Source organism: Providencia sp. NPDC089933 (genome assembly GCF_049545585.1).
GTDB lineage: Bacteria > Pseudomonadota > Gammaproteobacteria > Enterobacterales > Enterobacteriaceae > Providencia > Providencia huashanensis.
In genome coordinates this window covers 48396-106066 of sequence record NZ_JBMWDT010000010.1, presented here as the reverse complement: position 1 = coordinate 106066, position 57671 = coordinate 48396, and the positions used below count along the sequence as shown (strand labels likewise).

The following is a 57671-nucleotide window of genomic DNA, read 5'->3' as shown; positions in this document are numbered from 1 at the left end:
GCGGGTGCGAAAGTGGTTGATTGGCATGGGAAAGTACAGGATTACACGCCAAGGGAATCATTTTTAAACCCAGGTTTTCGTGTTATTTTATTCTAGATAATTAAAACCAATAGTTGGCGCTTAAACATTCAAGTGCCAACTATTCGGAGTGCTAGTTGTCTAATTGCAGTACTTTAGCCGTTGCTGCCCGGATATCTAAACAGGCTTTTGCATCTTGTTTTAAATCAACCCCATAAGTTGGAATAATTTGTTTTAAGCGTGTTTCCCATCCCTCTGCTTTAAGTTGCTCATCGAAACAGGTTTTTAGTACGTTTATCGCAATAAAAGCAGCCGTTGACGCCCCCGGAGAAGCCCCCATTAATACAGAGAAGGATTTATCTGCACTGGTAATTAGTTCAGTACCGAATTCTAAAACCCCTTTCTTATCGTGATCTGGTTTTATAATTTGCACTCGTTGCCCTGCAACGACTTCTTTCCAATCTTCATGTTGAGCATCAGGGTAGAATTTTTGCAACATGGCAAACTGGTGAGCAGAAGTTTGTAGCACTTGCCCCACCAAATATTCAGCAAGTGACCAGTTATCTTTGGCGACCGCTAACATGGGTTCGATATTATTGAGATGAACCGATTCAAATAAATCGAGATAAGAACCATGTTTTAAAAACTTACTAGAAAAGCCTGCATAGGGCCCAAATAATAATGAACGTTTACCCCCAATTATACGGGTATCCAAATGAGGTACTGACATTGGTGGCGAGCCTTTATCCGCTTTCCCATAAACTTTAGCATGATGGCGCCCTGCAATTTGTTCGTTATCACAACGTAACCAGATACCACTGACAGGGAAACCACCAAACCCTTTACCTTCGGGGATGCCTGATTTCTGTAATAATTCAATAGCACGCCCACCGGCTCCTACAAAAACAAATTTTGCCGAAGTAACTTGTTTTTCATGAGTAATTAAATTTTTTACTTCTACATTCCAGCGGCCATCTTTTGTTTGTTTAACATCAATGACTTCATGCTTATAGTGAAGAGAAAAACCGGTTTGTTCGCTAAGTTGTGCAATTAATAGGTGGGTGAGAGCGCCGTAATCGACATCGGCTCCTGTCGCGACACGAGTGACCGCAATTTTTTCATTGCTTTCACGCCCTTCCATTAATAATGGAGCCCAGTCATCGATCTGCTTGGGGTCATCACTGTACTCCATATTATGGTAGCAATGGTGAGCGGACATCTGGCGAAAGCGTTGCTGTAAAAATTTCACATTGTCTTCACCCCAAACGAAACTCATATGTGGGCAAGGGTGAATAAAATCGCGAGGGTTTTTTATTTTGCCTTTTGTGACAAGGTATGACCATAGTTGGCGCGATAAATCGAATTCGGTGTTAACCTCAAGTGCTTTACTTATATCTACAGTGCCATCAGGGTTAGGTGGCGTATAGTTCATTTCGCAGTTTGCCGCATGGCCGGTTCCTGCATTATTCCAAGGATGAGAGCTTTCCTGAGCACAATCGTTTAATCTTTCAAAAATAGAAATTGTTAACGAAGGCTCTAACTCTTTGAGAAATGTAGCGAGGGTTGCGCTCATAATACCAGCGCCGATGAGGGCTATATCGACATTCTCTACAATAGGTTTATCCATTATGACCTCTAATTTTTAGTCGGGGTGAAGCAAAGCTGAGTATCTTCTTGATAGACAACATAAGCACGACGCCATGGTTCATCACCAATAAGCCGCCACTTATGACCCGTCCCAGTATTATCTTGCGCTAACAGAATATCACCTGGATTAATGACAAACTTAGAGCCATCTTTAGTTTCAAACTCTAAAGTACCGGTAAGAGTGATGACATAACGAGGAACGGGGTCCTTATGCCAATCGAAAGATCCGCCTGAAACGGTTTCACGAAAAGAAAGTTCACTAACAGCTATAGGAAGAGTTTGGTTATCACCATCTGCATTAGGAACACGACCAAGCTCTAGAGTTCCTTCTTCAAATAGAGAATTTCCATCTTCTCCCGTCCACATACGAACACAGCGTATCATTTTGTTTAGCTCCTTAATGACGTACAGAAATGTATCACAACTATTCGATATTCATTAGATATAACAAGCAAAGCTCTTAAAAAGATAATATTTAAATTTGATATAGTTTTAAATTTAAAGTGTTTTAGGCTTCAGGTCAAAAATATTATCTGATTATCTAAATATAGCTTAATAACAACAGTGAAACTTAGTTTTTTACCATTAATATTAAATAAATTTAATTTTTAAATCTTAATTTGATTGTCTTTTTAGGATGATGTTAAATATGTCTTGGATAGATTTTCTATGCTTAGAAAATATCTTTAAGTATATTTACTTTAGGTTTTTCTATGGTTGGGTTGTGGTTTGATTATACAAAATATAATATTTTTGATGTTTTATATAAGAATTTTTATATCCATAATGTATTGTAAAAACCAAATGTTAACTGATTTTTAAAAGTTAGATAATGGATAAAATATCATATAAATCCTCATTGCGAAGTAATGAAACTAGTATTTTTGATAAGATAACTAATGCAATTTCATCTTTTCCTTTAATAATTAAAAATATAACTAATACTGCACATTTTCCTAACAGAATAAACTTAAATGGGAGAATAGTAAAAAAATCCGAGAAGGTTGATGCTAATAAGGCATTAAAAGAAATTTTAGATATTGGGAAACATATCCATCGCGAAGCTATTGAGGTAACTCAATCTCCAATTCAAACTCAGCCTAATATTAATCATAAATTATCGTTGAAAGGTAACAAGGGGTTAATAGTTGGTAGCTTATTATTATTGGATCTGCAAAAAAATAATGCCATTCATCGTAGTGGTCATGAGGAGAATACAACAAATTTGATGGGGATGGAAAGGGGTGAAAGAAATTATAATGATACTATTCATTTTCATAGGAAAAGACGAAGTGTTTCCGAATCACTTAACCTAAAATTTGATATGAAAACAAATGCATACCTAGATCACTTAAGGGAAAGAGAAACTGGTTTTATAGGTAAAAAAAGTTATATTGGCTCATTGGTTTTTAAGTTAGAGGCTAAAGGCTGGCCATTAGATTTTAACTTATTAAAAAATAGATTTGAAAAGGACAAGTCACGTAGAATAAAAATAATAAATAAGTCTAAAAATATGTTAAAAGAAGCAGAGGCTAAAGCTTTTAGCCATAGGTTTAAAGCATTATTTGGACAGCCAATAAACTATTTAGGTCGAGAAAATAGTAGGTTAGTAAGCAATGAAGGTAAAATAAAAAAATTAAAGCAGCATATCGCTAGGGAGGAAGCAAGGTTAACCAAAGAAACTGAAAATTTGTCTGTGCTTAATTTATTACTTCACCCTGATAACCCCAATTTTTCTACAGCTTGGATGGGTTTCTATAAAAAAATAGATTACTTGTATGCAGAAAAAAATAAAATTGATTTAGAATGTAAGGAATATAGCCAGCATTTGGAATCATTGCCTAAAAATAGTAACCCAATTGCCTTTAGGTATATTAGCTCTGAAAAATATAGCACAGAAGTAAAGCTAGCTAATGCAAGAAAAGAATATAAATTGCTCACTGCTAAAATTAATTCTATGGAAGCAGCGGCAAGTATTGAGATGTCTCAAAATGATTTAAAATCGCAACTTAGTCTAGAGACTCAAATGGAAAGAATAGCTGCTGAATTAAAAGTAACGCAGGTAAATGAATTGGAGCTAGAAAATAATGTTAAGAATGCTAAAGAAGAGTTAGATAAGCTAATATTATCTGGTTTATTAGTTAATGGCATAAGTATTGATTGTACTGATCTCGATAAAGTTTGGCAGGTTCATTTTTATCAGGGAGCTAACTTTAAAGGAAATATTTCGTTTTCTAATACAATAAAAGAATTTAGCTTAAGGAAGGTTCTGCTGGGGGAAGCAGATCGTTCTATTTTTATTCATGTGGGAGGCTCTCAAAGTATTTTAAAAATAAATAGTAAAAATAATGATGCGAAGAATGAAACATTACTCAAATTATTAAATGATAAAAAAAGCCGATTAAATATTGCGGACTCAGTTATGTCAGAAATTGAGAATTCTGCATTTAAAAAAATAGATAATATTGATTTTATTGATAATTTTAAATTCAGTGTACATGGTAAAATTTTGCATGTTTTATCAAAATCATCTCAACAATTATCAAAAGAACCTAAGATCTATCAACATATTATTGAAGGGTTTATTAGTGGATTAATCAAGCCTAGTGTCGTTTTATTTGAGGGTAAAGTTGTTCCTGGTTTACTTTCTCTTGGAAGTGAACATCATAACCTAATTTTTTCACTTCCAGATAATGACCTTATTATTTCTAGTACATTCCACGAAAATAAGAAGTTAGCTAAATTTATTCATAAGCATTTAACTAAAATTGACCAAGAGGGGTTTAGCAAAAATAATTTAGAAAATATTAAACATATAGATAACCGACTAAATCAGAAGTGGCAGCATAGGTTAACCTTTATTGAAAGAAGCCCCAATATTCAGTTTAAAACTGAGCCTGAGATTGACCCTTATCGATTGCTACTAAAAAGTGGAGTTGAAAAAAATTTTTCTGATCTAAATGGTGTTATTTATACATCATATGAAAAAACAGCAAAATTAAGTAATGACGTCAAGAAAATATTGATTGAGTCTGTTGAAGTTATCATGATGTTAACAACTACAGGGGTATCATCACCTTGGATTATATCCGCTGAATTTATGGCGGGCATTTCTTTAAAATTAGCAAACATATATTTAGATATGCAGCTAATTGAAAACTCAGATCGTGGTGCCGATATAGAGCAGGCAAAGAAAAATTTGATGGTTGGAAAAATATATTTATCACTTAATCTTGCTAAAGCACCAAGGTTGATGGTGCAGGTTATCGGCAAGTGGTTAGATTTAATTAATACATTAGAAGGTATTGCGGCAGAAAGATTATTCAATCCATTAGCTAAATATTCAAAGTTTAGGGTAAATCGAGGAGGAGACGATTTAGCAACAACCGCATTTCGATATGCTAAATTAGATCAATTTAGTTTCCCTAACCTATTAAAGAAAAAACACCCTGATGGCTTATGTCATGGGTTATCTTTAGAGATCTTGCAACGGTTAGAAGAAAGCGTTGACCCACAAAAACACTTATTTTCTGTTGTTGCTAGCTTAAAAGAGGATTTAAAAAAGCCTGCTTCTTTCTCAGGGAAGGTATTTGATAGTATAGAGAGAAAACAAACTCAGCCTTCTTTATTTAAAACCCAGAAATATCATAGAGAACCGACTGTAAGATATAGGGGAGAGCACCATGATTTAGTCAAAAAATTAGAGGATGATGTGATGGAGCTAAATCCGGGTGATACTGCACTAATAAGGGCGTATATAAGAAAGTCAGATGGTTCAATTCTTTCTGAAGGGCACATAATTATGGTTCAACGTATATCTAACCAACAATTTGAGTTGTTTGATTCTAATAATGGTGTTTTTTCATACTCGACAGAAACGGGGTTCAAAAAAGCATTAATGAATTATTTTAATTTGGCTTATCGTGACCACGGTTTGTTAATCCCTGGAAGTTTTACTCGTTTTATCTTATAGCTATAGTAATAAAGGCTTTTAGCTCTTTATAAAAATTAATATTTTAGAATTGAATTCAATGCTAGGTGTTGTATTAACATAATAGTCTTACCATCAACAATTTCGCCAGTTTTGATAGCTTCTAACGCTTTAGGAAATGGCCATTCTAAGACTTCAATATCTTCACCTTCTTCAGCTAACCCGCCACCTGCATTGCTGCGGTTATTGTCGTTGTACTCAGCAATATAGAAATATAGCTTCTCGGTAACGGAACCGGGGCTCATAAATGCTTCGAAGACTTTTTCTATTTTGTCGACTTTAAAGCCAGTTTCTTCCTCTGCTTCGGCAATGATACGGGTTTCCGGTGAAGCATCGTCAAGCAAGCCTGCGGCAGCTTCAATCAGGAAATGCTGGTAACCATTTACGTACATAGGTATACGGAATTGGCGTATCAAGATAATGCTGTTTTTTATTTTATTATAGAGCAGAATGACTGCGCCATTGCCTCTATCATAGACTTCACGCTCTTGTTGTTGCCAGTTTCCATCTCTTCTTTGTAATTCATAGGTGTATTTTTTTAAGATATACCAATTATCGGAAAGTAGTTTTTCTTTGATATTACGTAGTTGGGGCTGTTTCAGTGACATTGGATGATCCAAAATAACAATTATATTTATGTCTAATCTAGCATTGTTAATATTGGTATAAAATAGGATTTTGGCGATGAAGTAATAGCATACTTCAGGTACAACCCTGAAGTATGCTAACGAAGGGATATGATGGGTTATTTAATGATCTGAATTTGTTTAACTTCAACTTCCCTTGAATTCCAATCTTTATCGATTTTACCGCGGATTTCGACTTTATCTTTTGGTGTGACATTAACACCATTCCAACGTTTTTCACTGATTTCAAGGTTGATGGTGCCTGTGCCATCAGTAAATTCATAATGTTTATAGTCAAGTTGTTTAACGATATTACCACGTAAAATAACCCAGCTATCATCAGACATCTCTAGTGCTTTTGCGACGGTTGTTTCTCCGCTATTAGGGCCAATAAAGCCCCCATTTTGATTGGTTTGCGTTGTATTATTAGTGACAGCACCCGGACCGTCAAAACCGCCATTTGCAGCAAAAACAGGGGCTGTTGCAAGAGCGGCAATTAATGTAATTAAAGGTAATTTTTTCATGATCATTTTCTCCAAATAAGACGTAAACTTGTTTATATGGAAGTTATTAAAGCAGGTAAATCTTAACAGGATCTTAAGAAACTTAATTGATGCATTATATTTTTAATTTAATAAATAATAGCTAGTCATTTCATTACTGATGGGATAAATATAATAATATTCTGATACGGAGGGGTTATGCGTATTCTATTAATCGAAGATGACAGGCTAATTGGTGATGGGTTAAAAGTAGGGTTAACTCAGCTGGGTTTTTCTGTTGATTGGTTTATGGATGGAAAACTGGGGCAACTTGCTCTTTTTGATGCTCCCTATGATGCCGTGGTACTTGACCTCTCATTACCCAATATTGATGGCATGGACATTTTGGCACATTGGCGCAAACAGGGGCGTGATGAACCGGTATTAATTTTGACAGCCAGAGATGCTCTGGAGCAGCGGGTACAAGGCTTACAACGTGGAGCGGATGATTATCTGTGCAAACCTTTTGCCTTAATGGAAGTTATGGCTCGTTTGCAGGCATTGATCCGCAGACGAAGTGGTCAGTTAACACCTAAATTGACTCATGGAGATGTGGAAATGGACCCGTCTGGGATGACGGTAACTGTTAAAGGGGAGCCTGTTCAACTTAAAGGGAAAGAATTGGCATTATTATCTCTATTTATGCATAACCCAAATAAAATTCTATCGCGAGGCTTAATAGAAGAGAAACTGTATAACTGGGAAGAGGAAGTATCGAGTAATTCAGTTGAGGTACATATTCACCATTTAAGACGCAAGTTAGGTAATACGTTTATTCGTACTGTTCATGGTGTCGGTTATCGATTAGGTGATGATGAATAATGAAAACATTTAGTCTTCGGCTAAAACTTACCTTAATGTTGCTGTTATTAGCATTGGTGACATGGGGTATCGCGAGTTCACTAGCTTGGTATCAAACGTATAAAACCATTAATGAGCTATTTGATACACAACAAATGGCATTTGCTAAACGTTTGTCTGTATTGCCTTCAGATCTTGAATTGTCTAAACCTTCATTAAAGAAAACAAAAAAATTATTACGGAAAAATCGAGGCGATCAAGATGATGATGCATTAGCTTTTGCTATTTTTACGCTTAAGGGGCAGATGGTTTTAAATGATGGTGATAATGGGAAAAAGATTGTATTTAACTTTGCAAGGGAAGGTTTTTCTGATGGGAGAGTTACAGGAAGCGATGACTCGTGGCGCTTTGTTTGGTTAAAATCTCAAGATGGGCAATATGTTATCGTGGTTGGCCAAGAGTGGGAATATCGGCAAGAAATGGCAACGGATATCATGGTGGCGCAATTTATGCCTTGGTTGGTGGCATTGCCGTTGATGCTAGTCGTATTTCTATGGCTTTTAACCCGTGCTTTGCGGCCTTTAAAAGAAGTTGCAAACCAATTGCGCTATCGTCAGCCTGATGAATTAACACCTATTGAAGTATCACGTATTCCAACCGAAGCAAAGCCAATCATAGACTCAATGAATGGTTTGTTTGAGCGAATCAATAATATGTTTGCGCGAGAAAGGCAGTTTACATCTGATGCTGCCCACGAGCTGCGTAGTCCTCTCGCAGCCTTAAAAGTGCAAGCGGAGGTGGTACAAATTGCAGGGAATGACATTGATATTCGTCACCATGCAGTAGCAAACTTATCCGAAGGGATTGACCGTGCATCTCGTCTTGTTGACCAATTGCTCACATTATCAAGGTTAGAATCGATATCCCAACTTGAAGATATTACTGAATTATCTTGGTTATCTCTGATTGAAACTGCAATCAATGATATTCAGCCGGAGGCGCAGGCTCAAGGAACCACGGTGATCAGCATGATTAAAGGCGAACCGCCGACATTAAAAGGCCAAGCACTGTTATTGAGTGTACTGCTCAGAAACCTACTTCATAATGCAATACGCTATGGCAAAGCGAAAGGGCGAGTAACGCTAACGTTGTACGCAGACCACCTTGAAATTGAAGACGATGGTGATGGGGTGACCCCAGAAGTTTTACAACGCTTGGGAGAACGTTTTTATCGGCCTGCGGGGCAAGAAAAAACAGGGAGTGGTTTAGGGCTATCTATTGTTAAGCGAATTGCTCAATTGCATAACTTACAGGTTATTTTTGCTAACAGTGATAAAGGCGGTTTTTGCGTTAAAGTATATTGGTTGGTTTATTAAATTTATGTGAGTTACAGCGTCGCTAAGATATAACGCGTTATTATTAATTAGGTAGAATGGGGTAATGCAAAGAACACAACCACCTTGGTTATAAATTGTTTTTATTGGGAAGTTTTTAAAGCAATATGTGTTGGTTAATAAAACTATCAATAAACCATATAATAATGAGTAGTTATTAATGAAATGGTTATAATTATGCATATGGCATATTGAGGAATTTTAGAATAACTGACTATTTTTGTGTTCGCTGTTTTATGATTGCTAATGGGCTTATGTAGTGTGCACTTAAGGGACACTACATAAGATGGATGTCATGTTACTGATTTAAGCTGGAAACAAGTAAACTCATCACTTTTTCAATTTCTTGAGGGGTTAATTCACCATCTTTGAAAAATAATACTTTCCCTTGGTTATTCAATACGATAATTGCGGAGCTTTCAGGTTTTAACCCCCATGCATTTTTGACGACACCGTCACTATCAACAATAAATTGAGAGTAAGGAAACTCTTTTTTACTGTCTTCAACACTATTTTTAACAAATACACCTGTACCGAAAATAGCGTCATCCGCATTCACGATAGTCGTGGTTTGATAGGCATCGTGAGGGAGTTTGGCTTGTTTGATAGCTTCTATTAACGGTGCATTAAGTTCTTTCGCTGAAGAGCGGCCCGCAATATGTTGGATAGTGCGTACCTTGCCAATTAATTGCTGGCTTTTCCATGGCTGATTATCCAGTTTCCCTTCATCGTTTATGATGAGCTCCCCCTTGTCAGATATAGAAACGGCAGGAACTGTTTGGTTTAATTGAATATTAGCAGCAGTGGCGGCGGTTGATATTCCGAGTAAAAAAATCGACACTAAAAGATTTTTAATCATATATACCCCTTAAATTTTGCTTTAGCCTTGTTAGAGAGGTGAACCTAAGTACCAATTCTATAATTGATACTTATAGCATAGCTCATCGGATGAGTTTCAAAAGAGAATTTAACATTTTTTTAAAATTCAGAATAAAGACAAGGTTTGTAAGGATTTAACAGTTATTTGACACTGTCATGTTATGTCAGCAAATTGAATAAAACTGCAATTTTAGAACCAAAATGGAAATTTCTGGTCTATGATTATTGTACGGTATGAGTTATTGAATATCGTAAGAACAAAGGGGAGGCTAAGTTCTAATGAAAATTTTTAACCGTTATAACCCATTTAAGATTGCTCTTTACGTCAAAACGTTATTCCGTGGCAGGCTCTATATTAAGGATTTTGGGGCATTTGAGTTTAATTATGGGAAAATTTTACCACCTAAAGTCAGTGATAAGCGCCATTACAATGTGATGAGTGAGGTTAACAAACAGGTATTATTATTACAGGCGGAGTTAGGGTAGCGTTAATCAAACTTAGGTTTGGTTAACAATAGCGCCACTCAAGGTGGCGCATTGAAATGAAACGGCTTTGCAACTAAATATTAGTGTTCAGTATCTTTGGTTTGTCGTTTTGCATCAGCCGTTTCAGTCGTGTTTTTTCCCGGTTGTACAATTACTGGTGCTGGTATTGCCGTGAGGCGAGTTACCAGTAGTTGGTCGATTTTGTAGTTATCAATATCGACAACTTCAAACTTATAACCCGCATATTTAACGTAATCTGTACGCTTTGGCATCCTTCTTAACCGGTACATCATAAAGCCTGCGATGGTTTCATAGTTACTAAAGTCAGGGAAATCATCGATATCTAAAATGCGCATGACATCTTCAATAGGGGTTCCCCCTTCAACTAACCAAGAGTTCTCATCACGTACCACAATTTGTTCTTCTTGCCCTGAGCCAACTAAATCGCCCATTAAAGTAATCATCACATCGTTGATAGTAATGATACCCATAACAAGCGCATATTCATTAAGAATAACGGCGAAATCGACAGCATTCGTTTTAAATGCTTCTAGTGTATCTGACAGGGAAAGGGTATCCGGTATCATTAGCGTATTACGAATATGTACACCGTCTTTTAAACTTAGACTTTGCCCATTCAATACGCGATTAAGTAGCTCTTTGGAATCAACGTAACCAATGACATGGTCAATACCTCCAGCACAAACGAGGAATTTAGAATGTGGTTGAGTTGAGATTTTATGTTTAATACTTTCTTCTGATTCGTCTTTATCAAAATAGATAATACTTTCACGTGGTGTCATCGCTGATGGCACAGTACGAGATTCAAGCTCAAAAACATTCTCAATTAATTCATGTTCTTGCTTACGTAATACCCCAGCGACCGCGCCTGCTTCAACGACGGCAAAGATATCATCAGAGGTGATATCTTCATTGCGCGATATAGGTAACTTGAATAGCTTGAAGATGAGGTTGGCAAGGCCATTAAAGAACCAGACAAAAGGGCTGAGAACCACCAAACAAAAGCGCATTGGATTGACAATACGGATGGCGATTGCTTCGGGTTTCACCATGCCAATACGTTTTGGTGTTAAATCCGCCACTAAAATAAATAAACTAGTCACAATGGTAAAAGAAATGATTGAAGCGATTTGTTGTGCCCAGTTAGGGGATAAAAACTGAATAAATACATCATACAATGCAGGTGAAAAAGCTGACTCGCCCACAATACCTGCAAGAATGGCAACGGCATTTAAGCCAATTTGCACGACGGTAAAAAACATACCAGGCATTTCTTGTAATTTGAGTACTCGGGCCGCGTTAATATTCCCTTCGTCTGCCATTAGCTTAAGTTTAATACGGCGGGAAGCTGCCAATGAAATTTCAGACAAAGAAAAGAATGCGCTAATTGCACATAATAAAAGAACGATCAATAAGCTGTTAATCATAGGTTTTCCTGACACCCTTCAACACTAAGATTGATTCATTTTTAATGATCTCAGTAGGTATCATCTCGGGTAGAAAATATATTCAATAAGTAAATATATAGTAGCGCACTATGCGCAAAATAATTGATATGTTCGATGAGTATAGCATCGGGTATATTTATCTGGCTAGATATTCATCATAAATCATGTTGTAGGGCGGTGTTTACTTTATTGCCTGAGCCGTGTACTCGATTATGCTCAGGTAATTTATTATCTATCTACAACATGATTTATCTAGAATGAAAAACAAATTAAAAACTAATAAGTTATGTTTTAATTATTTAATGAGGGGGGTAAGCAAACACCAATACCCCCTAAGCCACAATAACCATTTGGGTTTTTGTATAAATACTGCTGGTGGTAATCCTCTGCGAAATAGAAGGTTTCCAATGGCGTAATCTCAGTTGTAATCTGACGTACATCATTTTGTGCTTTCATTGCTGCTTGGTATGCTTGCAAGGTCTTCATTGCTTGCTGGTCTTGTTCATCGGAAACCGTATAGATGGCCGAGCGGTATTGGCTGCCAATATCTCCACCTTGGCGCATCCCCTGAGCAGGGTCGTGATTTTCCCAAAATAAGGTTAATAATTGGGTGTAATCGATCGTTTGTGGGTCAAAAACGACCCGGACGGCTTCCGCATGCCCTGTTAGCCCTGAACACACTTCCTCATAGGTTGGGTTTGGTGTTAACCCACCACAATATCCTGCTGAAGTGGAATAAACGCCAGATTGCTGCCAAAATAGACGTTCTACACCCCAGAAGCACCCCATAGCAAAATAAGCGATTTCCATATTCTTAGGAATAATCTCAATCGAATGATGGTTAACCGCATGATATGGTGAGTAAGTTATAGCGGTTGCTCTGCCGGGCAGAGGTTGTGCAATATTTGCAGAGTGAAATTTATTAAATGGCATAATGATTCCTATGTATATTGACCGCACAAAAAAACTAAAAATAGGGATAAAAACTTGTGTATCCGGCTAATTTTACTCAAAATAAATTGATATGAAGTATTTAGTCAATCGAATAACCACCTTAGGAGTAGGCGTGTCGAAATACCCACTAGCTTGTTTTCTCTGCCTAACTGCGGCACTACCAGTGGCACACGCAGCGAACCTTCGCCTTAATATTGAAGGGCTTGAAGGCCAACTTAATCAAAACGTGCGAGTACAACTTTCTAATATATCTCAAGATGAAGTTGTACCCAATGGTCGTTTTCGAGCCCGTGTTGAGAAAGCAATTCAAGAAGGTTTAAAGCCTTTAGGTTATTATCAACCTTCCGTTGAGTTTAGTTATGAAGAAAAAACCCCGCCTGCTCGTTCTGTATTGACTGCTAAAGTAACTCCTGGAGAACCCATTTTATTGAGAGGGGTGACAGTTGAATTACAAGGTGGTGCAAAAACCGACCCTGACTATGAAAAGATGGTTAAAAAATACACACCAAAACTGGGTATTATCCAAAATGATGGTGAATATGAAGATTTCAAAGGTCGTTTTAGCAGCCTAGCTATTCGTAAAGGTTATTTTGATGCAATGATGGAGAAAAGCCAATTAGGTATTTCTCTTGACCACCATGCTGCTTATTGGGATTTTGATTTTAATAGTGGGGAGCGTTATCGCTTTGGCGCCATTTCTTATCAAGGGTCGCAAATTCGTGAAGATTATTTGAATAATCTCGCTCCGTTTAAAAAAGGGGAATATTACACCTCCGAACAACTCGCTGAGTTTAACCGTCGGTTAGCAGAAACTGGCTGGTTCTCTTCTGCGATTGTCACTCCGGACATCACAAAAGCGCGTGAGGCGGATTCCGATGTGTTACCTATGGAGGGTGTGATGGTCCCCCGCGCCAAAAACTTTATTGAACTTGGTGGCGGTTATGCAACTGATGTCGGCCCGCGCGTTAAAGCGACATGGAATAAACCTTGGGTCAATTCAAGGGGGCAAAGTTTTACATCAAGTATCAGCCTTTCTCAACCAGAGCAATTGATTGACGCTAGTTATAAAATTCCATTAAAAGCCAATCCTTTAGAGCAATACTATGCCGTTCAAGGCGGTTTTAAACGCACCGATTTAAATGATACACAATCAAATACTACGACTTTAAACGTATCTCGTAACTGGGACTACTCTTCCGGTTGGCAATATGGCGTGAATATGCGTTGGATGCTGAGTAACTTTACCCAAGCTGATGTCACTAATACGACAATGCTATTGTATCCAGGGGCTTATGTTAGTCGCATTCGTCAACGTGGTGGTGTGATGCCAAGTTGGGGGGATAGCCAACGTTATTCAATTGATTATTCGAATAAAATTTGGGGTTCAGATATCGACTTTGCTGTATTGCAAGCTAAAAATGTATGGATAAGAACCCCATGGGAGGGGCACCGTTTTGTGGTACGAGGTAATATAGGTTGGATTGAAACCAATGATTTTGACAAAGTCCCGCCAGACTTGCGTTTCTTCGCTGGTGGTGATGGTAGTGTACGTGGATATGGATATCAAAAAATCTCCCCAGAAGACAGTAAAGGTAAACTGACAGGGGCATCTAAGCTGGCTGTTGGCTCTGTTGAATACCAATATAATTTCACCGGTAATTGGTGGGGCGCCACTTTTATTGATAGCGGCGAAGCAGTAAATGATATTAAAAAGAGTGATTTTAAAACTGGCGCAGGTATAGGTGTTCGCTGGGTTTCTCCAGTAGGACCGATTAAATTTGACCTTGCAACACCAATCGGTGATTCAAATAACGACAAAATACAATTTTATATCGGTTTGGGGACTGAATTATGAGGTGGTTGAAATGGCTAAAATGGATAAGTCTTTCCATTTTATTAATTCTAGTTCTTATTATTGCGGCATTAAGTTGGGTAATTGGCACCCAATCCGGTCTTCATTTTGCTTTAAATTCAGCGACTCGCTTTGTTCCTGAATTAACGATTGATAAAATAGATGGTGATATCAGTAATTTAACGTTGACTGGCGTGAAGTATCAAATGCCAGGCATTGATGTTAATGCAGGGGAATTACATTTAGCATTACGCCTAGGCTGCCTGAAAAGCCGTGAATTATGTATTGATAACCTTAGCACTGATAATGTAATGGTAAATGTTGATACGGCGCAGTTACCGCCATCAGAAGAAGCACCTGCTTCAGAGCCACTAACTGAACTCAAAGCACCGCTAACCATTCGTTTAAACCAGCTTTCGTTAGTTTCAACTCACGTCAATGTTGATGGTATGGATATTGATTTAGCTAAATTTACCACAGGGGTAACGTGGGAAGATAAAGCTATCACAATTATTCCGACAGATATTATTGACTTGGCAATTCATTTACCTGAAACGCAACAAGATCAGGCGACGGAAGACAAACAACCCGACCCTGTACCGATTAACGAGCAAAAATCGTTAGCAGATGAACTAAAAGAATTGTTCTCAAAACCGCTACTGGCTGAATTACCTGAAATAATTTTACCTGTTAATTTAAATGTTGAGGGGATTAATGCATCGAACTTTCAATTAACTGGTGGGGCTGACGTTAAGATTAACCAATTACATCTTAGCTTGTCTAATGAGGGGCAGCAGGTACTGGTTAAACAGTTAAAAGTTGATGCGCCACAAGGTAATGTGGCTTTATCTGGAACAGCAATGTTGAAAGATAAGTGGCCAGTATCTTTATCAATATTGGGAGAGAGCCGTTTAGAGGATTTAGATGGGCAAAAAATAGATTTGTCTTTAAAGGGCGGCTTAATTGATGAACTAAAATTGGCATTGAATCTGCAAGGCCCAATTAATGCGACGTTAGATGCAGAAACTGACTTATCACAAGCGGATTTGCCAATTTTATTAACACTAAAAAGCGATAAGCTGACATGGCCTTTAGTCGGTGATGCACAGTACCAGTTAGATGGCACACGCCTACGTTTAAATGGCCGCCCATCCGCTTATGATATGTCTTTGCGTTCTGCTATTACTGGGCAAGATCTTCCTCCATCAACCTTACTCTTAGACGCCAAAGGTAATGAAGAGCAAATTAACCTTACGCGTTTACGCTTATCCGCTTTACAAGGGAATGCGGACATCACAGGGGTGGCTGACTGGAGTAAAGCAATCAGTTGGAATGCGGTGCTAACCTTGTCAGGTATCAATACCGCTAAACAATATCCCGAGTGGCCAGCGAAGGTCGATGGTAAAATTGTTACGCGCGGTAGCCTATACGGTGGGAGCTGGCAATTGCAAGTCCCTGAAATTATGCTGGATGGTAATGTAAAAAATAACTTACTGAAAGCGCGTGGGCAGGCAAAAGGCAATGCAGCCGGTCAGTGGGACATCCCTAATTTTAATTTAGCACTAGGCAAAAATAATATTGATGTAAAAGGGACGCTTGCTGATAAATGGAATCTTGATGCAAAAATTAACGCACCTGGGCTCAATGGTCTACTACCCGGTTTAGGGGGGGTGATTGTTGGTGATGTGAAATTACGGGGTAATTTGCAAACGCCAGAAGCGTTAATTGACTTAACCGCTCGCGGTGTGAAATGGCAAAATGATCTCGCTATTGATAACGTGGTTATTAAGGGTAATGTTGCTACTGGTGAGCAGATAAAAGGCGATTTATCCGTTGTCTTACGCCAATTAAAGCAAGGTGATCTGGTCATTAGTAACCTGAATCTTGACGCGAAAGGTAGTGAAAAGCAGCATACACTGAAGCTGAATGTTAAAGGTGAACCTGTCTCAGGGCAGTTATCACTCGCAGGGAGCTTTGACCGCCAAACAGAAGTGTGGAAAGGTAACCTGACCAATACGTTATTTGATACTGTTGTCGGTGAGTGGCGCTTGAATCAAGCCATGTCACTTAATTACGCTAATCAAACGCAAGAAGTGACAATTGGTCGTCATTGCTGGGTAAATCCAGATGCGCGTTTATGTGTGCCAAAACCAATTAAAGCAGGTAAAAGCGGCAGTGCTGACATTGTATTAGAACGCTTTGACTTAGCAATGATTAAACCGTTTATGCCTAAAGATACACGTGTTAGTGGTGTCTTTAGTGGCAAAGCAAATGCCATTTGGAAAGACGATGGCAGTATGCCGCAAGTGAAGTTAGATTTACGTGGCAATGACGTTAAAGCAACACAGTTTGTTGAAGGGACGCGTTTACCTATCGCATTTGATACCTTAACGTTAAGTGCAGGGCTCAAAAATGGTAAGGCAGACGTTAATTGGTTGTTTGGTTTGCAGAATAACGGCCAGATGCGCGGCAATATTCAAATTTCAGATATTGAAAAACGCCGTCTGTTAGCGGGTAATGTAGAAATCAATTCGATTACTTTAGATTTAATTAAACCGCTGCTTGGTCAAAAAGAAGTGGCTAATGGCCGCTTGAATGCCAATTTACGGCTAGGGGGCTCAGCAAATAACCCATTATTAAATGGTAATTTATCGCTTTCTAGCTTAGAAGTTCGCTCAGCGATGATCCCATTTGATATTAAAAGTGGTCATTTAGGTATTAATTTTAATGGCACTAGCTCTGTGATGAATGGGCAAATCAATACACCGGAAGGTTATTTGAATATCGATGGTGATGCTGATTGGCGTAACATTGATGCGTGGCGAGCTAAAATAATGGCGCGTGGTAATAACTTACGGGTTTCTCTGCCACCAATGATTAAGATTGATGTACAGCCGGATATTGTGTTTGATGCATCGCCATCCTTATTAACCTTGAATGGTTCTGTGACAATCCCTTGGGCAAGAATTACTGTTCAGGAATTACCTGAATCTGCGGTTAGCGCATCATCTGATGTGGTTATGCTAGATAGTGATTTAAAACCAATAGAAGAAAAAGCGCCATCAATCCCAATTCAAACCAATCTAGATATTAAAATTGGTAATGATGTTCGGTTAGATGCGTTTGGTTTGAAAGCTCGTTTGACTGGCTTGTTGAAAGTTATTCAAAATAAGCATGGCCTCAGTTTGAATGGTCAAGTTGATATTCCTGCAGGGCGTTTCCGCGCTTATGGGCAAGACTTAATCGTCCGCAAAGGCCAAATACAGTTCTCTGGCCCTGCGGATCAGCCATTCTTAAATTTAGAAGCTATCCGTAACCCAGATAACACTGCTGATGATGTTATTGCGGGTGTTAAGGTAACAGGGCTTGCAGATAAGCCGAAAGTAGAAATATTCTCTGAACCTGCCAAAACGCAACAAGAAGCACTCTCTTATCTGTTAAGAGGGGAAGGGTTAGATAGTGGTGATGCAAATGGTTCACAAATGACATCAATGCTTATTGGCCTTGGTGTTGCACAAAGTGGGCAATTAGTTGGCAAGATTGGTGAAACATTTGGGGTATCTGATTTGGCTGTTGATACCCAAGGTGTGGGGGATAGCTCCCAAGTTGTGGTGAGTGGTAAGATCACTAATGATTTACAAGTGAAGTATGGTGTTGGTATCTTTGACTCATTGGCGACGTTAACGTTACGTTATCGATTGATGCCAAAACTGTATTTAGAAGCGGTGTCTGGTGTTAACCAGGCCTTGGATCTCCTTTACCAATTTGAGTTTTAGATTATGCGTGTAATTGTTTATGGCAGCTTAAGGCAAAAGCAAGGTAATCATCACTGGATGACTTATGCTCAACTGTTAGGGGAGCATAAGCTAGAAGGCTATGAACTGTATGATCTTGGGTTTTATCCTGCGGTGGTTAAGGGGGATGGGGTGATAGAGTGCGAGGTATATCGTATTAACCCATCTATCTTAACAGAGCTAGATGAGCTAAAGAAAAACTCCCAAGATTATGCGAGGGAGCTAATTTCGACGCCATATGGCAACGCTTGGATTTATCTATATAAACATTCTGTTGATGGTCTGTGCCGCATAAAAAGTGGTGACTGGCTTAAACGTAATGAAGAAGAATAAACGTTTAGCCATTTAGGCTTTGTAGTTTGTTAATAAAATAAAAAAGCTCTGGTATTTACCAGAGCTTTTAACAATCAATGACCCTAAGGGAAAATTATTTTTTTGCAGCGCGTTCGAAAGAAGAAATAATTTCTGCTTTAGCGGCTTCTACGTTATCCCAACCGTCAACTTTAACCCATTTACCTTTTTCTAAATCTTTGTAGTGTTCAAAGAAATGGGTAATTTGTGCTTTCAGTAGTTCAGGGATATCGTTCACATCTTTAATGTGGTCGTATTCTTTGCTTAATTTAGTGTGTGGAACAGCAACTAATTTAGCGTCTTCACCTGATTCGTCAGTCATTTTTAAAACCCCAACTGGGCGACAACGAATAACTGAACCCGGCTGTAATGGGTATGGAGTAGGGACTAACACATCAACTGGGTCGCCATCTAAAGACAGAGTATTGTTGATGTAACCGTAGTTGCATGGATAGAACATTGCTGTTGACATAAAACGGTCTACAAACAGCGCGCCAGATTCTTTATCAACTTCATATTTGATAGGGTCTGCGTTAGCTGGAATTTCGATGATAACGTAGATATCTTCTGGCAGATCTTTACCTGCCGGTACATTGTTCAGGCCCATTTAAGTGTATCCTTTGTGTGAATAATGAATTTACCTGCTGACTTTTAAGCTGCTGGTGGAAACGGTATTAATGACTTATTTCCATGCAAGTTAAATCTCAGGGTAGATAACGTGGGGACATTATAGCCGTAAAAGGGGGGAAAACTCACTAGTTGGAGAAAAAAAGGGGCAAAAAAGGCGGGAAGCCCCGCCTATTAGCTAGTTATATGAATTATTCGGTGTCAGGGAACTCACGCATGAATGATTCTGCTTTCTCCACCATTGACTCTGTTCCTACGAAGAAAGGAGCACGTTGGTGTAATTCACTAGGGATAATATCCAGGATGCGGTTAGCGCCATCGCTTGCTTTACCGCCGGCTTGTTCAGCTAAGAATGCAATAGGGTTGCACTCATACAGAAGACGCAGTTTACCATTTGGATGGCTTGCTGTACTTGGGTAAATATAAATCCCCCCTTTAAGCAAGTTACGGTGGAAGTCTGCGACTAAAGAGCCAATATAGCGGGTGGTATAAGGACGGTTTGTCGCTTTATCTTCTTCTTGGCAGTATTTAATGTACTTTTTAACACCCATTGGGAACTTGATGTAGTTACCTTCGTTGATAGAGTACATTTTACCTTCTGATGGGAACATGACTTTCTCATGAGAAAGGCAGAAAACACCTAAAGAAGGATCGTAGGTAAATGCATGGACGCCAACGCCAGTGGTGTATACCAACATAGTAGAAGAACCGTAAACAACATAACCGGCAGCAACTTGGCGATGACCAGGCTGTAGAAAATCCGCTTCAGTAACTGGTTGCCCAATTGGTGTAATACGGTGATAAATTGAGAAAATTGTCCCAACGGAAACGTTTACATCGATATTTGAAGAACCATCTAATGGGTCCATTAAAACGACATACTTTGCGTTTTCAGCACGATCTCCTTCGAAAATGACAATTTCGTCTTCTTCTTCAGAGGCGATACCGGCAACTTCTCCGCGGGCTTTTAAAGCCGCTTTCAGTTTTTCGTTTGCATACAGGTCTAGCTTCATCTGGACTTCGCCTTGAATATTCGAAACACCATTGGTGCCAAGAATATCTACCAGCCCAGCCTTGTTAATATCACGATGGATAATTTTAGCGCCCAGTTTGATTGCTGATAGTAATGATGTCAGCTCACCTGTTGCATGAGGAAAATCTTGTTGCTTTTCGACGATGAATTCGCCTAATGTTTTCATGACGAAGGTCCTGAATAAAATTGACAAAGGTTTTGCGGGGTATTGTACCCTCGCGCGCAGAGAGTTTAACTAAATAAAAAAAAGATTAATAGGTTAATGCATTTATAAACCTGCTATTGATGGGTAGAATAGTGACAAACCTCATGCTAATTGGATGAAAAAGAATGCACATACATATTTTAGGTATATGCGGTACCTTTATGGGTAGCTTAGCAATATTGGCTCGTTCTCTAGGCCATAAAGTCACGGGCTCTGATGCAAATGTGTATCCACCAATGAGCACTTTGCTTGAAAATCAAGGCATTGAACTCATTCAAGGTTATGACCCTTCACAACTCGACCCAGTACCGGATATGGTGGTTATTGGTAACGCCATGACGCGTGGTAACCCTTGTGTTGAAGCTGTATTAGAAAGAGGCTTACCTTACACTTCAGGTCCTCAGTGGCTACATGACCATGTATTACCAGAACGCTGGGTGCTCGCTGTGGCAGGGACGCATGGAAAAACCACTACCGCGGGTATGTTAGCGTGGGTGTTAGAAGATTGTGGTTATAAGCCTGGTTTCCTAATTGGTGGTGTCCCCGGTAACTTTGATGTGTCGGCAAAAATAGGGGAAAGCCCATTTTTTGTTATTGAGGCAGATGAATATGATTGTGCATTTTTTGATAAGCGTTCTAAATTTGTTCATTACAGCCCGAGAACGTTAGTCCTGAATAACCTTGAATTTGACCATGCGGATATTTTCGAAAGCCTTGAGGCGATACAAAAGCAATTCCACCATCTGGTTCGTATCGTTCCAGCCAGCGGCAAAATTTTCACACCAGATAATGACAATCACTTAAAACAAGTCATTGGTATGGGCTGTTGGAGTGAACAGGAGCTTGTTGGTGGTGAGCATGGTGAGTGGCAGGCAGTAAAATTGAATCATGATGGTAGCCATTTCGAGGTTTACTATCAACAAGAGAAAGTGGGTGAAGTCACTTGGTCACAAGTGGGCAATCACAATATTCAAAATGCATTGATGGCGATAGCCGCAGCACATCATGTCGGCGTCCCCGCCAAGGAAGCTTGCCTTGCTTTGGATAAGTTTATCAATGCACGTCGGCGGTTAGAGCTGCGTGGTGTTGAGAATGGTGTGAGTGTTTATGATGATTTTGCTCATCACCCAACCGCTATCTTGGCAACATTAGAAGCATTACGTAGCAAAGTGGGGGGGACTTCACGCATTATCGCCGTACTCGAACCTCGTTCGAACACCATGAAAATGGGGATTAACAAAAATGATATTGCGCCAGCCTTAGGCCGTGCAGATGAAGTCTTTTTATTCCAACCTGCTAATATTCCGTGGATGGTAACGGATATTGCAGAGAAATGCGTGCAACCTGCTCGTTGGAGCGCTGATATTGACGCTTTGACAAATATGGTCATTGAGACGGCTCAACCTGGCGACTATATTCTCGTGATGAGCAATGGCGGGTTTGGTGGCATTCATGGCAAATTGCTTGCGGGTTTAAAGGCGAAAGCCGAAATAGAATTAGATGAGTAATGGTTTAAACCGTATTTATCTGTAAATAAGCCCCCTATCATAGTTTGTGAGATAGGGGCTTTTGGTTAATACTAACTTTCGTTAAAACCCTATTTCTTGCCGCCATTGTTGAACGCCTCGCATACTACGTTCATATTTCCTCAGCGGTGTCATAACAGTATTAAAAAACTGAAAATAGCCTTCACATAACTTATTTTTCCCCATCGAATTGATATGCGCTGGGCATCCGCCTTGGCAAACCGCTTTTACCGTACAAGATTGGCATTCTCTGCGGGTGCTTTTATTTTGCCCAAAAGGTAGCTCTATAGAATTGAGGACGAGTTCACTCAAAGGTGTTTGTTCTAAGATGTTGCCAATGTGATGGCTACTATTGATTTGGTGGTCGCAGGCAAATATTTGCCCTTGAGCTTCCATGGCCAAGTTAGTACCACAGCGTTCTGAGTGGACACAAGTCTGGCTAACATGGGTAAAATACTGGCTGTAAACGTGCTCAATGTTCATAACATGTACATTGCCAACGTGGCGTTGAGATTTCCAGTGTAAATAGATATCAGTTAAAAATTTTCCCCAATTATGAGCCGTCAATGTAAATTGATGTTCAAGCGCACTACCTTCGGTCATTAATGGTTGGAATTGAATAAATTTTACACCAAGCTGAATAAAGTGCTCATAGATGGTTTGTGCTTGATTGGCTACGGCATCATGTACAACCGTCAAGATGTTGAATTCAATATCAAACTCTTGTAGAAGCCTTATGCCCTTTAGGACGGCGTTGTAACTACCTTGCTGGCCTTTTTTGTCTAAACGATAGCGGTCATGTATTTCTTTTGGTCCATCTAAACTCACACCAATAATAAAATTATGCTGCTTTAAAAAGCGGCACCATGCAGGGGTGAGCAAGGTACCATTGGTTTGTAGACTATTAGAGATTTTCACATGCTTTGGTGCATATTTTTGCTGCAAATCAATGGCCTTTTTATAAAAATCTAACCCAGCAAGTAGGGGCTCTCCACCTTGCCACACAAAATTAATTTCTTTGCTGTAGGTTGGTTGAGAAGCAATATAATTACGGATAAAAGGTTCTAACATCTCTTTTATCATGGGTTTAGGTCTAGGTAATTGGTCTTCTGGATAATAACAATAATCACATTTCAGGTTACAACCCGCCCCAACAGGTTTAAGCAAAATATGAAAAGGGACAACCGCCCTTGTGGGCGGTGAAAACGAAGAAAGGCTATCATAAAAGGCGATTTTCATATTATTCCCCTGATTGATTCACTGAGGGAATAATACGTTTATGCGTTTTGGGGTCGATACCAATATAGTTACCTGTTTTTTCATCATAACCAATATAATCAATGGCTTCTCCTTTGGCTTCAATCACCATGCCAGTTTTAGCAAATTGTTCATATTGCTGACGAAGTTTCTCAAGGATCTTCGGATGTTGTGTTGCAACGTTTTGCGTTTCTAGCGGATCATTTTTTAAATTAAACAACTCCCATGGCGCCATTTCTGCTTTTGCCGAGTTTGGAACAAGGCGGCGTAGTTTCCAATCACCTTCAACCAAGGCTGCCTGATTATGTAATTCCATGGCAAATGAATAGCGGGTTTTAACGGGGATATCTTGGGTAAAATGTTGTTTAAAGCTAACTCCTCTAATGGGGACTGGGTTGATATTTTTAATTTTTTTATTGGGGTCAATATTGGCAAATTCATATAAGGTTGGCGCGATGTCATAAACGGCCATAGGGGTATTATCAATACTACCCGCTTTATGGATACCAAGGCCTTTGATAATGAAATTGGTATTAATGCCACCCTGTGCGCTAGTAGTTTTATGGTAATTGGCATACGGAGCATTGCTAACATTAGCCCAATGAGGGCCTGCTGAAATAAATGAATTTTTACGACCTAAGTTTTCGTAGCTATTATCAAATTGCGTCCAAAATGCAGGGTCGCCCTCGTAATAAAAGCCTTGAGCAGGGTTAGCTCCATTATCAGTGGCAAAAATAATGATGGTGTTTTTATCTCGCCCAGTTTCTTTTAGCGTCTGGAATACATTGCCAATTTGCTCATCCATATTAGCTATCATGGCGGCGTAGACTTGCATGGTTTTAGCGGCATAGCGTTTTTCTTCGGGGGTGAGTTGTTCCCATTCTTTATCTAAATCAAGGTGAGGCATCGGTGTTTTATCTGTAATAATCCCGATTTCTTTTAATCGGTTGATTCTCTGCCGGTAAATTTTCCCATAGCCTTCATCATATTGACCGTCAAAACGCTGGGTCCAGTCATCTGGTGCTTGTAGGGGGTCATGGGGAGCCGTGAAGGCTAAATAAGCAAAAATGGGCTGTTCACTGGGTGTTTCTTTGATCCATTTTTCAAGTTGTTGTGCATAAGCTTCGCTGGAGTAAAAATTCGCAGGTAAAGCGGTTTTCTTACCATTTAACGTGTAATAGGTATGGAAACTTTCAACGGTACCAAGAGGAACTGCATCATCAAAATGGCTAGTGCCACCTCCCATAAAGGCAAAAGCTTGGTTAAAACCCCTATCGGTTGGCTTGGAGCCAGAACTGTAGCCTAAGTGCCATTTCCCTGACATCAGTGTGTTATAGCCAGCATCTTGGAAACGCTCGGCCATGGTAACAACGCGATCAGTTAGCCGTAATTCATAGCCTGGTTCACCGACTGTATTTTCGTACCACCACATTCCACCGATACCAGCTTGCTGATTGGTGGCGCCAGTGAGTAGCATGGAGCGTGCAGGTGCAGACATCGGTGAGGTGTAATACTGGCTCATTCTGACACCTTGTTCTGCCATTGTTTGTAAATTAGGTGTCGGGATCTCACCGCCAAAAGGACTGATATCGGAATACCCCATATCGTCGGCGATAATGATTAAAATATTAGGTTTTTCAAGGGGGGCGCTGTAAGCAAAGTTTGATATTGCACTGCTTAATGCAACGGCTAATAGTGTTTTTTTGATCATTCCACGGCCTCAATTGTTAATAAATTGTTTCATTAACATTAGATATTGTTGCTATGGATGACTATCGTTCTTTGGAATTATATCTATGGTATAAATGAAAGCTTAATTAACACTCAAGGAAGGCACAGAAATAGGGCATTGTGTGACAGCTAAGCTCAACGTGATTGGGGCATTCATTTCTTTTTTGAGACTGCCCATATAACAATCTAATGAATCTGTAAAAAGATGGAATAAGCAACCTACAGCGACAGCCTTGAGCTTCCATGAAGGCATAAATAATAACACCACATAAGCAATAGCAGCCCAAAGGGAATGAAGAGGATGAAAGCCAATACCGCAACGCTCAGGGTCGAAAATTGGATCTGCTAATAGGTGGTCTAAATCGATAGCCATAGTCGCTATCATGATTAACGCTGCGATCTTCCAATTTTTTCGCCAAAATAAATAAGCAAATAGAATTGGCATCAAAAAATGGAAACCATAATGTACGAGGTTACGGAAAATGTCGAATAACACAGCGAAGTCCCAAAGCAGTTAGGGGGCAGAAAAAACAGAGGGAAATAAGACTCCCCTCTTCATATCAATGAATATCGATAAAATTATAATTCTTGTTCAAACAACGCTAAGATAGCTTCATACAGTTCTTGCGTTGTGAAGTTATTTGCAGGCGTAGAGAAAATCGTGTCATCTCCCGCGATACTGCCTAAAATCCCCTCCGCTTTCCCCAAAGAGTCTAGTAAACGTGCAATAAGTTGTGCGGCACCTGGGCTAGTTCTAATGACGACAACTGAAGGGTTATAGTCAATATCCAACACCAAATTTTTGAGAGGGCTGGTAGCAGTAGGAACACCGGGCTCTGTCGGTAGGCAATACACCATTTCCATTTTTGCATTACGGGTGCGAACCGCACCAAATTTTGTCAGCATTCTGGAAATTTTTGATTGATTGATGTTTTCGAAGCCTTCTTCTTGGAGAGCTGTGACAATTTCAGCTTGTGAGCTGAATTTCTCTTCTTTCAATAGGGCTTTAAAAGCCTTAACCAAGTCTTCTTGTTTAGACGGAGTGCGCATAATTAACCCATTCTTCGGCATTAAACTGAGTTGTATTATCCGTAAATGTGCATTTTTATGCAACAAAATTGCGTTATGATGATTTTATAAACAGTATTCAATGTGCCCTTGAGTTAAAGAGCCATGGAGAGGTTAATGATAAACATTAATTTATCTTGTTTGCCCATAGTTAAGCGTCAGCATAATAGGCTAATGAACTTACGCAATAAATATTGTAAAATTGTTGTTAATAAAAATGATTTTGTTTGAATAATAAACAGTAAAAACAACTTATTGTGCGAAAATCAATAGTAAGAAAAACTATTTGTTAAAAAAGTGCCCGTTATCTCATTAACAGATAAGGAATTTGTTTAGAATACTGGCAATTAGTAGACAAGTTCTCTAGCGTTAAACTCTCTCTCTATCTGTTAACAAATTGTTTTTTATACGTAATGTGTTAAGTGTATAACAAATAAAGTGATATCTTTTTAAAGTACAAATTAAGGAGTTTCAGAATGAAAGTTGCAGTCCTAGGTGCAGCAGGTGGTATCGGTCAGGCTCTAGCCCTTCTTCTCAAAAACCAGCTCCCAGCAGGTTCAGAACTCTCCCTCTACGACATCGCACCAGTAACGCCAGGTGTTGCTGCTGACTTAAGCCACATCCCTACTGATGTTAAAGTAACAGGTTTTGCTGGTGAAGATGCAAAACCGGCGCTAAAAGGTGCAGATATTGTTCTTATTTCAGCGGGTGTTGCGCGTAAACCAGGCATGGATCGCTCTGACCTGTTTAATATTAACGCGGGTATTGTTCGTAATCTGGTCCAACAAATCGCTGAAACTTGCCCGAAAGCGTTAATTGGTATTATTACTAACCCTGTGAATACTACAGTTGCAATTGCAGCAGAAGTACTGAAAAAAGCAGGTGTTTACGACAAGAATCGTTTATTCGGTGTGACAACACTGGATATTATTCGTTCTAATACTTTTGTTGCTGAATTAAAAGGCAAAAATGTCAATGACATCGAAGTTCCTGTAATCGGCGGTCACTCAGGTGTGACAATTCTTCCTTTATTATCACAAATTGAAGGTGTTAGCTTCACTGACGAAGAAGTTGCAGCTCTGACTAAGCGTATCCAAAATGCAGGTACAGAAGTTGTTGAAGCTAAAGCCGGTGGCGGGTCAGCGACTCTGTCTATGGGCCAAGCAGCAGCACGCTTAGGCTTATCTTTAATTCGCGGCCTACAAGGCGAAAGCAATATTGTTGAATGTGTTTACACCGAAGGTGATGGTGAGCACGCACGCTTCTTCGCACAACCAGTTGTTTTAGGTAAAAATGGTATCGAAAAACACTTACCAGTGGGTAAATTAAGTGCGTTTGAAGAAAATGCGCTAAAAGAAATGTTAAGTGTATTAAAAGCAGACATTGAGTTAGGCGAAAAATTTATTAACGGCTAATGCCAATTAATTTTTTCTAACTAAAAAAAGGTTGAGTTCAAGTCTATAGAACTCAACCTTTTTATTTTTGTCACACCACGCCACGGTATTCTTCACCTCATGTACTGACTCCAATGAAGATCTATGAGTACTTATTTCCCATAGTAATGGATGCAAAATAGACGCCAGCCAATATTGTATAGGGGCTAATTGTTTTACTCATTTATAATCGATGATGTAAGCAAGTGGTTTTTGGCTGCTTAATGATATGGGGCATCTTATTGTTAGTTAATGGGCTGTAGGGGAAATATTGAGATTGCAAATCGAGTGAAGAAATATAGATGACTTAATATAACGCCCCATCAATAAGGTTTTTGGGTTTAGATAAAAATTGTCTCAACTTAATCAATTAGTATTAATCAGTTAGTATAAGAATATAAAGCCACCGATAATAACTCATAACAATGGCTTTATATTCATTATTTTTTTAGCTTTCTACTTGTGTTTTATCTCTGACTTTCCTTTCTAATAAGTTCCCCGAGATAGGGTCATAATACCGACTAGGCCAAATTTCAGAAGGATGGATACCTAAAAAATTGGCAATGATCCATTCCCCTTTAGGCCAAGGGCGTGATAGTGCATTCGCTAACGTAGAAGAGCTAAGACCTGCCTCTCTAGAAATAGCGGCCAGAGTTGTTCCACGCTTACGTAAAGCGGCGATGATGTCTGCTGGATGCCAGTCCGACTTCCGTAAAATCATTTTTTAGTCCTTTTTTCGCTCAGAATAATGTAGAGTTAATGGTACGAGTAACGGGAAACTGTGATACATTCAGTACAAACTCCCTGTTATTGGAAATAAAATAACAGAAATTTCCCAAAATAATTTCCAGTTTTTTCTAAAAACTTCATTTTATGAAACTGTCGGGGTTTTTGTGAAACTAAATAGAAAGTCAGTGTTAATAATTGTGAATTAGGATAAAACTTTGAAATTAAAACTAACTCTTTCGAGTTAGTAGTGGAAATGGCGTATTTAATGTTATCCGTTACTTGTATTAGTAATATATATAAATTACTCAATAAAATTAGTTAAATTATTAGCGAGTAAATCATTTAATTATCTGTTATTAAAAGAAATTAGAATACTAATAACAAATATTATTTGTATATTATTATTTGTAGTTATAAATAAAATGAATGAGTTAATGTTTTTAAGAAAATATAGATAGTTTTCAGCAACTAGAAATAAATTGTCATCATGACTAGGAGGGTCAGCATGTACAAGGAATGGCTAACTGCAAAGGAGTTGGTTGGGTTGCAAGGGCTTCCCATGACGACTCAAGGCATTAATGCGATGGCAAGGCGAGAAAATTGGGTCAGCCGTAAAAGGCGGGGGATTCAAGGAAAAGCGTTGGAATATCATATTAGTTCTTTGCCTATCGATATTTTTGAAAGCCAGTTTGTGAATGAAACTTCTGCACCTTATCAAGTCAAACGAAATGATAATTCGTTTATTTGGCAGGAGGCATATAACCAGCTTTCTAACGAGGAGCGTGACATTATTTTGACATTCATTATGCGTGAAGGGGCTTTAGCACTAATCGATTTAATTAATAATAAATAGTTTACAAATACTTAAGATGCAAATAATTAGTATATAAAAATAATATTATATTGAGTCTAAAATTTTTTTAACAGTTGACGATTTGGTAAAGCTGCAACAGCAGGTTTCATAATATAAGCGTGAAAGTGAAAATATGAAAAAATTGTGGTTCACTGCAAAAGAATTAGCAGGGCTAGAAGGTCTCCCTACATCGCCTCAGGGGGTAAACCTAATGGCAAGACGAGAAGGCTGGAAGCATCGTCGCAAACGGGGCGTTCAAGGTAAGGCTGTTGAATATTATGTAGAGAGCTTACCTGATGAAATTCAAGGGCAACTCAGTTTATGTGAGCCATCGGTGACTTACCAAAGCCAAAGAATAGATGCACTGCAAATTTGGTCAGAAGCCTATTACCAATTGACGGAGGCTGAACGCAATAAAATTGTCAAACATATCTTGCGTTACGGCTTATCATCACTTCTTGCTCAAATTGGTGAAGAAGAGAAAGAGGAAAAATAACTCCTCTTTCTCGCATCGCATGAGTGAATCTTAGGAATGGCGTTGTATGGCAATGTGCGCTAGGCCAATTAATGCTTCTTTATAGATAGAATCATCAATAACATCTAGCATATCAATGGCTTTTTGTGCCTCTTCTTGTGCGCGGGCATAGGTATACTCAAGGGAGCCACAACGTTTCATCGTTGCGAGGACGGTATCTAATAAGTGGCGTCCATTGCCTTGCTCGATCGCTTGGCGGATCAAAGCAGATTCTTCTTCATTACCATGTTGCATGGCGTGAAGAAGAGGGAGCGTTGGTTTACCCTCATCAAGATCGTCACCTGTATTTTTACCTAATTGCGCATTATCTGCATCGTAATCCAAAAGATCATCAATGAGTTGAAATGCCGTACCAATATAACGACCATAATCTTGCAAGGCTTTTTCTTGCTCTGGCGTCGCATTGGCTAAAATAGCAGAAGCATGAGCTGCAGCTTCAAATAAACGCGCCGTTTTACTGTAGATCACTTGCATGTAGTTTTCTTCAGTAATATTGGGATCGTTACAGTTCATCAACTGTAATACTTCCCCTTCGGCGATCACATTAGTCGCTTCAGACATCAGCTTTAACACCCGCATTGAATCAAGATCTGTCATCATCTGGAAGGATCGAGTGTAAATAAAATCACCGACAAGAACACTTGCCGCATTACCAAAAACGGCATTAGCGGTTTGTTTTCCACGACGCATATCGGATTCATCGACAACATCATCATGCAATAACGTTGCGGTATGAATGAACTCGATCAAGGCTGCGACTTGGGTATGCTTATGACCAGAATAGCCGAGTGCTCGCCCTGCAAGCACAGCGATCATTGGCCGGATCCTTTTGCCACCACCACTGACAATGTAATGACCAAGTTGGTTAATTAGCGCAACATCTGAATTCAATTGACTGAGAATAGCCTCGTTTACCGCAGACATATCTTCAGTTGTTAGTTCAATAATAGATTCTAAATTCATCGTAATTTATTCATATTATTAGTTTTTGGTTCATTCCCTGAATAAAAAATCGGGAGACCGATATAACAGTTATGGTATTAGCATAACATTATTAATAATAAGATTATCAGGTGTGATGCAAAAAATGTTTAAATAAGTAACAATTGAAGCAATAAGCGTGAAATCAATGCTCAAAAACGGTTATTGAGAAAAAAGTCGTATTTTTTGTCATCTAACCGCATTATAGGCTTGTGTTCTGATGCTTTTTTGCGTAGAATTCGCGCCCTATTGTGAATATTTTATAGCGTGCTCTGGAATTGAGATATTTAACGGGTACGCGGAAAGCGGAGTTAATATGTACGCGGTTTTCCAAAGTGGTGGTAAACAACACCGAGTTAGCGAAGGTCAAACTGTCCGCCTAGAAAAGCTGGACATCGCAACAGGTGAAACTGTTGAATTTGATCAAGTTCTGATGGTTGCTAATGGCGATGAGATCCAAATCGGCGCTCCTGTCGTTGAAGGCGTTAAAGTGAAAGCGGAAGTTGTTGCACACGGCCGTGGCGAAAAAGTAAAAATCGTCAAGTTCCGTCGTCGTAAACATAGCCGTAAACAACAGGGTCATCGTCAGTGGTTCACTGATGTTAAGATCACTGTCATCGCTTAAGATTTAGGAGAGCAGATTAATGGCACACAAAAAGGCTGGTGGTTCGACTCGTAACGGTCGTGACTCAGAAGCAAAACGTTTAGGTGTTAAACGTTTTGGTGGTGAAGCTGTATTAGCAGGTAGCATCATCGTTCGTCAACGTGGTACTAAGTTCCACGCAGGTAACAACGTAGGTTGTGGCCGTGACCACACTCTATTCGCATTAGCGGATGGTAAAGTTAAATTTGAAGTTAAAGGTCCAAACAATCGTAAATTTATCAGCATCGAAGCTGAATAAGTTTTCTGATCTTTAATTCAGAATTAAAGCCCTGCAAAAAACTTTTGCGGGGCTTTTTATATTCAGGCATTTTGTTTCTAATGAAGTGCACTCGTATTAAAAAATACGCCATCTCTGAGTAAAACAGCCATCCAGCGTTATATGGCTCAGAAACGGAGAGAGAATTATGAAATTTGTAGATGAAGCCAAAATATTAGTCGTGGCAGGAGATGGTGGCAATGGTTGTGTCAGCTTCCGCCGTGAAAAATACATTCCGAAAGGGGGACCTGACGGAGGTGATGGTGGTGATGGTGGTGATGTTTACTTGCAAGCAGATGAAAACCTCAACACCCTGATCGACTATCGCTTTGAAAAATCATTTCGTGCAGAACGTGGGCAAAATGGTCAAAGTCGTGAGTGTACCGGTAAGCGTGGTCAAGATATCACGGTTAAAGTCCCTGTAGGAACGCGTGTACGCGATTTAGGCACTAATGAAATCCTTTGTGACATGACCCGCCATGAACAGCGCCATATGGTTGCTAAAGGCGGCTTTCATGGCCTTGGGAATACACGTTTTAAATCTTCAGTAAATCGAGCTCCACGTCAACGTACTATGGGGACGAAGGGCGAAACTCGCGAAATACTGTTAGAACTGATGCTATTAGCTGACGTAGGCATGTTGGGTATGCCAAACGCAGGTAAATCAACATTTATACGTTCTGTATCAGCCGCTAAGCCAAAGGTAGCTGATTATCCATTCACAACTTTAGTGCCAAGCCTAGGTGTGGTGCGTATGGATAACGAACAAAGTTTTGTGGTCGCGGATATTCCTGGGTTGATCGAAGGCGCTGCGGAAGGAGCAGGTCTTGGGATCCAATTCCTGAAACACTTAGAACGTTGTCGTGTTTTATTACACTTGATCGACATCTGTCCTATTGATGAATCAGATCCTGTCGAAAATGCCAAGATCATCATCAGTGAACTAGAAAAATACAGTGAAAAACTGGCTGCGAAGCCTCGCTGGTTAGTCTTTAATAAGATCGATATCTTAGGTGAAGAAGAATCCGCACAACGCGCAGCAGAAATTGCTAAAGCAATGGGTTGGGAAGATAAATATTACATGATATCAGCAGTTAACCATGAAGGTGTAAAAGCACTTTGTTGGGACATCATGGAATTTATGAATACTCAGCCACGCGATATGGCAACCACTGAAGATGCTCCGCAACCAGAAAAAGTCGAGTTCATGTGGGATGATTATCACAAAGAACAGCTTTCTGGCGCTGAAGATATTGATGATGACTGGGATGACGATTGGGATGAAGATGACGACGAAGGCGTCGAAATCATTTACCAGAAATAGTTATCGTTGAGACATAAAAAAGGCGCAAAGGCGCCTTTTTTAATTACCAAATTTTGATTGATCAATTTTTCTGGTACAGATCTTTATACAAACGGCTTTCGAAGCGCACTAACGGTACACGACGACTGCGTTGTTGGCTCTGTGGTACGGCATAAGCAGAAATAAACTGTACAAATGCTACGCGTTGCCCACTGGCTGTTGTAATAAAGCCGGCTAGGTTATAAACCCCCTGTAATGCACCTGTTTTGGCAGACACTTTCCCATTAACGCCCGCCTCATCAAAACCACCACGATAGCGTAATGTCCCATCATGACCTGCTAAGGGGAGCATAGAGATAAAATCGAGCTGTTGATCGTTTTTAGCGACAAACTGCAAAACTTCCATCATCGTTGCCGGGGTGATTAAATTATGGCGTGATAACCCTGAGCCATCGACCATGACAGTATTGCCAAGATCGATCCCCGCTTTTTGTTTCAAAACTTGCCTTACGGCATCAGACCCTGAGCGCCATGTTCCTGGAACACCATAATATTCGCGACCAATGGTACGAAAAACGGTGTCGGCAATCATGTTATCGGATTTCTTTAACATTACTTTCAATAAGTCATGTAAGGGCTTAGATTCTGTTTTGACTAACACTTGTGATTGAGCTGTTGGCTGAGTCCGTTTTTTTATATGACCGACTAATTCGATGCCTGCGGTAGTGAGCTCATTTTTGACAATTGCCCCTGAGTAGCTAGCTCCATTTTGCACCGCAAAAGCGAGAGGTAAGGGGTCACTACGTTGAGTAAGGCAACCTGTTAAAGTATAGCGATTTAACTCACCGGGTACGACGTCAAGTTCGCAATAACGGGCTTCGGGAGAGCCTTTTGCCAATGTTTTGACTTCACTGAACATGTTAACAGGATAAAAACTAGCTGTTTTGATAAAGGCAAAATCACCTGCTTTTTCAGCAGGGTATAGGGATACAGAAAAACAATTGCGGTCGATAATAGCGGCAGCAGGTGGCGCACTGAAGCATTGGGTCATATCATTCCATACCCAGCCAGGTGCTTTATCGTGGCTGGTAAATGCGGAAATATCGACGATCAAATCCCCATCAATTTTTTCGATCCCTAGCTGTTTTAACGCATTTGCCATGTTCCGAATTTGCTGGCGAGTTAACGTTGGGTCACCACTGAAGCGGATGACTAAGTCACCTGTCAGTGTATTGTTGCTCAGTTTTGCACTCGTTTCAAAATTGGTAACAAAACGGTAATCTGGCCCCAATTGCAACAATGCTGCAAGTGCCGTCACCACTTTTTGGGTGCTCGCTGGAAGAGCCATTTGCTGGGCGTTATAATCAATTAATGGGGTATTACTTCCCACCGTTTGCGCGACCAGAGCAAGGTTAGTGCCGTCAGGTAGATACTGCTTGTATTCATCAATTGGGATCGCCAAAGCTTGGCTACTGGCTAGGGTGATCCCTAAAGTGATTATCCATTTTCTGGTTAAAGTTAATAATGACATATATTTCACGCATTAGGGTGGACATACAGCACATACTAAAGTGTAATGCCTAATAAAGTAAACGGTGACCCGCTATTAAGTCTCAGTTAAAATAGCGTACATTATGATAAGATAAATGAGTACATAAGTCTGATTGAGTTTTTTTACCTAGAACACCCCCCTGTTATACAGAGGTGTTCGGTGTGCTGTTGTTACAAAATCAGGAAGATACTTATTTTTAGATAGGATTGAACCGAGGTATTTATTAATGAAACAGATCCCGATGACAGTACTTGGTGCGGACAAACTAAGAGAGGAACTGGAGTTCCTGAAATCTGTTCGCCGCCCAGAAATTATCGCCGCAATTGCTGATGCGCGGGAGCACGGTGATTTAAAAGAAAATGCAGAATATCATGCGGCTCGTGAGCAGCAGGGCTTCTGTGAAGGCCGTATCCAAGAAATCGAAGGTAAACTTTCTCACGCACAAGTGATTGATGTAACCAAAATGGTTAATAACGGTCGAGTGATCTTTGGCGCAACAGTGACAGTATTAAATGTTGATACCGACGAAGAGCTAACGTATCGTATTGTTGGTGATGATGAGGCTGATATTAAAGTTAATCTGATTTCAGTCAATTCACCAATAGCACGTGGTTTAGTCGGTAAAGAGGTTGACGATGTCGTCTCAATCAAAACCCCAGGTGGGGATGTAGAGTTCGAAATTCTTAAAGTTGAGTATATCTGATTCCTATTTTACTGAATTGGTTATATTATTTCCCCGGATTTAAAGAAAAAGGCCGCAGGCGGCCTTTTTCAACATATAAAACATGCTTTCAATGGCATTTTTATATAAATGATGGGTTATTATTTAGGTAAAATGATTTTGCGATCCGCCGAAGGGCGGTAAATAACAAGAATTTTACCAATGATTTGTACATTTACTGCACCAGTTTCGCGAACAATCGCATCAGCGATCAAATTTTTAGTATCACGGTCTTCGCCTGCGATTTTGACTTTGATAAGCTCATGATGCGCTAGTGAGAGTTCAATCTCAGCTAAGACACCTTCGGTTAAACCGTTGTTGCCAATCATAACGACAGGGTTTAAGTGATGAGCGAGACTTTTTAGGTGCTGAATTTGTTTTTTATTAAGATTCATCGATTTTTTGCTTGGTTAGTATTGAAAATGGCTTATTCTACCGCCATCTGATATCTATCACCATCAATTATATCTGTTCGATGGTAAAGAAGCAGCAACATAGGTGTAGATCTTTTAGTATAGTTGGAAGACACAATGGCCAATAAAAAACGTTCGGCAAGCTCAAGTCGCTGGTTGCAAGAACATTTTAGTGATAAATATGTTCAGCAAGCACAAAAAAAAGGGCTACGCTCACGTGCATGGTTTAAACTGGAGGAAATCCAGCAAGGTGATAAAATATTTAAACCAGGTATGACCGTTGTTGATTTAGGAGCAGCCCCTGGTGGTTGGTCACAATATGTTGTCAGCCAAATAGGTCATAATGGGCGTGTTATTGCTTGTGACTTATTACCGATGGACCCAATCGTTGGCGTTGATTTCCTTCAAGGGGATTTTCGTGACGAGGCAGTGCTCGCCGCTTTGCTAGAACGAGTAGGCGACAAAAAAGTACAGGTGGTCATGTCAGATATGGCCCCAAATATGAGTGGGACACCTGCGGTCGATATTCCTCGCTCTATGTATCTGGTTGAATTAGCATTGGATATGTGCCGTGCTGTATTGGCGCCTGGGGGGAGTTTCATTGTTAAAGTGTTTCAGGGAGAAGGCTTTGACGATTACCTTAGGGATATCCGCTCCCTGTTTACGAAAGTAAAAGTTCGTAAACCTGAATCTTCGCGGGCACGGTCACGTGAAGTATACATTGTAGCGACAGGGCTAAAACTATAGTACCCTGAGCGTTATTTGTTAACACAGTTGTAATATGAGGTTAATCCCTTGAGTGACATGGCGAAAAACCTGATTCTCTGGTTAGTCATCGCAGTTGTTCTGATGTCCTTGTTCCAGAGTTTTGGCCCAAGCGATTCGAATAGTCGCAGAGTTGATTATTCTACGTTTATCAATGAGTTAGCCCAGGATCAGGTACGTGAAGTTCGTATCACAGGTCGTGAACTGAACGTCAGAAAGGCTGATAATAGCCGCTATACAACTTATCTTCCTATGCAGGATGAGAAGCTGTTAGACACCATGCTGAATAAGCATGTGACTGTCGTTGGTGAACCACCAGAAGAACCTAGCTTACTGACATCTATTTTCATTTCCTGGTTCCCAATGCTTCTGTTGATTGGTGTCTGGATTTTCTTTATGCGCCAGATGCAAGGTGGCGGCGGCAAGGGGGCAATGTCATTCGGCAAAAGTAAAGCCCGCATGTTGACGGAAGATCAGATAAAAACAACATTTGCAGACGTTGCAGGGTGTGATGAAGCGAAAGAAGAAGTCGGTGAAATCGTAGAGTTTTTACGTGAACCTGCTCGCTTCCAGAAACTTGGCGGTAAAATTCCTAAAGGCGTCCTGATGGTAGGGCCTCCTGGTACAGGTAAAACACTACTTGCAAAGGCTATTGCGGGTGAAGCAAAAGTCCCATTCTTTACTATTTCCGGTTCAGACTTCGTGGAAATGTTTGTGGGGGTTGGTGCTTCTCGTGTTCGTGATATGTTCGAACAAGCGAAAAAAGCTGCGCCTTGTATCATCTTTATTGATGAAATCGATGCTGTCGGTCGCCAACGTGGTGCAGGTTTAGGTGGTGGTCACGATGAACGTGAACAAACCCTGAACCAGATGCTAGTTGAAATGGATGGTTTCGAAGGTAACGAAGGTATTATTGTTATTGCCGCAACTAACCGTGCAGACGTACTTGACCCAGCGTTATTACGTCCAGGTCGTTTTGACCGTCAGGTTGTTGTTGGCTTGCCAGATGTTCGTGGCCGTGAGCAAATTCTGAGAGTGCATATGCGTCGTGTTCCTATCGACCCAAGTGTTGATACTTTCATCCTTGCTCGTGCAACCCCTGGTTTTTCTGGAGCAGAATTAGCCAACCTAGTGAACGAGGCGGCATTGTTCGCAGCTCGCGCAAATATGCGTGTCGTTTCTATGGTCGAATTTGAAAAAGCTCGTGATAAAATTTGGATGGGTGCTGAGCGTCGTTCTCTGATGATGACTGAAGAACAAAAAGAATCAACGGCTTACCATGAAGGTGGCCATATGATTATCGGTCATTTAATGCCAGAGCATGACCCTGTTCACAAAGTCACAATCGTTCCACGTGGTCAAGCGCTGGGTGTGGCATTCTTCTTACCAGAAGGTGATGAAGTTAGCCGTAGCCGCTTAAAACTGGAAGGGATGATTGCGACAGCATATGCGGGTCGTATCGCAGAAGAACTGATTTACGGGCGAGATAAAGTCACCACGGGTGCCTCTTCTGATATTCAGTTTGCAACGAATACAGCGCGTAACATGGTGACTCAGTGGGGCTTCTCAGACCGTTTAGGTCCAATGCAATACTCAAAAGAAGAAGGCCCTGCATTTTTAGGTCGTTCTGCGGGTAATGGTTCAGGTATTTCTGATGAAACAGCGCGTATTGTTGATGAAGAAATTAAGAAAATCTTAGACCACTGCTACCAATTGGCTTATAAAACACTGGAAGACAATATTGATATTCTGCATGCAACGAAAGACGCATTGTTGAAATACGAAACTATCGATATGCCAATGATTGATGATTTAATGAATCGTCGTCCAGTACGTGAACCAGCAGGTTGGGATGAGGACAAAAAAGTCAGTAACGTGACTGGAACATTTGGCAAAGGTGCGTCAAATGGCGATAAAGTTGCTGATAAACCTCAAACTGAAGAACCAAAAAATAATGCTGAAGAGCCAAGCAACAATACTGATGAATCAAACCCATCAGACAATAACGATAACAAGCCACAATAAGTTATCGGAAAAGTAAGGTAATCGAGAGCCCCAGTTCGCTGGGGTTTTTTTCGTTAAGGAAAATAACAATGCAAATCAAAGCGAGAGGCAGTGTCCTTGATTTATCCACACCGCAAGTGATGGGGATTCTGAATGTTACTCCTGATTCGTTCTCAGATGGTGGCACTCATAATCGTTATCATGATGCATTAGAGCATGTAGCTAGGATGGTGCAAGAAGGGGCAACCATTATCGATATTGGTGGTGAGTCAACTCGTCCTGGGGCAGCTGAAGTTTCTGTTAGCGAAGAACTCGATAGGGTGATCCCTGTAGTAGAGGCTATTGCCCAACGTTTTGATGTGTGGATTTCTGTTGACACTTCGAAAGCGCAAGTGATGTCTGAAGCGGCAAAGGCAGGGATGCATATGATTAATGATATTCGCTCACTTCATGAGCCGGATGCATTAGACGTTGCTGCTCAAACTGGGTTACCTGTGTGTATTATGCACATGCAAGGCCAGCCACGAACAATGCAAGCCGCCCCAAATTATGAGAATGTTGTGCGTGAAGTTAAAGACTATCTAGAGGCTGAAATTGCACGTTGTGTGAATGCTGGAATCGATAGGCAGCAAATTATCCTTGATCCAGGCTTTGGGTTTGGTAAAAACTTGTCGCATAATTATCAATTATTGGCAAACTTAGAACAATTTCATAATTTCGGACTACCGCTATTGGCTGGTATGTCACGTAAATCTATGATTGGGCAATTATTGAATGTTCCACCTCAAGAGCGTCTCGCAGGCAGCCTTACTTGCGCAGTTATTGCTGCAATGCAAGGAGCGCACATCATTCGAGTTCATGATGTCAAAGAAACAGTGCAAGCGATGCAAGTGGTACAGATGACTCTGTCAGAAAAGGAAAAGTAAGCGTATGAGTGAGCGTAAATATTTTGGTACCGATGGTATCCGTGGCAAAGTGGGTGATAGCCCAATTACTCCTGACTTCGTTTTAAAATTAGGTTGGGCAGCAGGGAAAGTCCTTGCGCGTCATGGCTCACGTAAAATTATTATCGGTAAGGATACGCGTATTTCTGGTTATATGCTGGAGTCTTCTCTAGAAGCTGGGCTAGCGGCCGCTGGGCTATCAGCATCTTTTACAGGGCCAATGCCGACGCCAGCGGTGGCTTATTTAACACGTACTTTCCGCGCTGAAGCGGGGATCGTTATTTCCGCTTCCCATAACCCTTATTATGATAATGGCATCAAATTCTTTTCAATTGATGGGACTAAGTTACCTGATGAAGTCGAAGAAGCCATTGAAGCTGAAATGGAAAAACCGATCACTTGTGTCGAATCAGCAGAATTGGGTCGCGCTAATCGGATTGTAGACGCTGCTGGGCGTTATATTGAGTTCTGTAAAGGGACGTTCCCAAATGAGCAAAGCTTATCCAGCCTAAAAATCGTTATTGACTGTGCTAATGGTGCGACTTATCACATTGCCCCCAATGTATTTCGTGAGTTAGGTGCGGAAGTCATTACTATTGGTTGTGACCCGAATGGGATCAACATCAATGAAGAATGCGGCGCTACTGATGTTCGACAACTACAACAAAAAGTATTAGAAGAAAAAGCAGACGTCGGCCTAGCGTTTGATGGTGATGGTGACCGTATTATCATGGTTGACCATATGGGCGAAAAAGTGGATGGCGACCAAATCTTATTTATTGTCGCTAGAGAAGCTCTACGCCAAGGTCAATTAAAAGGCGGGGTAATCGGTACATTAATGAGCAATATGGGCTTAGAAATAGCCCTGAAACAGTTAGGCATTCCATTTGAACGAGCTAAAGTGGGTGACCGCTATGTGCTCGAAAAATTACAGGAAAAAGGCTGGCGCATGGGCGCGGAAAACTCAGGCCATGTAATTTTACTGGATAAAACCACCACGGGTGACGGTATTGTTGCTGGCCTACAAGTTTTGAGCGCTATGGTACGTAACCATATGAGTTTGCATGACTTATGTAGTGGTATGAAATTATTACCTCAAGTGCTGGTTAATGTTCGGTTCAAAGGCACACACGACCCTCTACAAAATGAGGGGGTTATTGCTGCTAATGAAGAAGTTGAAAAGCAACTGGCAGGTAAAGGCCGCGTGTTACTCAGAAAATCGGGTACAGAGCCGTTAATTCGTGTCATGGTTGAAGGCGAAAATGAAGCGGATGTAACTGCAATGGCGAATCGTATTGCGGATGCAGTTAAAGCCGCAGGTTGATTGTAATAAATAAAGCTGAGCAATATTTCGAAAATTTGTTGTTTTTTTCCGCAAATAATCGATAGAGTTTAAAATAGACTTGCTTGTCGGCTCAGCTTTGGGTAGTATTCGCACCTGCTCAATCCTGTAAGAGTGTCCTTTTGCGGGGAATTGGGCGGGTGTGCAGTGATAAAGGTCATAGCATTAGGCTATGCACCGTAACTGAATAGGTAACTCAAATGTACATAGCTCTTTTAATTATTTTCCTGCTAGCAGCTATCGGGCTTATTGCTCTGATTATGTTACAGCAAGGTAAAGGTGCTGACATGGGTGCATCATTCGGTGCGGGTGCTTCTGCAACACTGTTTGGCTCATCGGGTTCAGGTAACTTCATGACTCGTATGACTGGAATCTTGGCTGCTGTGTTTTTCATCATCAGTTTAATACTTGGCAATATGACTGCAAATAAGTATGGAACTGGTAGTGGTAGTAAGTGGGAAAACATTAGTGAACCTGCGAAAGTCGAGCAACCAACAGACGTGCCGGCAGCACCAGCTACACCAACGAGCGATATTCCTCGTTAAGTGTTAAAGATTCCGAATGAAGGCAGTTATTGTCATCATTAAGTAGTAAGCTCAGAAATGAGTAAGAAGTTAAAAATTTGAGGTTATTGATTTTAAATTGATAACCTCGCCTCAGTGCCGAGGTGGTGAAATTGGTATACACGCTACCTTGAGGTGGTAGTGCCTACAAAACGGGCGTACGGGTTCAAGTCCCGTCCTCGGCACCATTATTTTGATAGCTTGTAGTTTACGAGTTATCAGTGTAGAATATGTCACGTTTTCGAACGCGGGATGGAGCAGCTTGGTAGCTCGTCGGGCTCATAACCCGAAGGTCGTCGGTTCAAATCCGGCTCCCGCAACCATTTCTTATTCAACATACCTTGTCAGTATCGTAGTCAGAGTTGTTGTCAGATGTAGCAATCAAGTGTAGTTATCTAATAGCTCCCAAAATTTCTCATCGATTTCTCTAGACTTTGCAGGTATAATAAGAATATGGTGAACCCGTGCACTACAGGGTCCAGTTGCATAAAGCCCCGAATTTCGGGGTTTTTTGTTATTTGACAATCGAATTAACTGGGCTTTTATAGCCCTTTTTTTATGTCTGGGGGTGGGCTTGTCCACATTAGAACAGCAATTAACAGAGATGATTTCAGCACCTGTGGAGGCGCTAGGCTTTGAATTTGTTGGCTTAGAGTTTGTCCGTGGTCGCACATCGACACTGCGTGTCTTCATTGATAGTGAAGAAGGCATCACTGTTGACGATTGTGCTGATGTCAGCCATCAGGTTAGTGCAGTATTGGATGTCGAAGATCCAATTTCTGTTATTTATAACCTTGAAATATCGTCACCTGGGCTTGAGCGCCCATTATTCACAGTCGCTCATTACGAGCGTTTTGTTGGTGAAGAGGTGGCGTTAACTTTGCGTATAGCAATGCAGAACCGCCGTAAATGGCAAGGAATTATCAAAGCCGTAGACGGTGAAATGATTACGGTTACTGTAGATGGTAAGGATGAGGTGTTCGCCCTCGGCAACATCCAGAAAGCTAACTTGGTACCCCACTTTTAATAAAGTTCAATGAGGCAACTAGGATGAATAAAGAAATTCTGGCTGTTGTAGAAGCGGTTTCTAACGAAAAATCCCTCCCTCGTGAAAAAATCTTCGAGGCTCTGGAAACGGCATTAGCGACGGCAACCAAAAAGAAATATGAGCAAGAAATCGATGTTCGTGTTGAGATTGACCGTAAATCCGGTGATTTTGATACGTTCCGTCGTTGGTTAATTGTCGATGAAGTGACAATGCCAACTCGCGAAATCACATTAGAAGCAGCGCAATACGAAGACCCTGCACTGCAACTAGGTGAGTATGTTGAAGACCAGATCGAATCTGTTGTGTTTGACCGCATTACAACACAAACTGCAAAACAAGTTATTGTTCAGAAAGTTCGTGAAGCTGAACGTGCTATGGTTGTTGACCAATTCCGTGAGCAACAAGGCGAAATTATCACTGCTCAAGTGAAGAAAGTTAACCGTGAAAACATCACGTTAGACTTAGGTAATAACGCTGAAGCGGTTATTCTGCGTGAAGATATGTTGCCACGTGAAAACTTCCGCCCAGGTGACCGCATACGCGGAGTCCTGTATGATGTCCGTCCTGAAGCTCGCGGCGCACAACTTTTTGTTACGCGTTCTCGCCCGGAAATGTTGGTTGAATTATTCCGCATTGAAGTGCCTGAAATTGGCGAAGAAATTATTGAAATTAAAGCCGCTGCGCGTGATCCAGGTTCTCGTGCAAAAATCGCTGTAAAAACTAACGATAAACGTATCGACCCAGTTGGTGCTTGTGTTGGTATGCGTGGTGCGCGAGTTCAAGCCGTTTCTAGTGAGTTAGGCGGCGAGAGAATCGATATTGTGTTATGGGATGATAACCCAGCTCAGTTCGTTATTAATGCAATGGCTCCGGCTGATGTTGCATCTATCGTCGTCGATGAAGACAAATGCACGATGGATGTTGCCGTAGAAAGCAGTAACTTGGCACAAGCAATAGGGCGTAACGGTCAAAACGTTCGTCTAGCTGCTCAGTTGCTGAAAAAACACCGTGGTGATGACAAATGGGAACTGAATGTCATGACCGCAGAAGAGCTAAATGCAAAACATCAGGCAGAAGCACATGCTTCTATTGATACATTCACCAAGCATCTTGATATTGATGAAGAGTTCGCCACTGCACTTGTTGAAGAAGGCTTCTCTACGTTAGAAGAACTGGCTTACGTGCCTATTAATGAACTTCTGGAAATTGACGGTCTTGATGAAGATACCGTTGAAGTTCTACGTGAAAGAGCGAAAGCTGCCCTCACCACAATTGAGTTGGCTCAAAAAGAGAGCCTAGGTGATAATCAGCCAGCAGAAGATTTGTTGAATCTTGACGGTATGGATCGTACTCTTGCCTATAACTTGGCTACTCGTGGAATCTGTACACTGGAAGATCTTGCTGAGCAGGGCATCGACGACCTGATTGATATTGAAGGTCTGGATGATGAGAAAGCAGGTACGCTCATCATGGCCGCACGTAATATTTGCTGGTTCGGTAACGATGCGTAAACACTGTAGCAGGAAGGAACGGCATGACAGAAACTGTAAAAACATTGGCAACGGAAATTCAAATCACAGTTGATCGCCTGGTACAGCAATTTGCTGAAGCAGGGATCAAAAAAAGTGAGAATGACTCTGTTAGCCAGTCAGAAAAAGAAGCTTTACTGAACCACCTAAACCGCGAACAAGGCGGGGCGGCGGGTCAGCCAAGTAAGTTAACACTACAACGTAAAACTCGTAGTACGTTGAGTGTTCCGGTCACCGGTGGCAAAAGCAAATCGGTAAATGTTGAAGTCCGCAAAAAACGCACTTATGTGAACCGTGACGCTGAAGAAGCGAAAGCGGAAGAGCAGGCACAGCGTGAAGCGGAAGAGCAGGCACAGCGCGAAGCTGAAGAACTGGCACAACGTGAAGCACAAGCTAAGCGATTAGCAGAAGAAGCTGCAAAACGCGAAGCAGAAGCAAACGCAAAACGTGATGCCGAAGATAAAGCAAAACGTGAAGCAGCAGATAAAGCTACGCGCGAAGCAGCGGAAAGAGAAAAAGTGAAACCAAGCGAAAATCATCAAAAAGCAGGCAAATCGTCTGAAACTAATGCCGACAAACAACGCCGTGAAGCTGAAGCTGCAGAGCTAAAACGCAAAGCTGAAGAAGAAACTCAACGTAAAGTTGAAGCAGAAGCGCGTCGTGTTGCTGAAGAAGCCCGTAAAATGGCTGAAGAAAATGGCGAAAAATGGACGGCTGAAACTAAAACTGAAGAAGACAGCGATTATCATACAACCACTTCTACGCACGCTCGTGCCGCTGAAGATGAAAATGATGCGAAAGAAGAAGGCCGTCGTTCTCGTAACCGTACCGCTAAAGCACCTCGCCAGAAAAAAGGTAACAAGCTTTCAGAGAAAGCTGATCGCGAAGAAGAGCGTGCAGCAGGTCGTTCAGGTCGTACTAAAGGTAAACAACGTAAAGGCAGTTCCTTACAGCAAAGCTTTACTAAGCCAGCTGCTGCGGTAAACCGCGATGTTATCATTGGTGAAACGATCACTGTAGGCGAACTTGCTAATAAAATGGCGGTTAAAGGCTCTCAAGTCATCAAAACAATGATGAAGATGGGCGCTATGGCGACTATCAACCAAGTGATTGACCAAGAAACTGCACAGCTTGTTGCAGAAGAAATGGGTCACAAAGTTATTCTGCGTCGTGAAAATGAGCTAGAAGAAGCGGTAATGAATGACCGTGATACAGGCTCTGCATTACAAGAACCACGCGCACCAGTTGTTACTATTATGGGTCACGTTGACCATGGTAAAACGTCTTTACTTGACTACATTCGTTCAACGAAAGTGGCATCAGGTGAAGCCGGTGGTATTACTCAGCATATCGGTGCGTACCACGTACAGACCGATAAAGGTATGATTACCTTCTTAGATACCCCAGGTCACGCCGCGTTTACCTCTATGCGTGCTCGTGGAGCTCAAGCAACGGATATCGTTATCCTTGTTGTTGCTGCCGATGATGGTGTTATGCCACAAACAATTGAAGCTATTCAGCATGCGAAAGCAGCGGGTGTACCAATTGTGGTTGCAGTCAACAAAATCGATAAGCCAGAAGCTGATCCAGACCGCGTCAGAAATGAGTTATCTCAATACGGTGTTATTTCCGAAGATTGGGGTGGTGATACTCAGTTCATTAGCGTATCAGCTAAGAAAGGTACAGGTATTGATGACCTACTGGATGCTATCTTACTGCAAGCTGAGGTTTTAGAACTGAAAGCAGTTTATGCAGGAATGGCAAGCGGTGTTGTTGTTGAATCTTACTTAGACAAAGGTCGTGGCCCAGTGGCAACTATCTTAGTTCAAGAAGGTACACTGAACAAAGGCGATATCGTCTTATGTGGGTTTGAATATGGCCGTATTCGTGCAATGCGTAACGAATTAGGTAAAGAAGTTCAATCTGCAGGCCCTTCTATGCCAGTTGAAATTTTGGGGCTATCAAGCGTCCCATCTGCTGGTGATGAAGCGACAGTAGTTCGTGATGAGAAAAAAGCCCGTGAAGTTGCTCTATATCGTCAAGGTAAATTCCGCGATGTTAAATTAGCGCGCCAGCAGAAATCTAAACTGGAAAACATGTTTGCGAACATGGAAGAAGGTAAAGTTTCTGAACTGAATATCGTGCTGAAAACTGACGTTCAAGGTACTTGTGAAGCGATCACTGACTCTCTGATGAAACTGTCAACTGATGAAGTTAAAATTAAAATCATCGGTTCTGGCGTTGGTGGTATCACTGAGACAGATGCAACATTAGCAGCGGCATCAAATGCTATCATTCTTGGCTTTAACGTCCGTGCAGATGCATCTGCGCGTCGTGTCATTGAAAGTGAAAGCGTTGATTTACGTTACTATTCCGTTATCTATAGCTTGATTGATGAAATCAAACAAGCAATGAGCGGTATGTTGGCACCTGAATACAAACAACAAATCATTGGTCTTGCAGAAGTCCGCGATGTATTTAAATCACCGAAATTTGGTGCTGTTGCAGGTTGTATGGTTACAGAAGGTACCATCAAGCGTAATAACCCAATTCGTGTACTGCGTGACAACGTGGTTATCTACGAAGGTGAGTTAGAGTCTCTGCGTCGCTTTAAAGATGATGTTGCTGAAGTTCGTAACGGCATGGAATGTGGTATCGGTGTTAAGAACTACAACGATGTTCGTGTCGGCGATATGATTGAAGTCTTCGAAGTTATTGAAGTTAAGCGTTCGATCGACGGTTAATTTTATAGATACCCGTAATATCACTTTGTTATAAAGCGAAGCGGGTAAATATCTTCATACTTTATTTTCCATTGGGGGGCTTAGCCCCCCAATTTGTCAGGAGATAGAACAATGGCAAGAGAATTCAGTCGTTCTCAGCGCGTTGCACAAGAAATGCAAAAAGAAATTGCAATCATTTTGCAACGTGAAGTGAAGGATCCTCGCATTGGTATGGCAACGGTTTCTGGTGTTGAACTGTCTAGGGACTTGGCATACGGTAAAGTATTCGTTACGTTTTTAAATATCTCTCATGAAGAACATGAGTCTGATATGGTAAAAGAAGGCATTAAAGCGCTGAATGAAGCTTCAGGTTTTATTCGTTCTTTATTAGGTAAAGCCATGCGCTTACGTGTTATTCCTGAACTGACATTCTCTTATGATAGTTCTTTGGTTGATGGTATGCGTATGTCTAACCTCGTTTCGAATGTCATTCGCGATGATGAAAAACGTCGTGCTGATGCAGATGATAAAGAGGAAAAATAATGGGGCGTCGTCGTAGCGGCCGTGATATCGACGGTGTAGTGCTGCTGGATAAACCTACGGATATTTCTTCTAATGATGCGCTGCAAAAAGTGCGGCGCTTTTTTAATGCTAATAAAGCTGGGCATACAGGGGCGCTTGATCCGTTAGCAACAGGTATGTTGCCCGTTTGCCTTGGTGAAGCAACGAAGTTTTCCCAATTTTTACTCGATTCAGATAAGCGTTATCGTGTAGTAGCTCGTTTAGGTCAACGTACTGATACATCGGATTCTCATGGCGAAATCATCAGCGAGCGTAACGTTGAGTTTACGCCGCAACAGTTAGATGACGCCTTAGCGTTTTTCCGAGGCGATACACTGCAAGTACCTTCGATGTATTCCGCATTAAAACACCAAGGTCGTCCATTGTATGAATATGCACGTAAAGGGATTACGGTTGAGCGTGAAGCCCGCCCAATTACTGTGTATGAACTACAGTTTATTCGTTTAGAAAATAATGAGTTAGAACTGGAAATTCATTGCTCGAAAGGGACTTATATTCGTACTATTGTTGATGATTTAGGCGAAATGTTAGGCTGTGGCGCTCATGTGATTTATCTACGGCGTATTCAAGTCGCTAATTACCCATATGAGCGCATGGTAACATTAGAGCAATTAGCCGCTTTGCGGGCACAAGTAGATGCAGGAGAAGGTTCTTTTGAATCATTACTGGATAGCTTGTTATTGCCAATGGATACCGCAGTTGTTCATTTCCCAGCTATCAATATTACTGAAGAAACAGCGGCTTACTTTAAACAGGGTCAACCTGTTAGGGCGAATGTTGAAGGTCTCATTGAAGGGGACATGGTCCGAGTGACTTGCGGTGAAGAGCAGCGTTTTATCGGTATTGCTCTGATTAGCGAAGATGGCCGTGTGGCACCAAAGCGTTTGGTTGTGGAAAATGAACAATCCGCATAGTGGCGCTTATTGCTTTGCTGTTATAAGCAGCGTAGAATAGCGGCGCTTAATCTTGAGATGCTAAATTAGAGATTGGCTCTCATCACTTACATTAATCATTTTGGAGTTTATTATGTCTCTAAGTAATGAAGCGAAAGCTAAAATCGTTGCTGAGTTCGGCCGCGGTGAAAATGACACTGGTTCAAGCGAAGTACAAATCGCTCTGCTGACTGCACAAATCAACCATCTGCAAAGCCACTTTGCAGAGCACAAAAAAGATCACCACAGCCGTCGTGGTCTGTTGCGTATGGTTGCACAACGCCGTCGCTTACAAGCTTACTTGAAAGGTAAAGATATCGCACGCTACACTGCTCTGATTGAGCGTTTAGGTCTGCGCCGCTAATCTTACTCTAGATAATTCCAGTTGCGGCTAGGCGACCAATGAGTGAGTGGCTAGGAATGTACATCAGTATGTGACTAGTACGAGTGAGTGTAGTCAACAACGTTGCAACTTGAAGTATGACGAGTAGAGTCAGTTTCAGAGAAAAGGGGCCACAGGCCCCTTTTCTTCTAAAAGTTATTTTGAAAGTTGAAGTAATACTCGAATTGTTCTTAACTTAAATGTTAAGCTATGGTTTGTAATTAGTTGTTTTAATAATGCCTCTTCGCTACATCCGATTCGCGCGGCTAATGAGAACATTGATGACTTGAATATCAATCTTCTCATTAGTCGCGAGGCTGTAGGAAGAATAAGCCAATGCTATCCGAGATGCTCAGATAGCCTTACAAAAAGGGTAATATTGTGTTAAATCCTATTGTTCGTAAATTCCAATATGGTCAACATACCGTTACGATTGAAACGGGAATGATGGCGCGTCAAGCGACAGCCGCTGTTATGGTTAACATGGATGACACTGCGGTATTTGTTACTGCGGTTGCTCAGAAGAAAGTTAAAGAAGGTCAAGATTTCTTCCCTTTAACTGTTAACTATCAAGAACGTACATACGCAGCAGGCCGTATCCCAGGGAGTTTCTTCCGTCGTGAAGGTCGTCCTGGTGAAGGCGAAACGTTAATCGCACGCTTAATTGACCGTCCACTGCGCCCTCTGTTCCCAGAAGGTTTTTTAAACGAAATTCAAATCATTGCTACAGTTGTGTCTGTTAACCCACAAGTTAACCCTGACATCGTTGCGATGATCGGTGCATCTGCAGCTCTTGCGCTGTCTGGCACGCCATTTAATGGCCCAATCGGTGCTGCTCGTGTTGGTTTTATCAATGACCAATATGTTCTTAACCCAACAGCTGATGAGCTGAAAAACAGCCGTTTAGATTTAGTGGTTGCAGGTACCAATAACGCGGTCTTAATGGTTGAATCTGAAGCTGACTTGTTAAGCGAAGAACAAATGTTAGGTGCGGTCGTATTTGGCCACGACCAACAACAAATTGTTATTCAAAACATCAATGAGTTGGTCAAAGAAGCAGGTAAAGAAAAATGGGATTGGCAGCCAGAGCCAGTTAACCAAGCATTAAATGACCGCATTGCGGCATTAGCAGAAAGCCGTATGGGTGATGCTTACCGCATTACTGAGAAACAAGAACGTTACGCGCAAGTTGATTTAATCAAAGATGAAGTCATTGCTACATTAGTCGCTGAAGATGAAAACGTTGATGTTTCTGAAGTTGCTGATATTTTAGGTAACTTAGAAAAACAAGTTGTACGTAGCCGTGTTATCCGTGGTGAACCTCGTATTGATGGTCGTGAAAAAGACATGGTTCGTGCACTTGATGTGCGTACCGGTGTTCTGCCACGTACTCATGGGTCTGCATTGTTCACACGTGGTGAAACTCAGGCACTGGTAACTGCAACTTTAGGTACAGAGCGTGATGCACAGGTTATCGACCAGCTAATGGGCGAATACACTGACCGTTTCTTATTCCATTATAACTTCCCTCCATACTCTGTTGGTGAAACTGGTATGGTAGGTTCACCGAAACGTCGTGAAATTGGTCATGGTCGTTTAGCGAAACGTGGTGTGTTAGCTGTAATGCCAGATCACGCAGATTTCCCATATACTGTCCGTGTTGTATCTGAAATTACTGAATCTAACGGTTCATCATCTATGGCTTCTGTCTGTGGCGCTTCACTCGCATTAATGGATGCAGGTGTGCCAATTAAAGCTGCTGTTGCTGGTATTGCAATGGGGCTGGTGAAAGAAGGTGACGATTTTGTTGTCCTATCTGACATTTTAGGTGATGAAGACCACTTAGGTGATATGGACTTTAAAGTTGCCGGTAGCCGTGATGGTATCAGTGCACTGCAAATGGATATCAAAATCGAAGGGATTACCAGCGAAATTATGCAGGTTGCTTTGAACCAAGCGAAAGGCGCACGTTTGCACATCTTGGGGACGATGGAACAAGCTATTAATGGTCCTCGCGAAGAAATCTCTGAATTTGCACCACGTATCTATACGATTCGTATCAATCCAGACAAAATTAAAGATGTCATCGGTAAAGGTGGTTCTGTCATCCGTGCATTAACGGAAGAAACAGGCACTACGATTGAAATCGAAGATGATGGTACAGTGAAAATTGCTGCAACTGATGGTATCAAAGCGAAAGAAGCCATTCGCCGTATTGAAGATATTACTGCTGAAGTTGAAGTTGGTCGTATTTACCCAGGTAAAGTGACTCGTATCGTTGACTTTGGTGCATTCGTTGCTATTGGTGGCGGTAAAGAAGGTCTAGTACACATTTCTCAAATCGCAGATAAGCGTGTTGAGAAAGTGACTGATTATCTGCAAATGGGTCAAGAAGTCCCAGTTAAGGTATTAGAAATCGACCGTCAAGGCCGTATCCGCCTTAGCATGAAAGAAGCGGTAGCAACTGAGGAACCAAGTTCGCAACCTCAGGACTCAGCAGAATAAGTTGACCTAGCTGCGCTCTATTTGTTTAGAGCGCTATCAGCCTAAATTTGCTGAAACCATAATTTGTTGTAAATGCGTGGTAATGTAAGGGCGGAGTATGTTGAACAGTATCTGTCTTCGGGTAAGAGATTATCGCACGTTACCGCGTGTGCTCTTGGCGCTTATCTTTTTTGTTATTATTGGATGTAGCAGCAAAGATTGGCGAAAGAACGAGGTTTTTGCCGTTCCACTTCAACCTTCATTGCAACAAGAAGTGATATTGGCTCGTATGGAACAAATCCTTGCGAGCCGGTCTTTAACCGATGACGAATACGCACAGCTTTTATATGAGCGCGGTGTGTTGTATGATAGTCTAGGTTTAAGGGCGCTGGCGCGTAATGATTTTTCAACTGCGTTAGCCATACGTCCTGATATTCCTGAAGTTTTTAATTTTTTAGGGATATATTTTACGCAGGCAGGGAACTATGATGCTGCCTATGAAGCGTTTGATTCTGTTTTAGAGCTTGATCCAACTTACAATTTCGCGCGGATGAATCGTGGCATCGCTTTATATTACGGTGAACGGTACAAACTAGCGCAGGATGATCTGCTGGCGTATTATCAGATAGATCCAAATGATCCTTTTCGTGTTTTATGGCTTTATCTTGTAGAAAAAGACATAGACCCGCGTACGGCACAAGATAATCTTGCTGCTCGTTACAACCAAGCGGAGAAAGGGCAATGGGGCTGGAATATCGTAGAATTCTATCTTGGCAATATCAATGAAACAACATTGATGGAGCGTTTGAAAGAAACGTCTACGGATAACACTTCGCTCGCTGAGCATCTCAGTGAAACTAACTTCTATTTAGGTAAGCATTACCTAAGTCTGGGGGATAAGAATAGCGCAGTTGCGTTATTCAAACTGACGGTAGCTAACAACGCTCACAGCTTTGTTGAACACCGCTATGCATTGTTGGAATTGGCGCTGTTAGGCCAAGAACAAGACGACCTTTTAGAATCGGGCCAGCAATAGCTGACGAACATTTCATGATTAATTTTTAAGTCATCATCCCTCGGGGTGACGGCCTATTTGTTCGTTTAATAAACACAATTTGAGCCAGTTCACATTTTAAATGAAAATGACCGAAATGATTTTCGCATGGTTATGTAAACTGGCTGCCATTATGTATGAGGCACCTTTACATGACTACTGAGACCGATATTTCTTTTGCTGATTTAGGTTTATCAGCATCTATTTTGACAGCACTGAACGACCTGGGATACGAAAAACCATCACCAATCCAGCAACAATGTATTCCATTGTTAATGGATGGTAACGATGTATTAGGTATGGCACAAACCGGTAGTGGTAAAACCGCTGCATTTAGTTTGCCATTACTGCAAAACATTGACCCAGATTTAAAAGCTCCGCAAATTTTAGTTCTGGCACCAACTCGTGAGTTGGCTGTTCAGGTAGCTGAAGCGATGAGCGATTTCTCTAAACATATGAGCCGCGTTAACGTCGTTGCTCTATACGGTGGCCAACGTTATGACGTGCAATTGCGCGCGTTACGCCAAGGTCCACAAATCGTTGTGGGTACACCTGGCCGTCTTCTTGACCATCTGAAGCGTGGTACTTTAGATCTTTCTAAATTAAAAGGCTTAGTCTTAGACGAAGCTGATGAAATGCTACGAATGGGCTTTATTGAAGATGTTGAAAACATCATGGGCCAAATTCCAGCAGAGCACCAAACCGCATTGTTCTCTGCGACAATGCCTGAGCCAATTCGCCGTATTACGCGTCGCTTTATGAAAGAACCTAAAGAGATTCGTATTCAGGCAAGCATTACCACACGTCCTGACATTGCTCAAAGCTACTGGACTGTTTACGGTATGCGTAAAAATGAAGCGTTGGTTCGTTTCTTAGAAGCAGAAGATTTTGATGCGGCGATTATTTTCGTCCGTACTAAAAATGCAACATTAGAAGTCGCAGAAGCATTAGAGCGTAACGGCTATAACAGCGCAGCGCTGAATGGTGACATGAACCAAGCTCTGCGTGAGCAGACATTAGAGCGCCTGAAAGATGGTCGTTTAGATATCTTGATTGCGACTGACGTGGCAGCTCGTGGTTTAGACGTTGAGCGTATTAGCTTAGTCGTTAACTATGATATCCCTATGGATGCTGAGTCTTATGTTCACCGTATTGGTCGTACTGGCCGTGCAGGTCGTGCGGGCCGTGCCTTACTGTTCGTTGAGAACCGTGAGCGTCGCCTGTTACGTAACGTTGAACGTACGATGAAACTGACTATTCCTGAAGTTGAACTGCCAAATGCAGATTTGTTAAGTCAACGTCGTCAGGAAAAATTTGCTGAAAAAATCCAGCAACAATTAGAAAGCAGCGATTTAGACCAATATCGTTCACTGTTAGCGAAAATGTCTCCATCAGAAGATGTTGATATGGAAACTCTAGCAGCAGCGTTACTGAAAATGGCTCAAGGCGAACGCGCCCTGATCCTACCACCAGATGCACCTCGTCGTCCGCGTCGTGAATTCAACGACCGTGATGAGCGCCGTGGTGACCGTCGTGACCGCAATAGCAATGGTAATGGTTTTGACCGTGCAGAGCGTGGGGAGCGTGGCGGTCGTCGTGAGCGCCGTGATGTTGGCGATATGGAAATGTATCGTATCGAAGTTGGTCGCGATGACGGTGTGGAAGTTCGTCATATTGTTGGTGCGATTGCTAACGAAGCGGACATCAGTAGCCGTTATATTGGTAATATCAAACTGTTTGGTACTCACTCAACCATTGAGTTACCAAAAGGTATGCCAAGCGAAGTGTTAACTCACTTAAGCCGTGCACGTGTATTAAATAAACCAATGCAAATGCAACTGATTGGTGATGCACAACCGTTTGAGCGTCGTGGCGGTGGTGAGCGTCGTGGTGGTCCTCGTCGTGAAGGTGGTAGCGAGGGAGGTTTCGGTGCAGGTCGTCGCAATGACCGTGGTGGTGAGCGTCGTAGCAACGGTGGTGGTGAACGCCGTGGCGGTGGTAACCGTGGCAATGCAGCACCTCGCCAAGATGGTACTAATGCGGCACCTCGTCGTCGTAGCAGCAGCCATAACGCGTAATAGCTAGGTTTTGGGGAGTTTAATCCCAATAAAACGAAACCCGTACTTTGAAGTGCGGGTTTTTTTATTAGTCATTTTTATTTAAGTATATAGTGGCAATAAAGCGCTTTTTCTAAATCTTGTGCTGTGCTAATAAAAAGTAGGATAACGACGTTATTTGTTTGCTTATCAAATTCATATAAACAGCGATATTGGCTAGTTATATCGATTCATTCTCGAATAAGTAGACCATTATCGGCTAACATTTGATTTGGGCGATAAGGTTTAGGATCTTCTGATGTTGCTTTTACGGATGATAGAAGTAGCTCATCAACAAACGCTGCAGCTTGAATACTACTCATAAAATTGATTTTTAAACGATTCTACATCCTGTAGTGACCATAATGCAGTTTCTGCGAGGGTGACCGTATATGGTTGTTCCATCACAATTTCCTTTCATTATTTTCTTGCTGCACGTAATTTTTCTAGCGCTTCTTCTGGTGATAAGGTTCTTTTATTTTTAACATCATCTTTTGCTGCCATCACCAATTTTAGCAGTGCATTTGCTTGGCGCTCTCTTTCTCTTTCTTTTAGCTCTATTTCACGTTCCACACTAGTTTGAATAAAAAGCTCAGACTGCCCATTTTTTGTTACAAAAACGCCCCCCTTAAAGAGCTCAGGGTTACCAAGGCCTTCACGTGCTGCTTTTTGCGACATTGTATTAGATATATTTTGTTCCTATAAATGGTGAACACACAACACGGAATACAGAATAACGTATTGTGTGTTTTTTGAACTTATGTTTCTGATTATAGAAAAATTGTTTTGATGTACAAATTTATTATTAATTTATACACCAAGTGCATGTGTGAGAAGTCGAAGAGCCATTTAGACCAAACCCAATGCCTCTTTTAGTGGTTTGAGGTAACGGCGGCTAACGGGGATGCGTTCGCCAGAGCTAAGTACTAACTCGGCTTGCCCACTATCGCCAAATAAAATTTCATTTAATTGGGTCATATTGACTAAGTATTGGCGATGGCAGCGCACTAGCGGTGTACGAGTTTCTAAGGTGCGTAATGTGAGTTCAGTAAAGCCTTCTTGCCCTTGTGTACTCATGACGTAGACGCCACTCAAACGAGAAGTTGCATACAATACTTCATCGAGTTTCATCAAATAAATACGGCTATGACCAGTACACGGAATAAATTTAAGTGGTTCATTATTACCCAGTAGCTCAAGGTTTTGTTTTTGTTTACCTTGACGGAGCCGGCTTAATGTTTTCTCCAATCTTTCTGGCTCAAGGGGTTTTAATAAATAATCAAAAGCATGTTCTTCAAAAGCCTGAATAGCAAATTCATTAAAAGCGGTTAGAAAGACAATATAGGGGCGGTCTTCAGGATCTAACATGCGCACCATTTCAAGGCCAGTTAAGCGCGGCATTTGGATATCGAGAAAGACCACATCAGGCTTTTTTTTATGGATTATCCCAATAGCTTCTATCGCATTGGCACATTCGCCAATGATTTCAATATCATCGTGTTCTTCGAGGAGGCAACGGACGTTTTCCCGCGCAAGTGGTTCATCATCAACAATTAATACATTCATAGGGTTACATTATCATTATTATGGTGCCGCCAAATACGGTAGGCGGATTTTCATTCGTGTGAATTTTTCTGGCTCATGCTCTACGCTAATGCCGTATTGTTCGCCATATTTTAAACGCAAACGTTTATCGACCAAGCCCATCCCTAAGCCATCACTTTGCTTCGCAGATTGGTAGAGCCCTGCGTTGTCTTCAATTTCAATATAGACGTGTTCGCTACCGATATAACTACGTATTGTAATATATCCCGTCTCTAATAACTGTGAGGTGCCGTGTTTAATTGCGTTTTCAACAAGAGGTTGTAAGGTAAATGCAGGGAGTTCAACATGTTTAACTTCCTCTGGAATGTCGATGTAAATCTGTAAGTTTTCTTGAAAACGAGCTTTTTCTATTTGTAAGTAAGCATTGATATGTTCAATTTCTTCTCCCAAAGTGGCATTTTGTTCCGGACGTTTTAAGTTATTACGGAAAAAGGTCGAAATATATTGCACTAATTGCCCCGCTTGTTGGCTGTCTTTGCGGATCACGGCCTGCAACGTGTTGAGTACATTAAATAAAAAATGAGGGTTTACTTGGGCATGGAGCAATTTTACTTCTGATTGTAGCAGCGATTGTTTATTGCGTTCGTATTGCCCTGCCAAAATTTGAGCTGAAAACAAGCTGGCAATCCCTTCACCTAATGTACGGTTGATTGAGCTAAATAGGCTATTTTTGGCTTCATAGAGTTTTATGGTCCCAATCACTCGGTCATTTTCGCCTCGTAGGGGAATGACGAGTGCCGAGCCAAGTTTACAAGTTGGGCTGAGGGAACATTTATACGGTGTTTCATTCCCATCGGCATAGACAACCTCATTATTATCAATGGCTTGTCTTGATTGTGTCGATGAGATTGGTGTTCCAGGTCGGTGGTGGTCTGCCCCAATACCAATAAAGGCGAGTATTTTTTCGCGATCGGTAATGGCAACAGCTCCAATTTCCAGTTCTTGGTAAATAATTTTGGCAACTTTCATGCTGTTATCCGCATTAAAGCCTTTACGTAGAATACCTTCGGTCGTTAAGGCAATTTTAAGGGCCTGTGCGGAAAAAGCGGTGGTGTATTTTTCAACAATTGCGCGTCGGTCGAGTAGAATACGAATAAACATGGCTGCACCAATGGTGTTAGCGACTAACATCGGTGCGACAATACTTCTCACCAGCTCAAGGGCTTCATCGAAAGGGCGCGCAAGTAATAGAATAATCAGCATTTGTAGGACTTCAGCTACAAAAGTCGCACAACTGGCAGTAACTGGGTTAAAAATTTTATTAATTTCGCCACGTTTCATATAGTAACGATGGACTAAGCCACCAATGAGCCCCTCGACAATGGTCGAAACCATGCAAGCAAATGCACTCATCCCTCCTAATGAATAACGGTGTATTCCGCCAGTAAAACCAACGGCAAACCCGACAGCAGGGCCGCCAAGTAGCCCACCTAATACCGCACCAATTGCCCGAGTATTGGCAATGGAATCATTGATATGTAAGCCAAAATATGTCCCGATAATACAAAATACGGAAAAAATCAGGTAGCACATCACCTTGTGGGGTAAGCGGATAGTGACTTTCAATAAGGGAATGACGAGTGGGGTGCGGCTGAGCGCCCATGCGATAACAAGGTAGACGCACATTTGCTGGAGTAGGAGTAATATTAAATCAAATTCGTACATGCTCGTCATATTTCACATTGTGGGGGTGTTGACTTTGTCATCTCGCCCTAGTCACATACTACTGTATGCTCCTAGGGCCTCGTTTCCTCGTCGCCTACCCACAATGCGAACTATTTAGAGCATGGCTCGTCATGTGCACGTTATGGGGTGTTGACTTTGTCATCTCACCCTAGTCACATACTACTGTATGCTCCTAGGGCCTCGTTTCCTCGTCGCCTACCCACAATGCGAACTATTTAGAGCATGGCTCGTCATGTGCACG

51 protein-coding genes and 2 tRNA genes (1 of these 53 only partly in view) are annotated in these 57671 nt (G+C 41.2%); 32 read left to right on the top strand and 21 right to left on the bottom strand.

Annotation, left to right across the window (positions count from 1 at the left end):
• Window positions 1-96, top strand: the final stretch of a protein-coding gene (gene cysQ, locus ACPEH5_RS15025) for a 3'(2'),5'-bisphosphate nucleotidase CysQ (protein ID WP_281110879.1). 645 nt of this gene lie to the left of the window's left edge; the window shows 96 of its 741 coding nt (coding positions 646-741); its start codon lies off the left edge, out of view; its stop codon occupies window positions 94-96.
• Window positions 97-151: 55 nt separating this feature from the next.
• On the opposite strand, the gene mqo is transcribed toward cysQ, so the two are convergent.
• Entirely contained in the window at window positions 152-1645 is a 1494-nt protein-coding gene (mqo, locus tag ACPEH5_RS15020) for a malate dehydrogenase (quinone) (protein WP_166685226.1), read from the bottom strand.
• Window positions 1646-1653: 8 nt separating this feature from the next.
• Window positions 1654-2049 carry a cupin domain-containing protein gene (locus ACPEH5_RS15015; RefSeq protein ID WP_042845785.1) on the bottom strand — a complete coding sequence of 132 codons (396 nt, stop codon included), beginning with the start codon at window positions 2047-2049 and terminating at the stop codon, window positions 1654-1656.
• A 448-nt stretch (window positions 2050-2497) separates the two neighbouring features.
• On the opposite strand from ACPEH5_RS15015, the gene ACPEH5_RS15010 reads away from it, so the two are divergent.
• Window positions 2498-5638, top strand: a complete 3141-nt coding sequence (locus ACPEH5_RS15010) for a hypothetical protein (RefSeq protein WP_272663735.1) — start codon at window positions 2498-2500, stop codon at window positions 5636-5638.
• Window positions 5639-5673: 35 nt separating this feature from the next.
• Here the strand turns inward: ACPEH5_RS15010 and nudK are convergent, their stop codons facing one another.
• Both nudK and ACPEH5_RS15000 read right to left on the bottom strand, forming a co-directional pair.
• Window positions 5674-6264: a GDP-mannose pyrophosphatase NudK gene (gene nudK, locus ACPEH5_RS15005; protein WP_217008066.1), complete on the bottom strand. Its 591-nt coding sequence runs from the start codon at window positions 6262-6264 to the stop codon at window positions 5674-5676.
• A 137-nt stretch (window positions 6265-6401) separates the two neighbouring features.
• Complete coding sequence (locus ACPEH5_RS15000) at window positions 6402-6806, bottom strand: YgiW/YdeI family stress tolerance OB fold protein (RefSeq protein ID WP_042845781.1); 405 nt, start codon at window positions 6804-6806, stop codon at window positions 6402-6404.
• Between the two features lie 177 nt (window positions 6807-6983).
• On the opposite strand from ACPEH5_RS15000, the gene qseB reads away from it, so the two are divergent.
• Both qseB and qseC read left to right on the top strand, forming a co-directional pair.
• The gene (qseB, locus tag ACPEH5_RS14995) at window positions 6984-7646 is read left to right on the top strand and encodes a quorum sensing response regulator transcription factor QseB (protein WP_042845780.1); all 663 of its coding nucleotides are present in this window, start codon (window positions 6984-6986) and stop codon (window positions 7644-7646) included.
• Window positions 7646-9001, top strand: a complete 1356-nt coding sequence (qseC, locus tag ACPEH5_RS14990) for a quorum sensing histidine kinase QseC (RefSeq protein ID WP_166685224.1) — start codon at window positions 7646-7648, stop codon at window positions 8999-9001. The genes qseB and qseC overlap by 1 nt, the downstream gene beginning before the upstream one ends.
• A 316-nt stretch (window positions 9002-9317) precedes the next feature.
• Here the strand turns inward: qseC and ACPEH5_RS14985 are convergent, their stop codons facing one another.
• Window positions 9318-9878 carry a YtfJ family protein gene (locus ACPEH5_RS14985; RefSeq protein ID WP_131680919.1) on the bottom strand — a complete coding sequence of 187 codons (561 nt, stop codon included), beginning with the start codon at window positions 9876-9878 and terminating at the stop codon, window positions 9318-9320.
• Between the two features lie 299 nt (window positions 9879-10177).
• Here ACPEH5_RS14985 and ACPEH5_RS14980 point away from each other — a divergent pair, with 299 nt between their 5' ends.
• A complete protein-coding gene (locus ACPEH5_RS14980; RefSeq protein WP_042845777.1) occupies window positions 10178-10384 on the top strand; it encodes a DUF1107 domain-containing protein in 207 nt (68 codons plus the stop codon).
• A gap of 80 nt (window positions 10385-10464) precedes the next feature.
• Here the strand turns inward: ACPEH5_RS14980 and ACPEH5_RS14975 are convergent, their stop codons facing one another.
• Together ACPEH5_RS14975 and msrA are read right to left on the bottom strand one after the other, a co-directional pair.
• Window positions 10465-11832: a hemolysin family protein gene (locus ACPEH5_RS14975; RefSeq protein WP_042845776.1), complete on the bottom strand. Its 1368-nt coding sequence runs from the start codon at window positions 11830-11832 to the stop codon at window positions 10465-10467.
• A 312-nt stretch (window positions 11833-12144) separates the two neighbouring features.
• Window positions 12145-12786 (bottom strand): peptide-methionine (S)-S-oxide reductase MsrA, encoded by a 642-nt coding sequence (gene msrA, locus ACPEH5_RS14970; protein WP_042845775.1) that lies wholly within the window; start codon window positions 12784-12786, stop codon window positions 12145-12147.
• Window positions 12787-12919: 133 nt separating this feature from the next.
• Here msrA and tamA point away from each other — a divergent pair, with 133 nt between their 5' ends.
• Genes tamA through ACPEH5_RS14955 form a run of 3 tightly spaced genes read left to right on the top strand, consistent with a single transcriptional unit; the run spans window position 12920 to window position 18786 of the window.
• Entirely contained in the window at window positions 12920-14662 is a 1743-nt protein-coding gene (gene tamA / locus ACPEH5_RS14965; RefSeq protein ID WP_166686942.1) for an autotransporter assembly complex protein TamA, read from the top strand.
• Window positions 14659-18435 (top strand): autotransporter assembly complex protein TamB, encoded by a 3777-nt coding sequence (gene tamB / locus ACPEH5_RS14960; protein WP_210787081.1) that lies wholly within the window; start codon window positions 14659-14661, stop codon window positions 18433-18435. The genes tamA and tamB overlap by 4 nt, the downstream gene beginning before the upstream one ends.
• Window positions 18436-18438: 3 nt before the next feature.
• Entirely contained in the window at window positions 18439-18786 is a 348-nt protein-coding gene (locus ACPEH5_RS14955; RefSeq protein ID WP_281110878.1) for a gamma-glutamylcyclotransferase family protein, read from the top strand.
• Window positions 18787-18880: 94 nt separating this feature from the next.
• Here the strand turns inward: ACPEH5_RS14955 and ppa are convergent, their stop codons facing one another.
• Both ppa and fbp read right to left on the bottom strand, forming a co-directional pair.
• Complete coding sequence (ppa, locus tag ACPEH5_RS14950) at window positions 18881-19411, bottom strand: inorganic diphosphatase (protein WP_042845770.1); 531 nt, start codon at window positions 19409-19411, stop codon at window positions 18881-18883.
• Window positions 19412-19622: 211 nt separating this feature from the next.
• Window positions 19623-20630, bottom strand: a complete 1008-nt coding sequence (gene fbp, locus ACPEH5_RS14945; RefSeq protein ID WP_042845769.1) for a class 1 fructose-bisphosphatase — start codon at window positions 20628-20630, stop codon at window positions 19623-19625.
• A 164-nt stretch (window positions 20631-20794) separates the two neighbouring features.
• Here fbp and mpl point away from each other — a divergent pair, with 164 nt between their 5' ends.
• Window positions 20795-22177 carry a UDP-N-acetylmuramate:L-alanyl-gamma-D-glutamyl-meso-diaminopimelate ligase gene (gene mpl / locus ACPEH5_RS14940; protein ID WP_042845766.1) on the top strand — a complete coding sequence of 461 codons (1383 nt, stop codon included), beginning with the start codon at window positions 20795-20797 and terminating at the stop codon, window positions 22175-22177.
• Window positions 22178-22258: 81 nt separating this feature from the next.
• Here mpl and ACPEH5_RS14935 read toward each other — a convergent pair whose 3' ends face one another.
• From ACPEH5_RS14935 to argR, 4 genes are all read right to left on the bottom strand, one after another.
• Entirely contained in the window at window positions 22259-23434 is a 1176-nt protein-coding gene (locus ACPEH5_RS14935) for an anaerobic sulfatase maturase (protein WP_166686944.1), read from the bottom strand.
• 1 nt (window position 23435) lies between these two features.
• Window positions 23436-25160: an arylsulfatase gene (locus tag ACPEH5_RS14930; RefSeq protein WP_071548887.1), complete on the bottom strand. Its 1725-nt coding sequence runs from the start codon at window positions 25158-25160 to the stop codon at window positions 23436-23438.
• Between the two features lie 105 nt (window positions 25161-25265).
• The gene (locus tag ACPEH5_RS14925) at window positions 25266-25679 is read right to left on the bottom strand and encodes a DUF6122 family protein (protein ID WP_052219328.1); all 414 of its coding nucleotides are present in this window, start codon (window positions 25677-25679) and stop codon (window positions 25266-25268) included.
• 83 nt (window positions 25680-25762) lie between these two features.
• Entirely contained in the window at window positions 25763-26233 is a 471-nt protein-coding gene (argR, locus tag ACPEH5_RS14920; RefSeq protein ID WP_042845763.1) for a transcriptional regulator ArgR, read from the bottom strand.
• A 494-nt stretch (window positions 26234-26727) separates the two neighbouring features.
• Here argR and mdh point away from each other — a divergent pair, with 494 nt between their 5' ends.
• The gene (gene mdh, locus ACPEH5_RS14915; protein ID WP_042845761.1) at window positions 26728-27666 is read left to right on the top strand and encodes a malate dehydrogenase; all 939 of its coding nucleotides are present in this window, start codon (window positions 26728-26730) and stop codon (window positions 27664-27666) included.
• 466 nt (window positions 27667-28132) lie between these two features.
• On the opposite strand, the gene ACPEH5_RS14910 is transcribed toward mdh, so the two are convergent.
• A complete protein-coding gene (locus ACPEH5_RS14910) occupies window positions 28133-28405 on the bottom strand; it encodes a helix-turn-helix domain-containing protein (RefSeq protein ID WP_042845755.1) in 273 nt (90 codons plus the stop codon).
• A 513-nt stretch (window positions 28406-28918) separates the two neighbouring features.
• Between ACPEH5_RS14910 and ACPEH5_RS14905 the strand changes: the two genes are divergently transcribed.
• Together ACPEH5_RS14905 and ACPEH5_RS14900 are read left to right on the top strand one after the other, a co-directional pair.
• A complete protein-coding gene (locus ACPEH5_RS14905; protein WP_042845753.1) occupies window positions 28919-29266 on the top strand; it encodes a DNA-binding protein in 348 nt (115 codons plus the stop codon).
• 133 nt (window positions 29267-29399) lie between these two features.
• Window positions 29400-29762 carry a DNA-binding protein gene (locus ACPEH5_RS14900; RefSeq protein WP_042845752.1) on the top strand — a complete coding sequence of 121 codons (363 nt, stop codon included), beginning with the start codon at window positions 29400-29402 and terminating at the stop codon, window positions 29760-29762.
• 30 nt (window positions 29763-29792) lie between these two features.
• Here the strand turns inward: ACPEH5_RS14900 and ispB are convergent, their stop codons facing one another.
• Window positions 29793-30764, bottom strand: coding sequence for an octaprenyl diphosphate synthase (gene ispB, locus ACPEH5_RS14895; protein WP_281110876.1), 972 nt, complete (start codon window positions 30762-30764; stop codon window positions 29793-29795).
• 334 nt (window positions 30765-31098) lie between these two features.
• Between ispB and rplU the strand changes: the two genes are divergently transcribed.
• From rplU to cgtA, 3 genes are all read left to right on the top strand, one after another.
• On the top strand, window positions 31099-31407 hold the full coding sequence (gene rplU, locus ACPEH5_RS14890) for a 50S ribosomal protein L21 (protein WP_004905925.1): 309 nt from the start codon (window positions 31099-31101) through the stop codon (window positions 31405-31407).
• Between the two features lie 19 nt (window positions 31408-31426).
• Window positions 31427-31684, top strand: a complete 258-nt coding sequence (gene rpmA / locus ACPEH5_RS14885) for a 50S ribosomal protein L27 (RefSeq protein WP_004905922.1) — start codon at window positions 31427-31429, stop codon at window positions 31682-31684.
• A gap of 166 nt (window positions 31685-31850) precedes the next feature.
• The gene (gene cgtA, locus ACPEH5_RS14880; protein ID WP_042845750.1) at window positions 31851-33026 is read left to right on the top strand and encodes an Obg family GTPase CgtA; all 1176 of its coding nucleotides are present in this window, start codon (window positions 31851-31853) and stop codon (window positions 33024-33026) included.
• A gap of 61 nt (window positions 33027-33087) precedes the next feature.
• Here the strand turns inward: cgtA and dacB are convergent, their stop codons facing one another.
• A complete protein-coding gene (gene dacB, locus ACPEH5_RS14875) occupies window positions 33088-34536 on the bottom strand; it encodes a serine-type D-Ala-D-Ala carboxypeptidase (protein WP_042845749.1) in 1449 nt (482 codons plus the stop codon).
• 247 nt (window positions 34537-34783) lie between these two features.
• On the opposite strand from dacB, the gene greA reads away from it, so the two are divergent.
• Window positions 34784-35260 (top strand): transcription elongation factor GreA, encoded by a 477-nt coding sequence (gene greA, locus ACPEH5_RS14870; RefSeq protein WP_042845748.1) that lies wholly within the window; start codon window positions 34784-34786, stop codon window positions 35258-35260.
• 119 nt (window positions 35261-35379) lie between these two features.
• Here the strand turns inward: greA and yhbY are convergent, their stop codons facing one another.
• Window positions 35380-35673, bottom strand: coding sequence for a ribosome assembly RNA-binding protein YhbY (gene yhbY, locus ACPEH5_RS14865; protein ID WP_004905914.1), 294 nt, complete (start codon window positions 35671-35673; stop codon window positions 35380-35382).
• A 135-nt stretch (window positions 35674-35808) separates the two neighbouring features.
• Here yhbY and rlmE point away from each other — a divergent pair, with 135 nt between their 5' ends.
• The 16 genes from rlmE (at window position 35809) to ACPEH5_RS14785 (ending at window position 54121) form a co-directional block, all read left to right on the top strand.
• On the top strand, window positions 35809-36438 hold the full coding sequence (gene rlmE, locus ACPEH5_RS14860; protein WP_004905912.1) for a 23S rRNA (uridine(2552)-2'-O)-methyltransferase RlmE: 630 nt from the start codon (window positions 35809-35811) through the stop codon (window positions 36436-36438).
• A 57-nt stretch (window positions 36439-36495) separates the two neighbouring features.
• A complete protein-coding gene (ftsH, locus tag ACPEH5_RS14855; RefSeq protein ID WP_042845747.1) occupies window positions 36496-38481 on the top strand; it encodes an ATP-dependent zinc metalloprotease FtsH in 1986 nt (661 codons plus the stop codon).
• 68 nt (window positions 38482-38549) lie between these two features.
• The gene (gene folP / locus ACPEH5_RS14850; RefSeq protein ID WP_048605841.1) at window positions 38550-39386 is read left to right on the top strand and encodes a dihydropteroate synthase; all 837 of its coding nucleotides are present in this window, start codon (window positions 38550-38552) and stop codon (window positions 39384-39386) included.
• Between the two features lie 4 nt (window positions 39387-39390).
• The gene (gene glmM / locus ACPEH5_RS14845; RefSeq protein ID WP_048605844.1) at window positions 39391-40728 is read left to right on the top strand and encodes a phosphoglucosamine mutase; all 1338 of its coding nucleotides are present in this window, start codon (window positions 39391-39393) and stop codon (window positions 40726-40728) included.
• Window positions 40729-40946: 218 nt separating this feature from the next.
• Window positions 40947-41291, top strand: coding sequence for a preprotein translocase subunit SecG (gene secG, locus ACPEH5_RS14840; RefSeq protein WP_042845742.1), 345 nt, complete (start codon window positions 40947-40949; stop codon window positions 41289-41291).
• Between the two features lie 116 nt (window positions 41292-41407).
• A tRNA-Leu gene (locus tag ACPEH5_RS14835) sits at window positions 41408-41497 on the top strand.
• Window positions 41498-41555: 58 nt separating this feature from the next.
• Window positions 41556-41632 (top strand) — tRNA-Met (locus ACPEH5_RS14830).
• Window positions 41633-41883: 251 nt separating this feature from the next.
• Window positions 41884-42336 carry a ribosome maturation factor RimP gene (rimP, locus tag ACPEH5_RS14825; RefSeq protein WP_042845961.1) on the top strand — a complete coding sequence of 151 codons (453 nt, stop codon included), beginning with the start codon at window positions 41884-41886 and terminating at the stop codon, window positions 42334-42336.
• Between the two features lie 23 nt (window positions 42337-42359).
• The gene (nusA, locus tag ACPEH5_RS14820; protein WP_042845741.1) at window positions 42360-43868 is read left to right on the top strand and encodes a transcription termination factor NusA; all 1509 of its coding nucleotides are present in this window, start codon (window positions 42360-42362) and stop codon (window positions 43866-43868) included.
• Between the two features lie 23 nt (window positions 43869-43891).
• Window positions 43892-46630 carry a translation initiation factor IF-2 gene (gene infB, locus ACPEH5_RS14815; RefSeq protein WP_042845740.1) on the top strand — a complete coding sequence of 913 codons (2739 nt, stop codon included), beginning with the start codon at window positions 43892-43894 and terminating at the stop codon, window positions 46628-46630.
• A 111-nt stretch (window positions 46631-46741) separates the two neighbouring features.
• Window positions 46742-47152, top strand: a complete 411-nt coding sequence (gene rbfA / locus ACPEH5_RS14810; RefSeq protein ID WP_042845738.1) for a 30S ribosome-binding factor RbfA — start codon at window positions 46742-46744, stop codon at window positions 47150-47152.
• Window positions 47152-48105: a tRNA pseudouridine(55) synthase TruB gene (truB, locus tag ACPEH5_RS14805; protein WP_042845737.1), complete on the top strand. Its 954-nt coding sequence runs from the start codon at window positions 47152-47154 to the stop codon at window positions 48103-48105. The genes rbfA and truB overlap by 1 nt, the downstream gene beginning before the upstream one ends.
• A gap of 112 nt (window positions 48106-48217) precedes the next feature.
• Entirely contained in the window at window positions 48218-48487 is a 270-nt protein-coding gene (gene rpsO, locus ACPEH5_RS14800; RefSeq protein ID WP_004905890.1) for a 30S ribosomal protein S15, read from the top strand.
• A 399-nt stretch (window positions 48488-48886) separates the two neighbouring features.
• Window positions 48887-51010, top strand: coding sequence for a polyribonucleotide nucleotidyltransferase (gene pnp, locus ACPEH5_RS14795; RefSeq protein ID WP_048605846.1), 2124 nt, complete (start codon window positions 48887-48889; stop codon window positions 51008-51010).
• 97 nt (window positions 51011-51107) lie between these two features.
• A complete protein-coding gene (nlpI, locus tag ACPEH5_RS14790) occupies window positions 51108-52025 on the top strand; it encodes a lipoprotein NlpI (protein WP_225833090.1) in 918 nt (305 codons plus the stop codon).
• A gap of 170 nt (window positions 52026-52195) precedes the next feature.
• Entirely contained in the window at window positions 52196-54121 is a 1926-nt protein-coding gene (locus tag ACPEH5_RS14785; protein ID WP_281110875.1) for a DEAD/DEAH family ATP-dependent RNA helicase, read from the top strand.
• A 209-nt stretch (window positions 54122-54330) separates the two neighbouring features.
• Here ACPEH5_RS14785 and ACPEH5_RS14780 read toward each other — a convergent pair whose 3' ends face one another.
• The 4 genes from ACPEH5_RS14780 to ACPEH5_RS14765 form a co-directional block, all read right to left on the bottom strand.
• Window positions 54331-54462 (bottom strand): hypothetical protein, encoded by a 132-nt coding sequence (locus tag ACPEH5_RS14780; protein ID WP_264403010.1) that lies wholly within the window; start codon window positions 54460-54462, stop codon window positions 54331-54333.
• Window positions 54463-54559: 97 nt separating this feature from the next.
• Complete coding sequence (locus tag ACPEH5_RS14775) at window positions 54560-54829, bottom strand: hypothetical protein (RefSeq protein WP_071548690.1); 270 nt, start codon at window positions 54827-54829, stop codon at window positions 54560-54562.
• Window positions 54830-54988: 159 nt separating this feature from the next.
• Window positions 54989-55705: a two-component system response regulator BtsR gene (btsR, locus tag ACPEH5_RS14770; protein WP_042845734.1), complete on the bottom strand. Its 717-nt coding sequence runs from the start codon at window positions 55703-55705 to the stop codon at window positions 54989-54991.
• An 18-nt stretch (window positions 55706-55723) separates the two neighbouring features.
• Entirely contained in the window at window positions 55724-57409 is a 1686-nt protein-coding gene (locus tag ACPEH5_RS14765; protein ID WP_048605862.1) for a sensor histidine kinase, read from the bottom strand.
• Between the last annotated feature and the right edge of the window lie 262 nt (window positions 57410-57671).

Coding starts and splice junctions, on each gene's coding strand:
- mqo (WP_166685226.1), bottom strand. CDS start 1,645: ATGGATAAACCTATTGTAGAGAATGTCGATATAGCCCTCATCGGCGCT.
- ACPEH5_RS15015 (WP_042845785.1), bottom strand. CDS start 2,049: ATGATACGCTGTGTTCGTATGTGGACGGGAGAAGATGGAAATTCTCTA.
- ACPEH5_RS15010 (WP_272663735.1), top strand. CDS start 2,498: ATGGATAAAATATCATATAAATCCTCATTGCGAAGTAATGAAACTAGT.
- nudK (WP_217008066.1), bottom strand. CDS start 6,264: ATGTCACTGAAACAGCCCCAACTACGTAATATCAAAGAAAAACTACTT.
- ACPEH5_RS15000 (WP_042845781.1), bottom strand. CDS start 6,806: ATGAAAAAATTACCTTTAATTACATTAATTGCCGCTCTTGCAACAGCC.
- qseB (WP_042845780.1), top strand. CDS start 6,984: ATGCGTATTCTATTAATCGAAGATGACAGGCTAATTGGTGATGGGTTA.
- qseC (WP_166685224.1), top strand. CDS start 7,646: ATGAAAACATTTAGTCTTCGGCTAAAACTTACCTTAATGTTGCTGTTA.
- ACPEH5_RS14985 (WP_131680919.1), bottom strand. CDS start 9,878: ATGATTAAAAATCTTTTAGTGTCGATTTTTTTACTCGGAATATCAACC.
- ACPEH5_RS14980 (WP_042845777.1), top strand. CDS start 10,178: ATGAAAATTTTTAACCGTTATAACCCATTTAAGATTGCTCTTTACGTC.
- ACPEH5_RS14975 (WP_042845776.1), bottom strand. CDS start 11,832: ATGATTAACAGCTTATTGATCGTTCTTTTATTATGTGCAATTAGCGCA.
- msrA (WP_042845775.1), bottom strand. CDS start 12,786: ATGCCATTTAATAAATTTCACTCTGCAAATATTGCACAACCTCTGCCC.
- tamB (WP_210787081.1), top strand. CDS start 14,659: ATGAGGTGGTTGAAATGGCTAAAATGGATAAGTCTTTCCATTTTATTA.
- ACPEH5_RS14955 (WP_281110878.1), top strand. CDS start 18,439: ATGCGTGTAATTGTTTATGGCAGCTTAAGGCAAAAGCAAGGTAATCAT.
- ppa (WP_042845770.1), bottom strand. CDS start 19,411: ATGGGCCTGAACAATGTACCGGCAGGTAAAGATCTGCCAGAAGATATC.
- fbp (WP_042845769.1), bottom strand. CDS start 20,630: ATGAAAACATTAGGCGAATTCATCGTCGAAAAGCAACAAGATTTTCCT.
- mpl (WP_042845766.1), top strand. CDS start 20,795: ATGCACATACATATTTTAGGTATATGCGGTACCTTTATGGGTAGCTTA.
- ACPEH5_RS14935 (WP_166686944.1), bottom strand. CDS start 23,434: ATGAAAATCGCCTTTTATGATAGCCTTTCTTCGTTTTCACCGCCCACA.
- argR (WP_042845763.1), bottom strand. CDS start 26,233: ATGCGCACTCCGTCTAAACAAGAAGACTTGGTTAAGGCTTTTAAAGCC.
- mdh (WP_042845761.1), top strand. CDS start 26,728: ATGAAAGTTGCAGTCCTAGGTGCAGCAGGTGGTATCGGTCAGGCTCTA.
- ACPEH5_RS14910 (WP_042845755.1), bottom strand. CDS start 28,405: ATGATTTTACGGAAGTCGGACTGGCATCCAGCAGACATCATCGCCGCT.
- ACPEH5_RS14905 (WP_042845753.1), top strand. CDS start 28,919: ATGTACAAGGAATGGCTAACTGCAAAGGAGTTGGTTGGGTTGCAAGGG.
- ACPEH5_RS14900 (WP_042845752.1), top strand. CDS start 29,400: ATGAAAAAATTGTGGTTCACTGCAAAAGAATTAGCAGGGCTAGAAGGT.
- ispB (WP_281110876.1), bottom strand. CDS start 30,764: ATGAATTTAGAATCTATTATTGAACTAACAACTGAAGATATGTCTGCG.
- rplU (WP_004905925.1), top strand. CDS start 31,099: ATGTACGCGGTTTTCCAAAGTGGTGGTAAACAACACCGAGTTAGCGAA.
- rpmA (WP_004905922.1), top strand. CDS start 31,427: ATGGCACACAAAAAGGCTGGTGGTTCGACTCGTAACGGTCGTGACTCA.
- cgtA (WP_042845750.1), top strand. CDS start 31,851: ATGAAATTTGTAGATGAAGCCAAAATATTAGTCGTGGCAGGAGATGGT.
- dacB (WP_042845749.1), bottom strand. CDS start 34,536: ATGTCATTATTAACTTTAACCAGAAAATGGATAATCACTTTAGGGATC.
- greA (WP_042845748.1), top strand. CDS start 34,784: ATGAAACAGATCCCGATGACAGTACTTGGTGCGGACAAACTAAGAGAG.
- yhbY (WP_004905914.1), bottom strand. CDS start 35,673: ATGAATCTTAATAAAAAACAAATTCAGCACCTAAAAAGTCTCGCTCAT.
- rlmE (WP_004905912.1), top strand. CDS start 35,809: ATGGCCAATAAAAAACGTTCGGCAAGCTCAAGTCGCTGGTTGCAAGAA.
- ftsH (WP_042845747.1), top strand. CDS start 36,496: ATGGCGAAAAACCTGATTCTCTGGTTAGTCATCGCAGTTGTTCTGATG.
- folP (WP_048605841.1), top strand. CDS start 38,550: ATGCAAATCAAAGCGAGAGGCAGTGTCCTTGATTTATCCACACCGCAA.
- glmM (WP_048605844.1), top strand. CDS start 39,391: ATGAGTGAGCGTAAATATTTTGGTACCGATGGTATCCGTGGCAAAGTG.
- secG (WP_042845742.1), top strand. CDS start 40,947: ATGTACATAGCTCTTTTAATTATTTTCCTGCTAGCAGCTATCGGGCTT.
- nusA (WP_042845741.1), top strand. CDS start 42,360: ATGAATAAAGAAATTCTGGCTGTTGTAGAAGCGGTTTCTAACGAAAAA.
- infB (WP_042845740.1), top strand. CDS start 43,892: ATGACAGAAACTGTAAAAACATTGGCAACGGAAATTCAAATCACAGTT.
- rbfA (WP_042845738.1), top strand. CDS start 46,742: ATGGCAAGAGAATTCAGTCGTTCTCAGCGCGTTGCACAAGAAATGCAA.
- truB (WP_042845737.1), top strand. CDS start 47,152: ATGGGGCGTCGTCGTAGCGGCCGTGATATCGACGGTGTAGTGCTGCTG.
- rpsO (WP_004905890.1), top strand. CDS start 48,218: ATGTCTCTAAGTAATGAAGCGAAAGCTAAAATCGTTGCTGAGTTCGGC.
- nlpI (WP_225833090.1), top strand. CDS start 51,108: ATGTTGAACAGTATCTGTCTTCGGGTAAGAGATTATCGCACGTTACCG.
- ACPEH5_RS14785 (WP_281110875.1), top strand. CDS start 52,196: ATGACTACTGAGACCGATATTTCTTTTGCTGATTTAGGTTTATCAGCA.
- ACPEH5_RS14780 (WP_264403010.1), bottom strand. CDS start 54,462: ATGAGTAGTATTCAAGCTGCAGCGTTTGTTGATGAGCTACTTCTATCA.
- btsR (WP_042845734.1), bottom strand. CDS start 55,705: ATGAATGTATTAATTGTTGATGATGAACCACTTGCGCGGGAAAACGTC.
- ACPEH5_RS14765 (WP_048605862.1), bottom strand. CDS start 57,409: ATGTACGAATTTGATTTAATATTACTCCTACTCCAGCAAATGTGCGTC.